Raw genomic sequence first — 57,671 nt, 5'->3', positions numbered from 1 at the left:
TCGTGCGACATGACGTGGCACCAGTGGCACGCCGAGTATCCGATCGAGAGGAGGATCGGCACGTTGCGCTCGCGCGCCCACTCCATCGCTTCTTCGCCCCACTGTTGCCAGTGGACCGGATTGTCGGCGTGCTGACGCAGGTAAGGGCTCGAGGACCCACCCAGGTTGTTCCGCATCCGTGGGTCCATCGCCGCTACCTCGTTCGTCTCAGGATTCTTGCTTGGGCTTCTTCTCGGTAGAGACGTTGGGGTCCGCCGGGCTCGGAGCAGTGATAGCTCCCCGGTCGGTGCCTTCGTCTGCCTGCTGATCGAGTTCGGGATGATCCGGTTCGAACGTCTCCGGCAGCTTCTTGAGCTGGCGGTTCATCGACCGAACCAGGAGGATCACACCGATGAGCAGCGCAAGAATCACCAGCAGGCCGACCGGAGACGACTTTCCGAACTCCGGGCCGGATGGATTACTCGGGGTCTGAGCAAGAAATTGTGTGGTGCCGAGAACTACCTCGGCGGACAGAGCATTCACTTCTGAGCGTCCTCTTCGAGACCTGCGAACAGGTCGGTTTCCGGAATGGACGTGGTGACCCGCGTCTTGGCGAGCTCGAATTCCTCGGTGGGCCAGATCTTCTGCTGAATGTCGAGCGGCACAGCGAAGAACGAACCGTTGGGATCGATCTGCGTCGCGTGTGCGCGCAGAGCATCGTCACGCTGGGGAAAGTAGTCGCCGCACGTGACCTGAGTGGTCACCCGGACCATCATGTCGCCGCGTTCGGTCTTCCACTTCTTGAGCCAGTCCGCCATCGGGAACGGCTCACCGCGACGCTCGTACTCCTCCTGGAAGAGTTCGAGGCGCTTACGGATGAATCCGTGCGAGTAGTAGACCTTCTTGATTTCCCACGGCTGACCGTCCTCGGGGAAGTACTCGGGATCGGCGGCGGCTTCGTAGGCTGCCATCGTCACCTCGTGGCACCGGATGTGATCCGGGTGCGGGTATCCGCCGTTCTCGTCGTACGTCGTGACGACGTGGGGACGGAACTCGCGAATCACCTTGACCAGAGCGCGCGTCGACTCTTCGAGCGGAACGAGGGCGAAGCACCCTTCGGGCAGCGGCGGAAGAGGGTCGCCCTCGGGAAGCCCGGAATCGACGAAACCGAGCCAGCGCTGCTTCACGCCCAGGATGCGAGCGGCCTCGGCCATCTCCTCCTGGCGAACTTCGCTGATTCGATCGCGGACACCGGGAACGTCCATGGCCGGGTTGAGAATGTCGCCACGCTCACCCCCGGTGAGCGTCAGGACCATCACTTCGTGGCCTTCGGCTGCATAACGGGCGGTGGTGGCCGCACCCTTGCTCGACTCGTCGTCGGGATGGGCATGGACGGCCATGAGCCGGAATCCGCTCACGTGTTCGTTCACCTCAACTTCACCTGTAGCCGTTGCCGGCAGTTCACCTGTAGCCGTCACCGGCAGTCTTCGAATCACACGCTGTGCACCGCTCGGATTACTCCGGGCCGTTGCCGTCAAACGTACCGACTGCCGACAAACCTACCGACGGCGCGACGGGATACGTCCTCTATAGTTCCACCCGAGAGTTCCTGGCGCAGCCGTGACCCCTTCGGTAATCCGGCGGGACACAGTCAGTTGCTGCACGACACGCGAACTCGAGTCTTCGAGAGCAGAGTGATGAGCAAACCGCTTCCCCAAGATCGGTACCCGAGCACAACTCGCACGGGCAGTCCCCGCAAGTGGATGGTGTGGGCTCTGACCGCTCTCGTCATCGTCGTAGGCGGCGGAATCGCGTACTACGCGTACGGAAAATTTGCGGTCAAGGAAATCGAGACCGAGACCATCTCGTTCGACATCGCCAACGACTCCACGGTGAAGATCCGTTTCACCGTCACACGCGACGACTCGTCGCGTGAAGCGATGTGCATCGTGCGCGCACGCTCGAAGGACGGCTCCGAAACCGGTCGACGTGAGGTCTACGTCCCGTCGTCGGAACATCAGACCCTCGAGTTCAACACCGAGGTCAAGACGTCCCAGCCGCCAGGCATGGCCGACGTCTACGGCTGCAGCTTCGACGTTCCGGAGTACCTGACCAAGAGCTGACCTCGGGACGCACCCACCCTGCCGGACGTTTGACGCCGGACAGGGCGGGTAGTCATGCGTGATAGAATTGCCCGATACACGGTTCCGGGTGGAACCGTGTATTGCTGCATTGACGCAAGGTTTGACGGCAAGGTTGCATCCCTGGTGGTGCTTCCGCGTCGTTGTTCGCTGCTGTTGCAGCGATCGTCGAGGGAGCCCCCGGCTCCGACTACTAGGGAGTGATCGAGATGACCGAGACCCAGGTGACCTGGCTTACCCAGGAATCACATGACAGGCTCAAGAACGAACTCGACCAGCTCATCGCCAATCGCCCGGTCATCGCCGCCGAGATCAACGAGCGTCGCGAAGAGGGTGACCTGAAAGAGAACGGCGGCTACCACGCTGCCCGCGAAGAGCAGGGTCAGCAGGAAGCCCGCATTCGCCAGCTCCAGGAGCTGCTGAACAGCGCAAAGGTCGGCGAGGCCCCCACTCAGTCCGGTGTCGCACTGCCCGGATCCGTAGTCAAGGTCTACTACGACGGCGACGAGAGTGACACCGAGACGTTCCTGATCGCTACCCGCGAAGAAGGCGCACGTGACGCCAAGCTCGAGGTCTACTCGCCGAACTCACCTCTGGGCGGCGCGCTGCTCGAAGCCAAGGTCGGCGACACGCGTGAGTACAACCTGCCCAACGGCAGCACCATGAAGGTCACGCTGCTGAGCGCGGAGCCTTACCACAGCTGATCGGCTGTACCAGCTCTGAAAAGAAGCGCCACCCGACTCGGTCGGGTGGCGTTTCTTGCTCTGTCGGCGCTCGCTGTTTCCTGCCCACTCACACCACGCGGCGAGCCTTCATGCCGGCGAAGATCGGGCCGACCTTCACCACGTCGCCGAACGTGGGTGCGTGAAGCATCTGACCGTTGCCGACGTAGATCGCCACGTGGCCGGGGCCGCCTGCCTGCCAGTTGCCGAACAACAGGTCACCGGGCTGCGCCTGATCCAGCGGGATCTCGACGCCGACACCCCACTGCGTCTCCGAGGTCCGGGGCAGAGTCACCCCGGTGGCCGCGTGGATCGCGTACGACGTCAGCCCCGAGCAGTCGAACCCGCCCATCGACGGCCCGTTGATGTTTCCGCCACCCCACACGTACGGCAATCCGAGAAACTTCAGACCGGCCTCGACGACGCCGCCCACCGCTGCGGCGAGGTTGTTGTAGTCGAAGGGCGCAAGCATCAGGGCGAACGAGTCCTGCAACGATTTGATCTGGGCGACGAACGGAGCGGCGACCGCCTGCTCCGCAGGAACCTCGCCCGACTTGTCTGCCGGAACGCCGCCCGCTTCGCGAACTGCGTCCGGCCCGACGTCGTAGGCAGCGAGCGCGAGGTCGACGGTATCGCCCTCGACCTCACCGGACTTCTGCCAGGACTGCGCTTGCTTCACGAGATCGCACAACCGGTATCCGGTTGTCATCACCGGATCGGCAACGCCCAGGATGTCCATCTTTCCGTCGCCGTCACCGTCCTTGCCGTATGCCGTCCACGCTGCGGTGGTGAAGCGGCCAGGCCCGCGCCCACCTTCCGGTGAGATGTCGGTATCGGGTCCGTACTTGAATCCGTTCTCGACCGAGTACAGCGAGGCGATCACCGCGGGCGTGATCTCCGAGCACAGAGCACCGGCCTTTTTGATCCACGGCGCGAACACTGCCACCGCTCCCACGGGCGCCAATGTCGCTCCCGGAAAGTTGGAGGGTACGGAAGGCACGATTCCCTCAGGTGTGTCCTGAGTTCGTGCCGGTCCGTTCCAGGCTGCAAGTGAGACTGCAGCATTCGAAGACTCGTTCTTCTCGACTTGTGCGGGCGCTCCGAGAGTTCCACTCATCACGCCCAGTGCGGTGCCGATCGACACAGCGATCGCCAGGACACCGACTGCCATCCGAACCTCCGATAAACCTCTGAAAATCCATGTACGTGGTCGTACCCGAAACTTGTCGGTGCGAACATCTACTCTTTCGAACATGCATTCGACACGGCTCAGTCTCGCGACTCCTGTAACCAATGTCTCATTTATCTCGGCGGGCGTTACGCAAATGACTACAGACGCCAAGGCTTTTCTCAGGTTCGGCGTGCAAGCTGAGTCCATGAGCGACGATCGGCCACGACCCGCCCGGGGACGCACTACGGTGTATCGACCCGTTCGCCTCGCCCTCGCAGCCACGGCTGTGGCGGGAGCACTCGCAAGCGGCGGACTTTCACTCGTTTCTTCTCCCACTGCCACGGCACTCGCGCCGGACACGTCGGCTTCTCACACCAAGAATCCCGTAGCGAAGCGGCCCGTCGTGGTCGCCGGATTCGGAACCCCGGACGCCGTCTCCAACGGTTCGTGAGTACTCCGCGCTCGGCCTCCGAGTGGCTCACGTGGGGGGTTCAGGCCCGGGTCGTCGTCACCGACCCTGAAGTCCTTCCCTCCGCGGCCAGCCTGGTTCGCGGGTACCTCACCGCTGCCGACGCCGCCACCAATCGAGATCGTGCCGACTCCGAGATTCGTACCTATGTCAGCGCCGCGAGCAACGTCGACGGCGTCGCCGTGACCCCGATGTTCGCGCACTTCCTCGAAGACGCGTTGGCTGTCGCACGACTGACCGACGGCAAACTCACGCCGACGGCCGGGTCGGCAGACCCTCACTCCTGGTGGAAGATTCGCGTCGAGAACAACCGCGTGTACAGCCCGGACGACGTCGTTCTCGATCTGTCCGCGACGGCCCGCGCCAGTTCAGCGGACCACTGTGCCGCGTCCACTGCGACTCTTCTCGGGTGTGGCGTGCTGGTCGGCCTCGGCGGGGACATCGCGGTTGCCGGCCCGGCGCCGGAAGACGGCTGGCAGATTCAGGTGCAAGACCTGCCCGGCGACCCGACCTGCCAGGTAGCACTTCCTTCCGACTGCGGGATCGCCACGGCCAGCACCGTCAAGCCACTGCACCGCGAATCGACGGCGACGCCGATGTGGCGCACGGTGTCGGTGATTGCATCTTCCTGCGCCCAGGCCGCCGCATTCAGTCGGGTTGCGGTCGGCATGGGCGGTTCGGCCATCGACTGGCTACATCAACTCGACGTACCCGCCAGGCTGGTCGACCAGGAGTATCGCGTGACGGTTCTGGGCGGCTGGCCTGACGAGTAACTCGCCTCAGTTCTGCAGTCGTACTGCGTAACCGGCGCGGTCGAAGGCCGTCAGAAGTTCCGCCTTGTTGTCCGGACCACGCGTCTCGACGGTGAGGAAGACTTCCACTTCGTCGAGTGCAAGTTCGCCACCGGTACGGGAATGGATGACATCGACCACGCTGGCGCCGTTCGCTCGAACCACTTCGAGCAACGAGACCAGTGCGCCCGGCCGATCGTCGATGGTGATGTGAACGCCGAGGAACCGTCCGGCCGCTCGCAGACCGTGCGAGATGACGTGCGTGAGAAGTAGCGGATCGATGTTGCCGCCGGAAAGCACGGCGCACACCGGCCCTGTCAGTCCCAGCTCCTCCGGAGTACAGGTCATCAAGGCCGCGACGGCCGCGACGCCGGCCGGTTCGACGATGAGCTTGGCGCGTTCGAGGCACAGCAGGAGCGCTTTGGACAGCGCTTCCTCGCTGACCGTCACCACGGCGTCGACATGGGCGGCAACTTCGGCGAACGGAACCTCGCCCGGGCAGCCAACGGCGATACCGTCTGCCATCGTGGACATCGACGCCAAGGCGGTCGGCTTCCCGGCTGCCAACGACGCCGGCCAGGCAGCCGCGGTCTCGGCCTGCACTCCGACGATGCGGACCTGCGGGCGTACAGCTTTGACTGCTGCGGCCACTCCGGCGATCAACCCGCCGCCGCCGGTGGGGACGAGGATCGTGCCGACCTCAGGCAGTTGCTCGAGGATTTCGAGCCCCACAGTCCCCTGCCCCGCCACGACGTCCTCGTGGTCGAAGGGGTGGACCAGAACTGCTCCGGTTCGGTCCGCGAATTCGCGAGCGGCCACGAGCGCTTCGTCGACAGTCGAACCGTGCAGGTGGACCTGAGCTCCATATGCCTTGGTGGCCACCAACTTCGGCAGCGGCGCACCCGTCGGCATGAAGACGGTCGACTTGATTCCCAATTCTGTTGCAGACCAGGCAACTCCCTGCGCATGGTTACCGGCACTGGCCGCCACCACGCCCGCTGCCCGTTCCTCTGCGGAAAGATTGGCAATGCGATTGTACGCACCGCGCGGTTTGAAAGAGCCGGTGCGCTGCAGATTTTCACATTTCAAGCTCACGGCGAAGCCGGTGGTTTCGGACAACACTCGCGAGGCTACGACCGGGGTGCGTCGCATGACCGGGGCGAGCAGTTGCTGTGCAGCCTTTATCTGTTCGAGATTCACGCATGCCTCCAGAAAGTGCGCCTCCACACCCTCGTGAGGTGTGAAGGCGCACTGCAGATTCGAAGTCGAATTACTGTAGAGCGAAGATCAGGACAGCGCTTGCTCGATGTCGCCGACCAGATCGGAGGCGTCTTCGATGCCGACCGACAGGCGAACCAGATCGTCGGGAACCTCGAGAGCGGAACCGGCCGTCGAGGCGTGGGTCATCGCACCGGGGAATTCGATGAGGGATTCGACTCCGCCGAGAGATTCTGCCAGCGTGAAGATCTCGGTGCGCGAGCACAGGTCGAGAGCCGCCGCCTTGCCGCCCTTGAGGCGGACGGAGATCATGCCGCCGAAGCGTCGCATCTGCTTGGCCGCGACCTTGTGCGACGGATGCGAAGCCAGTCCCGGATAGATGACGCTGGCAACCGCGGGGTGACCGTCGAGCAATTCGACGACCTTCTCCGCGTTGTCGCTGTGACGCTCCATGCGCAGCGCCAGTGTCTTGATTCCGCGCAACGTCAGGAACGCGTCGAACGGGCCGGGAACGCCGCCGGATCCGTTCTGCAGGAAGGCAAACGCGGTGTCCAGTTCTTCGTCGTTGCAGACGAGAGCGCCACCGACCACGTCGGAGTGTCCGCCGATGTACTTGGTCGTGGAGTGCAGCGCGATGTCGGCACCGAGCTGCAGCGGCTGCTGCAGGTACGGCGAGGCGAAGGTGTTGTCCACCACGATCTTTGCGTTGCCCTCGTGGGCGACCTCGGCAAGGAGCTCGATGTCACCGATATTGAGCAGCGGGTTCGTGGGCGTCTCGACCCAGACCAGCTTGGTGTTGGACTTCATCGCCGCGCGCACCGCATCGACGTCGGACACCGGAGCCGGGGTGTACTCGATCCCCCACTGCGTGAACACCTTGTCGATGAGACGGAAGGTTCCGCCGTACGCGTCGTCGGGGATGACCAGGTGATCGCCGGGTCGAAGTACCGAACGGAGCAGGCAGTCGGTGGCCGCCATTCCCGAACTGAACGCTCGGCCGTAGGTTCCGGATTCGAGCGCGGCGAGGTTCGCCTCGAGTGGGCGACGGGTGGGGTTACCCGTTCGCGCGTACTCGAAGCCACTGCGCATTCCACCGACGCCGTCCTGGGCGAAGGTGGAACTCGCGTAGATCGGCACGTTGACCGCACCGGTCAGCGGATCGGGTTCGTAACCCGCATGCACCGCTTTCGTGGAGAAACCCTGCCAGCTGATGTTGTCGGCCTTGCTGCGTTGCTCACTCATGGTCCCCAGCCTAATGGCGCCGGTGCCGGCGCAGGAATCCGAACTCAGGAATCCGAACTCAGGAAACCCAGGAGATCGTGGCGCGTGATGACACCGACCGGCTTGCCGTCGTCGACGACCATGAGTGCGTCGGTGTCACCGAGCGCCTTCGTGGCAGCCGAGACCGGCTCGCCGGAACCGATGAGCGGGAACGGCTTGCTCATGTGCTTCTCGACGGAATCCGCAAGGTGCGCACGGCCTTCGAAGACCGCGCTCAGCAGATCCCGCTCGGACACACTTCCGGCGACCTCGCCCGCCATGACCGGCGGTTCCGCACCCACGACGGGCATCTGGGACACGCCGTACTCGCGCAGGATCTCGATCGCATCGCGCAGGGTCTCCGACGGGTGGGTGTGAACGAGGTCCGGCAGCTCGCCCGACTTGCCACGCAGAACGTCGCCGACGGTGGGGACGTTGGTCTTGCCGTCGAGTGGGGTGCGCAGGAATCCGTACGACGCCATCCACTGATCGTTGAAGATCTTGGACAGGTAGCCGCGGCCACCGTCCGGGAGGAGAACGACGATCAGGGCGTCGGGGCCCTCACGCTTGGCTACTTCGAGGGCAGCGACGACGGCCATACCGCAGGAACCGCCGACCAGCAGTCCCTCCTCGCGGGCGAGGCGACGCGTCATCTCGAAGGAATCGGCATCCGAGACGGCGATGATCTCGTCCGGGATGGACGGGTCGTATGCCGACGGCCAGAAGTCTTCGCCGACGCCTTCGACCAGATACGGACGACCGGTGCCGCCGGAGTAGACGGAGCCCTCGGGGTCTGCGCCGATGACCTTGACCTTGCCGCCCGAAACTTCCTTGAGGTAGCGGCCGGTGCCGGTGATGGTGCCGCCGGTGCCGACGCCCGCGACGAAGTGCGTGATCTTGCCGTCGGTGTCGGCCCAGATCTCGGGGCCGGTGGTCTCGTAGTGGCTCTCCGGTCCGCCCGGGTTGGAGTACTGGTTGGGCTTCCAGGCGCCGGGGATCTCACGGGTGAGACGGTCGGAGACGCTGTAGTAGCTGTTCGGGTTGTCCGGCGCGACGGCCGTGGGGCACACGACCACCTCGGCGCCGTAGGCGCGCAGGACGTTGCGCTTGTCTTCGCTGACCTTGTCTGGGCAGACGAAAACGCACTTGTATCCACGCTTTTGCGCCACGAGCGCCAAGCCGATTCCGGTGTTGCCCGAGGTCGGCTCGACGATGGTGCCGCCCGGCTTCAGTTCACCCGAAGCCTCGGCTGCGTCGATCATCTTGACGGCGATGCGGTCCTTGGAGCTACCGCCAGGGTTGAGGTATTCGACCTTGGCTGCCACCGTGCCGAAGTTTTCGCCCGTGACGGACGTGAGCTTGACGAGTGGGGTGTTGCCGATGAGGTCGACGACGTGTTCCGCGATGCGCATTCGTCCATGTTCCCAGATGAAAGAAAACGGTGCGCGCGGACGTCGGGCGAAGGTGGTGCAATCCGGCTAGATTGGCAAGTGTGAGTCGAACCGGACTGAAAGCGTCGGTGGCCACGGTGGTGGCCGGATCGAGTGCAGGCACGCTCTCCTGGTTGGGCTACAACTATCTGATGTCGCAGGCGGGGGCGGCCCGCGGGGTGATCGGTCGCAATATCGCCAAGCCACCCGAGGCGGACGGGGTGTACGCGCCCGGCGCCGACAACCCGGAACTCTGGTGGCGGGCCGTGCCCTTCGATCTCCACTTGATGATCTTCGGCGATTCGTCTGCGGCCGGCGTGGGCGCGCTGACGGCCTCGGAAGTTCCGGGTGTTCAGGTCGCGAAGCTGCTTGCGAGTGAAACCGGGAAGCGAATCCGTTTGAGCACCAAGGCCATCGGGGGCGCCACCTCCCGCGGGTTGAGTGGGCAGGTCGACGCCATGTTCGTCGCCGGTCCTCCCCCGGACGCTGCGGTGATCCTGATCGGCGCCAACGACGTCACCGCCAAGAACGCGATTCACGCGTCGGCTAAACGCCTCGGCGACGCGGTTCGACGCTTACGCGAGAGCGGCGCCGTCGTTGTTGTCGGCACCTGCCCGGATCTGGGGGTGGTCACGGCGATCCCGCAACCTCTGCGCTCCGTGGTGCGCGAATGGGGCCATCGCCTCGCACTCGCCCAGGCGGCCGCGACCAGAAACGCCGGGGGTCATCCCGTTCCACTGGCCGACCTGCTGGCCAAGGAATTCCTGGCCTCGCCCGACACGATGTTCTCGGCCGACCGTTTCCATCCGTCCGCGGCCGGATACGAACTCGCGGCGAAGCAGATCGTCCCGGTTCTCGCGTCGGCTCTGGGTGAATGGCAGGGTGGCCCGCTACCCGAACTCCCCCACGTCTCGGAGGCGGCGCAAGCCCGCACCGTCGCGGCCCGACTGACGGCGGCGGCAACCCAGTGGAAAGCCTTCGCGAGACGCACCAAACCTGCAGGTCAGCGCCCCGACGTCAACTGAGTGAGACTGCGTGACCACCATCTGGGAGCGGCAACGTAAATTGTAAGTCGAAGCTGCATTCAACTTGCCCTGCTCGACGGCGTTTCAAGCCGCCCTCGAGCAGTACACAAAAGGAGTTTTCATGCCCGAGGCAGTAATCGTCTCAGCAGTACGGTCGCCCATCGGCCGCGCAATGAAGGGTTCGCTCAAGGACATCCGCCCGGATGACCTCGCAACTCAGATGGTTGCCGCCGCGTTGGCAAAGATCCCCGAGCTCGACCCCACCGAGATCGACGACCTCATGCTCGGTTGCGGCCAGCCCGCCGGTCAGTCGGGCTTCAACATCGCCCGCGTCGTCGCCGTCCAGCTCGGCTACGACTTCCTCCCCGGTGTCACGGTCAACCGTTACTGTTCCTCCTCGCTGCAGACCACCCGCATGGCGCTGCACGCCATCCGCGCAGGCGAGGGCGACGTCTTCATCTCCGCCGGCGTCGAGTCCGTCTCCAGCTTCATCACCGGCAACGCCGACGGCCTCCCCAACACCAAGAATCCGCTCTTCGACGCAGCGCAGGCCCGTAGCGCCAAGCTCGCCGAAGGTGGAGTCGCCTGGACCGATCCTCGCGAAGAGGGCCTGATCCCCGACGTGTACCTGGGCATGGGCCAGACCGCCGAGAACGTCGCTTCGGCCACCGGCATCACCCGCGAAGACCAAGACCGCTGGGCAGTTCGCAGCCAGAACCGCGCCGAGGAAGCCATCGCGCGCGGCTTCTTCGAGCGTGAGATCACGCCCGTCACGCTCGCCGACGGCACCGTCGTCTCCAAGGACGACGGCCCCCGCGCCGGCACCACCTACGAGGGCATCAGCGGCCTCAAGCCCGTCTTCCGCCCCGATGGCACCGTCACCGCCGGCAATGCCTGCCCGCTCAACGACGGCGCAGCCGCACTGGTGATCATGTCCGACACCAAGGCAAAGGCACTCGGCCTGACCCCGCTCGCTCGCATCGTCTCCACCGGCGTCTCGGGCCTGTCCCCCGAGATCATGGGCCTCGGCCCGATCCAGGCCGTCAAGAACGCCCTGAAGATCGCCGGCAAGTCGATCTCCGACATCGACCTGTTCGAGATCAACGAGGCATTCGCAGTGCAGGTCCTCGGATCCGCTCGCGAACTGGGCATCGAAGAGGACAAGCTCAACATCTCCGGTGGCGCGATCGCGCTGGGTCACCCCTTCGGTATGACCGGTGCCCGTATCACCAACACCCTGATCAACAACCTGCAGGAGCAGGACAAGACCTTCGGCGTCGAGACCATGTGTGTCGGCGGCGGACAGGGCATGGCAATGGTGATCGAGCGCCTCAGCTGATCCCCTGAGCACGTCGAAAGCGGGCCCCCCGCTTTCGTGTGGTCGGGTTTCAGGTAGTCGTGAACTTCCGAGCAAAACTCCCCAACTCGCGAATCAACTCTCGCGCAGCGTCGTCCTCACGCTGCACGGCAGCGCGAGCTTCGTCCGCCCATCCGTGACGGAGCAGTCGTTTGGCGGCAAGAACTGCCAGTCCGACGTTGGCGGCAATCTGCTCGGCGCTCTCCCGAGCACGGATGTGAACCTCTTCGGCCGGTACGGCCACGTTCGCCAGTCCGTAGTCGGCCGCTTCGACGCCGCTGAGCCACCGGGCCGACAGGATCAGCTCGGCGGCTCGCTGCGTTCCGATCACCTTGGGCAGCAACCAACTACTGGCAGCTTCGGGAGCGGTACCCAGCGAAGTGAACGGTGCCCGCAGACGTGCGTCCTCGGCAACGTAGACGACGTCGCAGTAAAGCAGCATGGTCAGGCCGATGCCGACGGCAGCGCCGTGTACCGCGGCGATCAATGGCTTCGGGAACTCCACCAGCGCGACGATCAGCGGCGCGAATGCGTGGCCGAAGTCGGCGTTGTCTGCGCCTGGTTCGGCGAGTGCGCGTAGGTCGACGCCACTGGAAAATGCCTTGCCTGCGCCCTCGACGATCACCACGGCCACGGCTTCGCCCGACGCCGCGTCGTCGAGCGCTTTGGTGAACGCTCGAAAACCGGCTGCATCAAATGCGTTCAGGCGACTCGGATTATTGAAGGTCAGCGTTCGCACTGCTCCGGCATCCGCGACCAGGATGGGTTCAGAGGTGTTTGTCGACATTCGCTCCCCTTCGTTCCAAACCAAGCAGTTGCTAGGCATCCAAGCACCGTAACCGCCCACAGACGACAAAAGAAGGGCCCCGCGCGGGGCCCTTCTTCGTGTTACGGATCGACTCGAGAACTAGTCGTTGTTGAAGTAGCTCAGCAGACGCAGGATCTCGACGTACAGCCAGACCAAGGTGACGGTGAGGCCGAATGCGACGCCCCAGGCTGCCTTCTCGGGCGCCTGTGCGCGGATCAGCTGATCAGCGGCGTCGAAGTCGAGCAGGAAGCTGAAGGCTGCGATGCCGATGCAGACGAGGCTGAAGATGATGGCGAGCGTTCCGCCGTCACGCAATCCCAGCCCGCCGTCGACGAAGAAGCTCGCGACGAGGTTACCGAGGGCCAGAACGACAACGCCGATCAATGCGCCGATGATCATTCGCGTCAGACGCGGTGTCACCCGGATCGCACCGGTCTTGTAGACGACCAGCATGCCGAAGAACACGCCGAACGTTCCGAGGACTGCTTGCGCGATCAGTGCGGATCCGCCGACGCCACCGAATTGAATATCAGTGAACATGAACGACAGCGCACCGAGGAACAGACCCTCGGCGACGGCGTACGCCAACACGATTGCCGGGTTGTCCATCTTGCGGCCGAACGTAGCGACCAGAACCAGAACGAGGCCGACGAGACCGCCGCCGATGACCAGCGGGGCTGCGAGGTCGGCGTTGTTGTTGACCAGGAAGTACGACACCAGTGCCGAGATCGTCAGCACACCGAGCGTGATGCCCGTCTTGGTGACGACGTCGTCGATCGTCATGGCCCGCGAGGTGGGACCGGTCTGGTACGGCTCGGCCGGAGCGTACTGCGGCTGACCGAACTGCTGGGTTGCCTGCGAGGCGCCCGCCGTCGCAGATCCGAACGAGGCGTATCCGTTGCCCTCTTGCTTGGGCAGATTGCGGAACACCGGGTTGCTGGTGGTGCGCACCGTGATCATCCCTTCATCGTGGTGGCCTACGACGGGTGCGTCGCGGGTTCGCCGGACGGATCCGAGTTTCCGACACGGTCCGTGTACCTGACTAAAAGTAAAGCACTCGTAATTTACAACGTCGAAGCTTCGGTTGTAGTTCCCGGCGCATTTCCGGAAGATCAACACTCTTCGACACTCGTCCCTTTTCGATACTAGGACGGTTTGACCGACTTCATCACGATGAACTTCGCGTTCTTCGCCATCGCCTCGCTCGGACCCACCGCGGCTTTCAACGGTTCGCGATACCCCAGATGCGCGTTGTGAACAGTCCACAACTCGCCACCGGGACGCAGGACACGGCCGGCAGCTTCGAACATCTTGAGTGCTCCGCCGGTGTGGACCGCCGCGCCGACGTGGAACGGCGGGTTCAACAGAACCAGATCCGCGCTCGCACTGGGCAACGAACTCACGGCGTCGTCGCGCAGGCCGCTCACTCGATCGCCGACGCCATTTGCGGACGCGGTCGCCAGAGCCGAAGCGACGGCTGCCGAGGACTGATCCGTTGCGATCACGTGCACGTCCGGGAACTTCCGCGCGATCGCCGCCGCGAGAATGCCGCTGCCACAACCCAGATCGATCACGTCGCTCAGCGGATCGACCGCAATCTTTCCGAGGTTCTCCAGGAGCAACCGGGTGCCGATGTCCAGGCTCGCACCGGCAAACACTGCGCCGTGAGCAACGACGTCGAGGTCGAATTCGTCGAGGCGTTCGGTCACCGGGAACGTGATAGCAACATCGGGCTTCGGTTCCGAAGCCTTGAGTACGCGGGACTTCTGACGCCCACGCGAGGCGCTGACGTCGGAAAACGATTCGCCGAGAACCTTGTTCATCGCTGGGGTGATGTGCTTGTCACGCCCACCGGCGAAGACACGAACCGCCGGGTCGGCGTGAAGCGCGATCAGCTGGGCGATCTCGGCAAGTTCGGCGAGGCTACGCGGCAATTGCATGAGCACGACGCGGGCGCCGCTGAGCAACTCCTCGTCCAGTCCGTGCGAGGTGAAGGCGTCACTGAATCCGAGTTCGCGCGCATTGTTCGCGAGGGCCAGCTCTCCGGTGAGCGGATCCTGGTGAACGCGCACGGCGGCGATTCCGTGCACGAGCGCAACACCGGCAGTCAGCGCACCGTAATGATCGCCGATCACGACGACGGTGCCCGCCGGTGCCGCGGCGAGAGCGTCGGCGGCCTCGTCGAGGATCAGACGATCAGCCGCATCGACGGCAAAGAGATTGGGTGCCTCGACATCGGGGAATCGGCGCAGACGATCGAACAGTTCGGGTGTGTCGGACATGCCACCAGTCTTTCAGGTGGAACTACGCAACACTCAATCCCCCGACCAGCAGGTGATCAGTTCGACATCCCTGTCAGTTCGACATCCACTGCACGACGTTGTCGACGATTTCGCGTTCGGTGCGGAATCCGTTCACCGGGTGGTCGGCGTCGGGGTATCCGAACGAGATCGCGCAGACAACCTTGCGAGTGTCGTCGATACCGAAATGCTCGTGAATGAACTTGGAGCTGCCCGCGAGCGCCGCCTGCGGAATGGTGGCGACCCCCAGACTCTGGGCCGCGAGCAGGAAGCTGTTCACGTACAACCCGCAGTCGACTGCGCCGTAGGTGCCCAATGCCTCGTCGGTGGTGATGATCGCGACGTGGGGAGCGCCGAAGAGCTCGAAATTCTTCATCGTCTGTGCCGCGGATCCGGCGCGGTCACCGTGCTCGATTCCGACGCTCGAATACAGCGCCATCGCGCAGTCGAACCGACGCGACTTGTAGATGCCCTGGTACGCGCGCGGGAACTCGAAGTCCGACTCCTGGGCGTTGGCCATCACGTACTCACCGAGGCCGGCGCGGAATCGCTCGGTGCCCTCCCCTTCGGTGATCGCGACCTGCCACGGTTGCGTGTTGCACCACGACGGCGTCTTCTGCGCCAGCCGAAGGATCTCCTCGATCACCTCACGTGGCACCTGACGGTCCTCGTAGGCGCGGCAGCTGATCCGGGCGTCGAGCAACGCTTCCAGGCTCGTATCCACGACGATGCTCTCGGTCATGTGTTCTCTCCTCGATCAGGCTGCACTACAACACTTCGCACGATAGAACTACCGCCTCGACGCAATCGTCAGCGGGTCACCTTTGCGAAGGCCGCCACCAGCTCGCCGAACTCTGCCATCGCCGCATCCGGATCCGGATCTACTGCCGCCAGCGCAACCAGCACATCGGTGGCACCGGATTCGAGCAGCTGCTCGGCGCCGATCATCGTCGCCGGGAGGTCGATCGAACCGTCGGACCCGCGTACGACGGTCAGTCGCCCACGGACCTGCAATTCCGCTGGATCGCGTCCGAGATCCGCCATCGCTTTGCCGATGACGTCGATCCCTTCACGTAGGTCGTCGTCCGCGGCACCCATGATCGGAATCCACCCGTCACCCCAGGTTGCGACGCGTCGTACAACGGCCTTGGAGAGCGAACCGGACACCCAGATCGGGATTCCAGCGGCCGGACGGGGCGCGCAGTACACGTCGTCGAACTTCAGACGAGGGGTGTCGATGCTCGCCGGCGCCGAACTCCACAGGGCCCGGCACACTGCGAGAGCGTCGTCGAGCAGTGGTCCCCTTTTACCGAAGTCCATACCTGCCGCCTCGTATTCACGTTCCTGCCAACCTGTTCCGACGCCCAGGTCGAGTCGGCCCCCGGAGAGCAGATCGAGTGTCGCGGCCGTCTTGGCCAGTACCGCTCCCCCGCGCAGCGCCGCGATGACGATTCCGGTCCCCAAGCGAATTGTCTTCGTCTGTCCGGCAACAAAAGCCAGGACGGTCAGCGGCTCGAGCCAGTTGGCGTCGGGCTCGGTGGGGAACGCCGACCACGTGTACGCCGAGTTGTCCGAGCCCATCACCACGTGATCGGTGACGAGGACCCGGTCGAAGCCGGCAGCTTCCGCGTTCTGACAGACCTGCACGAGTTTCGCGTAGGAGTCCTCCGCGAGAGTGGTGCCGAAGTTGGGAACGTTCAGACTGAAAGTTGTCATGTGTCAAGCCTTTCGGGGCCGGTTGGTCCAGCCACCCTCTTCTGTGGGGAACCAGCCTCCGGCAGCGTGCGAGCCGCCGTCGACGTGGATCACGGTTCCGGTGATGTATCTCGCCAGGTCGGAAGCCAGGAACAGTGCGGGGCCGGCAATGTCGACCGGCTGGCCCGGTCCGCCCAACGGTGCCCACCCCGGCCACTTGTCCCAGTCGTCGGCGGGAACGATCGTGCGATACGGCACCTGTACCGACTCGATCAGATCCGGGGCAATGGCGTTGACGCGCACTCCGGTTCGACCGATCTCCACACCAAGGCTCCTGGTGAACTGTGTCAGCGCGGCCTTGTATGCCGAGTACATCGTGTGGCCCGGGATCGCTCGATGCGCCTCCACCGTCGTCAGGTTCACGATCGATCCACCCAAACCGCGGTCGATCAAGCCGGGAAGCAGGGCATGGGTCAGACGCACGACGTGATCGAAATTGATGCTGCCGGCCTCGGACCAAAAACCGGGATCCGTACCGGTGAACTCTGTCGGCGGGTTCAGGAAATGACCCACATTGTTCACAAGGACGTCCGGGGCGAACTCGGTCAACGCGGCGGGGACTTCCCGCGTCCGCACGTCGTACTCGAGATAGTTGATCGAACCACCTGCAGCCCAGTCGAATTCGACGTCGCCAAGAGGAGCCACGTCGACAACCAGAACTGACGCGCCATGCGATGCAAATGCTCGAACAATCGCTGCGCCGATTCCCTGGGAACCGCCTGTGACCACTGCCTTCTTACCCACCAACATCGGCCCTGGGGAGTACGCCGATCCGACCACCACGAAGACACCCTTCTGCAGTTCGATGTGAAGCACTTCGGCGTACCGTCACACATCGAACGGCAAAACGGGCGCAAAGTTCTCACTCAGTGGTAGCCGCGACACCCCACCTGCTCGAACCGCCGAGTCGCCCATTCAAATAGTGCGGAATCTCGGCTGCCCGTATCGGCATTCCCTCGAGGTACCCCTGGATCACGTCACATCCGCACTCGGTCACTATCGCGCGCTGCCTCTCCGTCTCCACGCCCTCGGCGACGGTGTCCAGCCCCAGAGACTTGGCAATCGCGATGACGGCTCGCAAGACAGCGAACCTCGAATTCGAGGGATCCGCGTCCAGCGGTGCGACGAACGCCCGATCGATCTTCAACCGATCGAGCGGCAGCCGGGCCAAGCTGGCAACCGAGGAGAACCCGGTGCCGAAGTCGTCCATCGCAATGGCGATGCCGAGCGCCGAGAGCTGTACCAACACATCTCGGTCGGCGTCGTCGATGACCAACGATTCGGTCACCTCGATCTCGAGTCGGCTGGGGTGGAGGTTCACCTCGATCAGTGTCCGGCGTACCGAGTCGACGTATCGACTCGAACGCAGTTGCACCTGAGAAACATTGACGGCAACCCGAATGTCCTCCGGCCACGTTGTCGCCGCCGTGCAGGCAGCCCTCAGAACACCTGCACCGATCGGCACGATCAAGCCGGTTTCCTCGGCGACCGAAATGAAGTCTCCCGGCGAGACGAGACCTGAAGTCGGATGGTTCCACCGCAGCAGAGCCTCGAACCCGACGACAACTCCCGTCGCGGCCGAGACCTGTGGCTGATAAACCAACTCGAACTCTTCGTCGATCAACGCACGACGAAGATCCAACAATGCCCTGGCCCTACCCGTCGCACGATCCCGCAAAGTCGCATCGAAGGCGCGAATCTGGTTCCGACCGCTCTCCTTTGCGTGGTAAAGCGCGAGGTCCGCGACAATCACCAGGTCTTCGAGGCTGTCGGCGTCGTCGGGCATCGAGCCGTACCCCAGACTGGCACGAATGCGAATCTGGTTGCCGACCAGTGAAAATGGTCGTTCGAATGAGTCGAGAATCGTTTGGAATCTCTTCTCCACCTCATCTGCACTCCCGATGTCGTCGAAGGCTACGTCGTCGAAGGCGATGGCGAACTCGTCACCCCCCAGTCGGCCACAGATCTCGTTCGATCGCAGAACGCTGTGCAGTCTGCCGGCAACATCGCGAAGCACGTCGTCTCCGATGTGGTGTCCCAACCGGTCGTTGATCGACTTGAAGTTGTCCAGATCCAGAATTGCCAGCCACACCCTGTGTCCGTCCCGAATCCGCGAAGACAGTTGAGCGTTGAAGCTGTACCGATTTCTGAGCCCGGTCAACGAATCGATCTCTGCCAATCGCAAGATGTTCTGGCGCTGGTGATACGAGTGCGTGATATCGGATCCGACACCGCGCCACCCGTAGGTCGCCCCATCGCCACTGCCCGGGTGACCTGACATCGACCACCAGCGAGTATCGCCCCGAACGACGACCTGCATGGTGAGGTCCCGAAACGCCGTCCCGGCTTGAAAATTCGCGGCGAGGAGATCAAGGGACTTCCTGCCCACATCTGTTCGGGACGCGCCGATCCCGATCAGGATCTCGTGCATTGTGCGGCCCCGAATCTGTGCTGCCGGCAAACCGACCTGCTCGGCGAATCGATACGACACGGTACTGGCGATACCGCGCGAATCGGTCTCCCAGAGCCAATCCTGTGCTCCGTCTTCGAGATCGTTGAGCAACAACTCGACGAGATCTCGTTCGTCCTCGGCTATGAGTTCGGCGCGTAGCCGTCTCTCGAAAAGTTTGGCCAACAGCAAAGTTCCGCTGTAGAGCGAACCTACAAAGACGACCAGCACCCCGATCAGCACGAAACGCGATGTGCCCGGTTCCGTCCAGAACGCCCCGGCCAACCCGACTCCCACCAGGCTGATCCAGACCACAGTGATTCCGCGAAACATCATGGTGGGAAACACGCCGACCGCGATCCCACCGATCAAGGTCGAGCTCAGTACCAACTCGTCACGAGGATCGAGCATCGGGAAGAGAACGAGAGCCAAGCACGCCAGGAGCACTCCCCAGACAATGATTTCGACTGTGAGTACCACCAGTTCGGTGGTCTGGGACTCGGAGACGCCGAGACGCGAGCGCCGGAGCCAATACACACTGAATCCAGCGCTCGACAACAGCATGACGCTCGACCAGGCGAAGGTGAACCATCCGGCATCCACCGGCAGAAGCACCACGATCGCTGACAAGGCAACCGCCGCGGTCAGAAACGACCACGGCAGTACGCGCGCGGTGAACCGCAGTCGTCGATCGAGTAGGCGACGGCGATCGTAATCCGAGAGGTGTTGTTCCGTGCCGCTGCGACCGAGTTTGCGCACCGACGTCCCGACGCGACGCCTACGGAGTACTGCCGGGTCACCCACGTCGGCCTGCTACCGCCGCTGCGACCGCGTCGACCGACATGGCTCCGCCGGCGATGTATCCCTGAACAGTCCTCACCCTTGCAGCGGCCACGGACTTCAAGTCTTCCTCACCGTCGACTCCCGAGACGACGACCTCCATTCCCAACGCGTCGACCAGATCCACGACAGCTTCGAGGATCGACCGTCCACCAGGCACTGCACCCGAAATGGAGCGCTCTATCCGGACTCGGGTGAACGGAAGGCCGGACAGTGATGCGAGCGAGGAGAATCCGGCGCCGAACTCGTCCACGGTCAGCGCGATTCCCATGTCCGCGATGGCGTGCAACGCAAACTTGGACTCGTCGGTGATCGCCGATGATTCGTTGAGTTGGAGCTCGAGCTGATGTGCACTGACACCTGATCGTCGAAGCGAGTCCCCTATCGCGACGACAAAGGAATCCGATTCGAGCTGACGCGTCGATACCGCGACGGCTACCCGCAGGTGATCAGGAAGGCGGGACGCCGCCTCGCAGGCCAACTCGAAGACGGTAGTCCCCAGTGAGTACGCCAAACCGGTGTCGTCTGCGACGCTCATGAATTCGGCGGACGTAACGGCACCGAGGCGGGCGTTGTGCCAGATCACGCGGACTTCCACGGCCACGATCTCGCGGGAAACCACGTCGATCCTGGGCAACAGCTCGAGTTCGAGGTCCTTCTCCGCGACAGTGTTTCCCAGATCTTCGAGCAGGCGGGCCCGCCGATCGGCCACGGACTTCATCGAGTCTCGATATTCACGTACGGCCCCGCGCCCGGATTCCTTTGCCGCGAACAAAGCCAGGTCCGCAGCGCCCATCATCTCGTCGGCGGAGGACGGCAGCTCGTCGGGGAGGTAGTACCCGATGCTGCATCCGATCTCCAACCGCGTACCAGCCACTGTGATCGGCTCGTGCAGAGTTTCGATGTAGCGGCCGAGCAGAGTACGAACTTGTGAGCTGTCACCCACATCGGTGAAAAGAACCGCGAACTCGTCTCCCCCCAGACGTGCGAACAACTGTGACACCCCGCCGGCTTCGGACAGGCGATCCGCGACCTCTCGCAGAACCGCGTCGCCAACGGTGTGTCCCAGTGTGTCGTTGACCGACTTGAAGTTGTCGAGGTCGAGCATGGCCAACGCGAGACCACTTTCGCTTGTGTACGGCTCGCGCAGCAGTCGCTCGAGCTCGGTCCAGAAGCTGTGCCGGTTCGGCATACCGGTGAGTGCGTCCACACGACCCATCCGCACGATCTCGTCACTCTGCAGTTTTACTTCCGTGACGTCGGAACCGACTCCTCGCCAGACGAACTCGTCGGGTGTACGGCCGGGGCGCGGGCGTCCGGAGATCTGCCACCACCGAATATCACCGTGAACTCGGACCGGAACGAGCACGTCGACGAATGCGGTCTTCGTGTGGCGGGCCTGCTGCAACTCCATGAGCGCATCGATCCCGCCGGGGATCCGTAGGGTGCCCAACTCCATGAACAGGTCCTGCCACGCCGTTCCCTGCAACTCGGTGGAGTCCAGCCCCGCTTCGACCGCGAGCCGCGTCGGGATTCGGTTGAACTTGCCTTTCTGGTCCGTCTCCCACACGAAGTCCCCGGCGTTGCCTTCGAAGTCTTCGAGAAGCATCTGCACGACCGATCGTTCCGACGCGGCGCTCAATTCAGCTCGATAGCGAGATTCCAGGTTGCCCGAGACCACTATCGTGCCGCCGATCAGAGCCGCGCCATAGGCGATCATTCCAATGAGAATTCGTTCGAACTCGGGTCCCGGCTGAAGCCAGAATGCCACCCCGAGGATTATCAGATTGGACAGGACCCAGGTGACCCCCACCACTCGCAACATCGCGGTGGCCACGGCTCCGGCACCGGTGATCGATGTGGTGACCGCTATCAGGATCAGATCGCCGGAATCGTCCAGGATCGGGTACAGGACCAGGGCGAGCGAGGAATACAGGATCCCGACTACAGCAAATTCGACGATGAGAAACGCGTAGGACATCCGGTACGTGGGTGTGATCAGGTTGAAATGAATGGCGAGACCCACGCACATCCCCACCAACCCGATCACGCCGGACAGCAAGGGCCACACACGCGGCAGCGGTCCGCCGTCCGGGGGAATTACATACAACGTCAGCCCGAGTGTGACGACGAGGTGGACGGCAGCGGCCCATGGCAGCACGCCGAAGGTGACGGCTATCTGCTCACGAGTTACGTCATCACGTTGGGCGGGCGTCAGTCTTTCTCTCTGGCGGGGTTGCAGAAGCGACAGGACTGGCATCACTTACCTCCCGCTCCCACGACGCAATTGAATCGGACGTCCGACTCAGCAATTCTTCCGTAATTGGACGTTGCCGTGTCAACCAGTGCGTCCACCCTATTTCGGAGTCGCGTCTGCCCACAGACACAGTAATCAGCAAACTGCTGGTCTGCCGCAAGTTGGCGCCGCAAGTTTGATGCCCATGGGTTGAAATCAGACATGAGGGACAATGGCCGGAGATCGCCGATCACGTCGGTGGAGATTCCTCGACGGGTAACACGATCGGACTCATTCGAGTTCAGACAAGGACTATCACGATGGCAATCGACTACACCCGACGTTCCGGCGAGTCCACTCCGTCGCAAGCACCGGTCAGCCTGAGCAAGATCACGCTCACCAAATCGGCACCGACGGTCAACCTCGCGAAGGCGGGTGAACGACAAGGCAATATGCGCGTGAACCTCAACTGGTCACAGGGGGCACCACCGAAGAAGACCGGTTTTCTCGCCAAGCTCGCCGGCGCAGGCTCTGGTGCGGTCGACCTGGACCTCGGATGCCTCTACGAACTTGCCGACGGGTCCAAGGGAGTAGTTCAGGCCTTGGGTAACAGTTTCGGTTCACTGACTTCTCCGCCCTACATCTCCCTCGACGGCGACGACCGCAGTGGTGCGAACACCGGCGGCGAGAACATGCACGTCAATCTTGGTGACCCAAGCGCTTTCCGGCGAATCCTGATCTTCGCGATGATCTACGACGGCGCTCCCAACTGGGCGGCGGTGGACGGCGTCGTCACCTTGTATCCCACCAACGGGCCGGAGGTGGAAGTGCGACTCGACTCCGCCAGCAACCAGGAGCGACTGTGCGCGATCGCTCTCATCCAGAGTTCAGGTCAAGGCGTGACGGTGACGCGCGAAGTGCAGTACATCAACGGCAGTCAGTCAGATCTCGATCGGGCCTACAACTGGGGAATGAAATGGGCTGCCGGACGAAAGTAGGGGCTGCGGACGGGATCTCCCCCATCCGAATGACAATGTCCGAATCATCCACAATGTCGCAAGTTACTGGATAGTGTCGAGAAGTGGGGTCGGACATGAGGGGTCACGCTCGACACCGATAGTGGGTCGGTGACGCTATGTGCTTGGCGGCGCCGACGTTCGACCGGAAAGGCCCTCGATTTCCCCCGAGATCGAGGGCCTTTTCGTATCTTGCGTCACTGTTCGCACCCTTTCATTAGTTGATCGTTAAACTAGGCGTTCGTCCAACATGCACCGATGGAGAACGTGAATGTCCACGAATTCAGATCGACGCCCGCGCCTGCCCGTGAGAATCGCCTACCTCGCCGCAGGAGTTCTCTTTGTCGCCGCCATGCTCCTGTTGGCAAGCGTCGTCAACCCTGATCGGGACCGCGATTTCTCGATGAACCACGTCCCCGCGGGGACGTCGACGACCGCCTTCGCCGCAACGTCCGACCTCGGCTAACGAAGGTACCGGTACGTAAGTGGCGCACGTCACGAACTGTGGGTAGTTTCAACGCCGATGGTTCGCCGTAGGTCGGTATTGAGAGGGACGGCCAACCACTGCCCTGCCTGGTTGCCCCACCCAAGCAGGCAGGGCACCCCAGATCAGGCAGGCACCCCAGATCAGGCAGGCACCCCCGATAATTTAAGCCTCAAGTAACTGTTACTCGGGAAAGACTTGTATCAAACCGGGGCGAATCGTACATTTCATCCGGCAGTCGGCCTTCGTCCGACGCCTTTGCCGTCAATGTCGACGGAACTTCTCTGAACACCACCACAAGTCGGCCACTTGTCGTGACCGCATTCGTCCTCGCGAAAGGCTCGCCCATGTTCGATTTCTTCGGCGCAATCTCCGGCTTCTTCGGCCTACTGTTCGGCACCGGCTCGTCGAGCGGGAGCTCGGGAGGAAGCAGCGACGCACCCGTCGCCCCGCCTACCTGATCCACAAGCCTCACCCGGCACCGATCCGCCGGGTGAGGCTCTCGCGAATCTCTTTGAAACACAACGTAACAGCACTTCAACTCCACCGACTTTTCTGCGGATCCACGCCGACACACTCCGGCGTCCGGACAGTTTCACCACATCGCCTGCAGTAATGGGTCCTGTGTCCGCCATTCTCCGTCGAGGCACACCCGCAGACCTCCCAACCGACAAGGCATGTGTTCGCCGTGAGCCGGTGTCCGTTGGGGCAGCAGTCCGGGGATTGCTCGGTCAACCGCATCTCCACATTTTCGCACACATGTTCGACAACTTGGTACTGCACGCTGCACAATCGATTACACCGGCCGCTTCCGGTCGGCCCGAGCGCAACTATCCCTTCCGTCACTTCGGTCTGCTTTAATACGAAGGCTTTGTCGGGGGTTTACCAATGTCCGAAGTTGTCGAGTTTCTGCGAGCACACGCAGGCGAGCACGGGGTTGAACTATGGGTTTCTTCAAGAAGACGGCTGTGACTGCTCTAGCGGTCGCTGCAGTCGGAGCATCAGCAGGGATCGCATCAGCTGATCCGTCGACCGACGTGAATTACGAAGCGAAGGTCGTCGACAAGTCGATCGTCACCACCATCGACGCCGGGTTGTTCAAGGTGTCCGGCGACGGCAAGTCCGTCGTCTTGCAGGACAGCAAGGGAGCCGACCTTGTTTCCCTGCCTCTCGCATACAACCTCGGGGATCTACAGTTCCCCTTCGATCGCACGATCAGTGAAGACGGTAAGACCCTCACGCTGACACCGATCACCGATTCGGCGAAGGCAACACCTCGACCCGAGAGTGCGCCTGCGGCAAAGGAATGGACGCCCGTCGCCTCGCCCGAGGAGAATGATCGGGCGATTGCGCACTTCCAGAGCCAACTCGGCCTCGGCACTCAGGTCGGCAGCCTGCTCGGCACCATCGTCGGCGCCGGAATCGGTTGCGCTGTCGGCGCTCCGCTGGGCTTGACCATCGTCGGACTCCCCGTCGCCGCGGCACTGTGCCTGGGTGGCCTCGCAACAGGCGCCGGAATCGGCGGTGTCGCCGGAACGATCCTCGGCGGCGGCGGCGCGGCTGTCGTAGCCGGCATCGATCTCGTCAACACGCTGAATGCTCCTGCAGGGACGACCGTCTGGGCTCAGTAGCCACTTGGTGGTCAGTCGCTGCTCCACGGAAAGCCCCGCCCGCCCGAAGAGGACGAGCGGGGTTTTTCGATTCAATGTGCAGGAGGATCTACGTGGTGCCCCCAGTCGGACTCGAACCGACACTTGACGGATTTTAAGTCCGTTGCCTCTGCCAATTGGGCTATGGGGGCCTTGCCGCACCCGACGGGTCGGGTGCGGCAAGGATCAGACTATCGGGTCGGTCTGAGCTACCGACATCGCGATGCCGTCGAGTATGTCGTGTTCGCTGACAACCAGTTCGGCGATCCCGGCTTTGGCTTCGAACGCTTGAGCCAGCACCGTGGTGATGATCGCTCCGCCGCCGATGACGTCCACCCGCCCCGGATGCATCGGGCCGAAGGCAGCACGATCAACCCGAGGCATAGCAATGAGACGCTCGCACACGTCGAACAGTTGATTGAACGAAATCCTCGACAGGTGCACCTTCTCGGCGTCGTACTCCGGAAGTTCCTGCGCGATCGCGGCCAGCGTCGTCATGGTTCCAGCGACACCCACCCACGTGTGCGCCTTCTCGACGGGTACGGCCTCGAACGCCTCGGCAAGTTTCGCGGTCGCGAAAGCCGTCGCCTCGGAAACCTGCTCTGCTGTAGGCGGATCCGACGGTAAGCACCGCTCCGTGACGCGCACACAGCCGATGTCGGTGGAGTACGCAGCCTGGACGCCCGACGTGTCGCCGAGGACAACTTCGGTGGATCCGCCGCCGAGATCGACCACCACGAAGGGGCCCTCGGACGGATCGAGTTCTCCCACAGCACCGCTGAACGAGAGGCGCGCCTCTTCGTCGCCGGTGATGACCTCTGCTCCGGATCCGGGAATCACCGCGCCGAGCACGTCCCGCGTCATCGTGAAGAAGTCTTCCCGATTCGCAGCGTCGCGAGTAGCCGAGGTGGCGACCATGCGAACGGCGGTTGCTCCGGCATCGGCGATCATCGACGCGTACTCGACCAGCGCGACCCGGGTGCGTTCGATGGCCTCGGGCGCGAATGCCCCTGTCGCATCAACACCTTGACCGAGTCGCACGACGCGCATCTCGCGCCGGACATCCACCAGACGACCGTCGGCGCCGACGTCGGCGATCAGCAGTCGAATGGAGTTGGTACCGCAATCGACTGCGGCGACACGGCGAGTCACCGGTCGGTGTTGTCGGCATCGTCGATGCCAGGCCAGTCCGCGGGAATTGCAGTGCCGCGCAGCTTTCCGTGACCGGCCAACGCGACGGACTCGTCGCCGAGCGGATTGACGCCGGGTCCCTTGGCAAGCGAATGTGCCATCAGCACGTGCAGGCACTTGACACGATCCGGCATCCCACCGCCGGCAAAGTCGGTTCCCAGAGATTCGATCGCGTCCCGCTCGGCAAGGTACGACTCGTATGCCCGTCGATAGGCCGCGGCAAGTTCCGGATCCTGGGTCAGGCGTTCGGTCATTTCACGCATGACGCCGGCGGATTCCTGACGGCTCGCTTCGGCAGTCAGTCGCGGGTCCGTGAGGTAGTACAACGTCGGGAACGGTGTTCCGTCCGGAAGTTTGGGGGCGGTCTTGACCACGCCCGGCTGACCGTCCGGGCTGCGGTACGCGATCTCGATCACTCCGCGTGGCTCACGGCCCAATTGAGCGGCAACGGCGTCGAGATCCGCTTGTGAAACCTGTGGGGAATTTTCGGACGTGTTGCTCACCCGGTGGGTACTCCTTGTTCTTCTGGCTCTATCGGCGCCAACGGCATCGGGGCCGGTGTCGTCGTCTCGGGAACCACTGGCGGTTCCGAAATCGTTTGCCACAGATCGCGATACCACGGACCTGTGAGCGGTGTTTCCTTTTCCTGCTTCTTCTCGGGTTCCTTGTAGTCACCGGGAAGCTGAACCTGGAACGGGGTCTCGCCCGGTTTGACGTACCGAAGGCGTTCTCGTGCAAGAGCTTCGATGTACGCAGGGTCGTCGAAGCGCGCGTTCTGCCCTTGCAGCTTTCGCAGTTCTTCCTCGAGTACCTGACGTTCGGCCGCCACCTGCGCGGCATCCGAACGCTGGCTGATGTAAGTACGGAGCGGCACTGCCAGTGTCAGCGCCAGCATGAGCACAACCATCGCGAGCACAACTGCCCGACTGGTGGACAAGCCGAAAATGGTGTTGTCCGACTTCGGAAGCCGAGACCAGAACTTGTTGGTTCCGCTCTTCCCCCGGGCCGACTTCGACCCTCGCGCCGACGCTTTCTCGGCGGAGACCCCCGGTTGCGCGGGGTCTGTCACAGCGGAATCGACTGCTTCCGGATCTACCGAAGGTTCCGACACGCGTGCGCGTCGGGCACTGTCCCGACGCGCCCGCGACGGTGTGTCCCCACGACGGGAACCACGACCCCCCGGACTTCCGCCGGGGGATCGTGGCTTACCGCGCTGTGCAGACACTACTGAATCTTAGATTTCCGTCAGGCCTCGAAAGCGAAGCGCGGGAACGCAACCTCGCCGGCGTAACGTGCTGCGTCGCCGAGGTTCTCCTCGATGCGCAGCAGCTGGTTGTACTTGGCAACGCGCTCGCTGCGTGCCGGAGCACCGGTCTTGATCTGGCCGCTGCCGACGGCAACCGCGAGGTCGGCGATGGTGGTGTCCTCGGTCTCGCCGGAACGGTGGCTCATCATCGTCTTGTAGCCGTTGCGGTGAGCGAGATCGACGGCATCGAGGGTCTCGGTCAGGGTGCCGATCTGGTTGACCTTCACCAGGAGTGCGTTGGCCGCACCCTTGACGATGCCTTCTTCGAGGCGCTCGGGGTTGGTGACGAAGAGGTCGTCGCCGACGAGCTGGATCTTGTTGCCGATCTGATCGGTGAGTGCGACCCAGCCGTCCCAGTCGTCTTCGTCGAGCGGATCCTCGATGGAAACGAGCGGGTAGGCGTCGATGAGCTCGGCGTAGAACGCCGCCATCTCGGCCGCGGTGCGGTTCTTGCCCTCGAACTTGTAGCCGGTGCCGTCGGTGTAGAACTCGGTGGCAGCGACGTCGAGAGCGAGCGCGACGTCGGTACCCAGCTTGAGGCCGGTCTTGTTCACGGCGATCGTGATGAGGTCGAGTGCTTCCTTGGTGCCTGCGACGTCGGGCGCGAATCCGCCTTCGTCGCCGAGACCGGTGGAGAGGCCCTTCTCCTTGAGAACCGACTTCAGGGAGTGGTAGACCTCGGCGCCCCAGCGCAGCGATTCCTTGAAGCTCGGTGCGCCGATGGGAGCAACCATGAACTCCTGGACGTCGACGCCGGTGTCTGCGTGCGCGCCACCGTTGAGGATGTTCATCATCGGGACAGGGAGAACGTGAGCGTTGGGGCCACCGACGTAGCGGAACAGCTCGAGGCCCGAGGACTCGGCGGCGGCGCGAGCCACGGCAAGCGAGGCACCGAGCAGAGCGTTTGCGCCGAGACGCGACTTGTCCGGGGTGCCGTCCGCGTCGAGCAGCGCCTGGTCGACCGTGCGCTGCTCGGTTGCGTCGATGCCGATGATGGCAGGAGCGATCTCGCCGAGCACAGCCTCCACGGCCTTCTCGACGCCCTTTCCGCCGTAGCGTGCGCCACCGTCGCGCAGTTCGACGGCTTCGTGCTCACCGGTCGAAGCGCCGGACGGCACCGCAGCCCTGGCGAAACTTCCGTCTTCGAGCAGAACCTCGACCTCAACCGTGGGGTTACCACGGGAATCAAGGATCTCGCGAGCTCCGACCTGCTCAATACTGGCCACTGTGTGGTTCTCCTTCGAATGGGCTTCGCATTGGGGCACGCTCTGCGTGCTTGACACTTGGGCTCCGACCCCTCCGGTCGAAAGAGGACCACGATCGCGGCTGGGCCTCTGCAGTGCCAGCACCTCTGTAGTGCCAGCACACAGCCTAACCGCACGGGCCGAAGGCTTCTTTATCGACGCGCGGTCACGGGTCCGACCTGCGGATCGATCACCGTCAGTCCGGCCGTACCCCGACTGAATACGCCGACGCACGATCACGAACGAGTGCGAGATAGTCGCCCGAGAGGTTGTACGCCATCAGTGCCTGCTGCCATCCGGCAGCGGAAGTGAGGTCTCCCCCGCGTGCACACAGGTAGCGGGCGGCCGTGAGGGCAGCGTCGTCGATGTTGTCGGGGTCCACCCGGCCGTCGCCGTTGGCGTCGACTCCCCATTTGAGCCACGTCTCGGGGATGAACTGCATGGGCCCCATCGCACGGTCGTGCACTGGATCGCCGTCCATCGCCCCGCCGTCGGTGTCGGGGATCTCGGCAACTCCCGGGCCACCGTCGAGAGGGATTCCCCGAATGATCGGAGCAACCTGGCCGAACGCGTCGACCGACGAGCCGTCGTAGGTCCCGTGGCGGCTCTCGACGCTGCCGATACCGGCCAAAGTTGTCCACCCGATTCCGCAGCCGGGAAGCGTCTCGGCCATCACCGCAGCGGCGTACCCGTAGGCCTCGAGTGCCGTCGTCCCGATCCCGATGTCGTCCGACAATCCCGCTGCCCAGTCGGCGAGTTGATCAGCACTGCGGCCGGGAGCATTGATGTCGATCGGCGGCGTCGGAGAGCCGGTACCTGGGGGTATGCCCTCCGGAATGGCTACTTTCGGTTCGTTCGATCCACAAGCCACGACGCCTGCGCCCAGCAAAGCTGTTCCGGCAGCTACTGCTGCTACGGCTCGCGAGAGACGCCGGGGACTTCTGCGGGCTGTGGGAGTTCGGTACACCCCTCCATCATCCACATGCGAGTGAACTACTCCCGAATCCATTGGTAAAGAACAGCAAAAGTACAGGTGAGAGCATGGTTCGCCGTCGATGATGGAGTATCTTCTTCTGAGTTAAGGCTGGCCTAGCCTCATGCGTTCGTCAGAAGCTGTTGCACTCACTCAGTCAGGAGTCGCCCGTGCCCGTGTCGGTACTCGCTGCCGCGAGCACACCATCAGTTGCCACCCAGCTATTCGGCAGTGGCCTGATCGGTCTGCGCGAAGGCCTCGAAGCGGGCATCGTGGTGATGATTCTCGCCGCCTACCTCGTGAAGGCCCAGCGCAAGGACGCACTGAAATGGGTGTGGCTCGGCGTCGCGATCGCCGTCGCGATGGTGGCGATCATCTTCTTCGCGATCCACTACGGAACGTCGACGGTCGACGGCCTGACCGCAGAGATCATCGCGGGCGTTGCCTCCCTGATCGCCGTCGTCATCGTCACGATCATGGTCTTGTGGATGCGCACGGCCGCCAAAAACATTTCCGGAGATCTGAAAGCGGGGATGGAGAAGGCGTTGATCGCCGGACCCGTCGCCATCTTGTCGCTGTCGTTCTTCGCGGTCGGTCGTGAAGGCGTCGAGACTGCGTTGCTCATGGTCGGTTACGCCGAGAACACCGCAGGCAGCTCCTGGCCGTTGGTCGGACTGCTCCTCGGAATTCTCCTGGCCGCCGTCTTGACCGTCGCCATGTACTTCGGCGCCCTCCGTCTCAACCTGACGACGTTCTTCCGGTACACGGCGATCTTCCTCATCGTCGTAGCCGCCGGAATCCTCTCGTACGGTGTTCGCGCTCTGCAGACCGGAAACGTCCTGCCGGGCGGTTCGAATCTCGCGTTCAACCTGACACCCGGCTACGACCCGTCGACCTGGTACGGCACCGTCCTCGCCGGAATCTTCAACTTCCGCCCGGACCCGACCGTCCTGCAAGCCGTCGCATGGGTCGTCTACCTCGTAGTCGTCCTCGCGCTCTTCCTACGTCCCCTTCCGTCGAGCCCATCGGAACCGACAACCCCGCCTGCGCACGACACACACGTTCCCGAAAAATCCTGAGAGGCATTGCCGACATGCGTAAATCCACCCTCGTACTGGCCACGGCCGCGGTACTTCCCTTCTCCCTCGCCGCATGCACCGAGAAGACGACCGCGAGCGACGGCGACATCGTCGTCACGGCCACCGACGATTCGTGTGACGTCAGTGCCACCACTGGAACCACTGGCAGTTCGACGTTCCAGGTGACGAACAACGGCTCGAAGGTCACCGAGTTCTACGTCTTCGCCGAGGGCGATCGAGCGATGGGCGAAGTCGAGAACATCGGCCCCGGCCTTACCCGGCAGCTGATCGTCTCCCTCCCCGAGGCTGCGACCTATCAACTCGCGTGCAAGCCGGGCATGGTCGGAACCGGCATCCGTCAGGACTTCGTCGTCACGGGCGATTCGCAGGCGGCCACCGACGAGAGCGGCCAACTCGCCGAAGCTGCCGACGGCTACCGGAGGTACATCCGCAGCCAGATCGTCGCGCTGCAGGACACCGCAGCTCAGTTCGTCGCCGCCGTCCAGTCCGGCAACGTCGACCAGGCGAAGGCACTCTTCCCGATCGCACGTACCTACTACGAGCGCATCGAACCCGAAGCCGAGAGCTTCGGCGAACTCGATCCCAAGCTGGACCTGCGCGAAGCGGATCTGGAGCCCGGTCAGGTCTGGACGGGATTCCACCGCCTCGAGAAGGATTTGTGGGTGACCGGGCTTCAGCCGGATACCAACGCGGTCGCCGATCAACTGCTCGAAGACATTCAGTATCTTGCCGACCAGCTGAATGCCGAGGATTACACGATCGATCCAACCAAGATCGCCGGCGACGCCCAAGGACTGCTCGACGAGATCTCGACTTCCAAGATCACCGGTGAGGAAGACATCTTCTCGCACACCGACCTGTGGGATTTCCAGGCCAACGTCGACGGCTCGCAAGCGGCGATCGCGGCACTGAACCCGATCCTGCAGGAACGTAATCCCGAGCTCGCCCAGCGCATCGCTGACCGATTCGCCGACCTCGACGCTGCGCTGGCGCAGTTCCGGGTCGGCGACGGATTCGTGTACTACGACACCGTCACCGAGGCGCAGCGTCAGGAACTCTCGCGTAAAATCGATGCACTGTCCGCCGAGGTCAGCCAGGTCCAGGAAGTAGTCGCGGGACAGTAGATGACTGATTCACCAGAAGGCACACCCGCTGCGGAAAACGCAGCACCGCACGCAGTCTCACGGCGCCGACTGTTCGGCGCCGTGGGGGCCGGCGCCGTCCTGGCCGGTGCCGGTGCCGTCATCGGGCGGGTGACCGCCGACGAGAGTTCCGGCGACGATCACGCAGACGTGGTCGCCTTTCGCGGCGAGCATCAGGCAGGCATCACGACGCCGGCCCAGGATCGTATGCACTTCGTCGCTTTCGATGTGACGACGAAGTCGCGCGACGAACTGATCACGCTGCTGCAGACGTGGACGGCGATGGCCGAACGAATGACGGCGGGTCAGGAAGCAACCGAGGACGGAGCGACCGGCGACGGTCCGTATGCACCACCGAGCGACACGGGTGAGGCACTCGATCTCGCGCCGTCGCAACTCACCCTGACCATCGGATTCGGACCGTCACTTTTCGACGACCGTTTCGGTCTCGCAAACAAGAAACCTGCTGCCCTGCTCGATCTCCCCCACTTCCGTGCGGACAACCTCGATCCGAATCGCAGCGGGGGCGACATCGCCATCCAAGCGTGCGCCAACGACCCCCAGGTTGCCGTCCATGCGATCCGCAACCTCGCGCGAGTCGCGTTCGGGACCGCGTCGGTCAAATGGTCGCAACTCGGGTTCGGACGAACATCCTCGACCTCGACGACGCAGGCGACACCACGAAATCTGTTCGGGTTCAAGGACGGAACAGCCAACATCAAGGCGGAAGATCCAAACGCACTCGCCCAGCACGTCTGGGTTGATCCCACTGACGATCAGGCCTGGATGGCAGGCGGATCATTCCTCGTCGCCCGACGAATCCGCATGCTGATCGAGCAGTGGGATCGCGCAGTACTCAAGGAACAGGAAGCCGTCATCGGCCGCTCCAAACGGAGCGGAGCGCCGCTCGGTGGCAAGGACGAGTTCGACGAGCTCGATCTCGATTCCAAAATGGGACACGACTTCGTCATCCCGGAGGATTCACACGTGCGCCTGGCCTCTGCCGAGGAACTCGGTGGGATTCAGATCTTGCGCCGCGGATACAACTTCACGGACGGCTCCGATGGCTTCGGCCACCTGGACGCGGGACTGTTCTTCGTTGCGTACTGCCGGAATCCGGTCGAGCAGTTTATTCCGATGCAGCAAAACCTTTCACGACACGATGCGCTGAACGAATACATCCAGCACGTCGGTTCTGCGGTCTTCGCTTGCCCCGGCGGTCTCGCCGACGGCAAGGACTGGAGTTCCCAACTGTTCACCTGACGCGAGTCTCTGTGTTCAGTACCTCCACGAACGCACCAAATTGACCGGTGCCCGATTCCGCTCGGTCAGTGGATCGATTGCTCTGGTCGTGGTCGGCGGCAGCAAGTCGGAGGTAGGTACCGGCGCGACAATTGCCGTTGTTTGCGCCTGCGGCGGTTCCGCCTGTGCAGGATCCGAAAACGGGCGCAGCACCGCCCACGCGAGGAAGCTGGTCAGCGCAACCATCGAGAACCCGACGCCCACAAGGATTTGCATCCTCCCAAGCCCACCAGCAGGTAGCGAATCCGATTCGGTGTCTTCTTCGGTTTCACCGACGCTGTGCACCACGGCCTGATCGGAAGACATTTCTACAGTATCCGTTGCGATTTCCGAGTCGGAGACTGCCGAAACCGCGACGTCCGAAACCGCGACTTCCGAGCTGGGGTGCTCCTGATGTAAGACCTCGGCTATCAATGCTGCGCCCTTGGCCGAGGCGAGCTCGGGCTCGGCCGGCCTGATCACCGGTACCGAAAACTCCCGCGCGAGTATCTTCTCCACCAGTGAAATTCGGGCGCCTCCTCCGACGAGAACCAAAGCGTCAGGGACACACCGAGCTCGTGCCGCAACTTCTCGAATCACCATCAGCGTGTCTTCGACTTCACGCTCGACAACCGAATCGAAACGGATGCACATGGATTCGGGAACGGGCATCACCTGCGCACGACGGGACCCACTGGCGAGATACTCCTTGACTTCGCGGGCGTCGAACGCTGAATCAGCGTCGAGGGCTGCATCAACAGTGGTTGCCGGAAGTAACTCCGCGACAACCCCGTCGAGCCTGTCACCGGCGAGTGCCGTCGACCGCGTGGACGCGATGGTTGTCGCGGTCCCGATCTCGATCATCGAGACAGTCACTCCGGTTCGACCGATATCGAGAACTGTAAGTAACCGAAAACCTTCGGCCGCACCCGAAGTCCGTACCAACGCGACAACGGCAACCGCTTCCGGCACCGTGACAACGCCCTCGATACCTCGGGCACGCAGTTCTGATTCGAGCGCTACGTTCTGCCGCTCGTCGGGAACCGAAATGACCATCCGTGACGTGTCCCCGCGAACCGCAGCAACTAGGTGAATCGCGGCTGTCCGGACCGGAGAGGCGTCGTATGCATCTACAGTCCGAGTCAGGAATCGACCGCTCGTGGATCCGGTTTCCGGCTGGGGGTCGGCCCGAACAATACGAACCGAGGCAGCGCCCAACGACGCACCGAACACTGGATCCATCGCTGTACGCACCCCCATATCCAACTCTTGCACTGTTCATCCGCCGCAAAACATACTTGCGGTATGTTATCTGTAGCGGGAAGTTTACCGGATCCTCTGGAAACCGGAGAACTACGCGAAACTGGCAGGCCGAATCAATGTGTGGAGAGGTCCTTGAACAAATCGATGGCCAACATGACAACCGTGATGTCCGCACTACACGCACCCAACCCCACCCTGCTGGCGATCACCACCCGGCGCCTCCGCGACCGCCAGACACCGACCGGGATTCGCACGATCGACACGTGGATTCCGGGCCCTGGTGATGGGGCACTGTTCGCCTCGGTTCACCTGCCGTCGGATGCTGCCGTGCGCGGTGCCGTGGTCATATGTCCACCCCTCGCGAAGGAACACATCAGCGCTTATCGGGGACTGCGCCAACTCGCCCAAGAACTTGCCGAGCACGGATTCCTCGCTCTTCGTTTCGACTATGAGGGACAAGGAGATTCATCCGGTCGGCAGGATGACCCGCTAGCAGTTGCGCACTGGCAGGCCAGCGTGACAGCAGCCGTTTCGTACGTGCGGCGCACAGGTATCGAGTCCGTTGCCGTCGCAGGTTTGCGTGCAGGGGCCCTACTGGCCGCGTCCACCGTAGATACACTTGGCGACCTACGTGCGATGGTCTTGTGGGATCCGGTCATATCCGGTAGGGCCTATGTTCGAGAACTGACGTCGCTGTACCGCGTTTCGGTCGACGACGACCCCCACCACGACGATTGCACATCGATCGTCGGCGGCCTGCTGGCTTCCGCAGCGGTGAATGACCTTTCCGGACTTGACCTCAGCACGTTCGATCCGAGTTCGTCGACAAAAGTCCTCGCCGCGATTCGCCCTGAATTCGCTGATTCGCCCCGCGTGGTACGGATGCTCGAGCGATCCGGTGCTGAACGCATATTCGTCGAACGCCAGAATCAGTTCGTTTCCCCCAGCAGTTTCGTACTCTCGGTGCCTACGCACGACATACAGCGGATTTCGAGTTGGGTGTCGCGACAATTCGGCGAGGACAAGACTTCCGTCGATCCAGAGATCACGTCGGCGGCGCATGTCGCGACGGCTGACGACGGCGAAGAAGTCTGGGAAATATTGGAACGACGGTCCACCGGATCACTATTTGCAATCTCCACCGCATCCCGCACGACCGCGAGCCACGCTGCCACAGCGATCTTTCACAGCACCGCGAACGAGCACCGGATCGGGCCGGCGAGACTGTGGGTCGAGTCCGCTCGAACTCTCGCCTCGCACGGTATTCGCTCGATTCGCTTCGACAGGATGGGCACAGGAGACAGCGGCACGGTCTGCACCGACGAGAGCACGCCCATCGTGTCTCCGGAAGCGCGCCGCAATGTGTTGGATCTCGTCGACACTCTCGACGTGCCGCCGTCCCGCCGGATGCACGTCGGAATGTGTTCCGGCGCATGGATGGGCGCCTATGCAGCAAGCCAGCGCGGCGCAAGGTCCGTGGTGCTTCTCAACATAGTGAACTGGTCGATCAACAATCGTCGACCACCAGTGAAGAAAGCACACGTCGATGCAATGGAGTCTGACGTTGCAAACCGAATTTTCCTCGTGGCCAGAACAATTCGCAATTCCGGACGACGAGCTCAGCGGTACGTCCCCTACCCGGTGTGGCTCGGTCTCGGTTTCCTCGGATTGGTCAATGCCCCCGAGTCGATGCTTCGGACCTTGACCCGCCGCGGGACAAAAACTGCAGTGTCACTCTCGCCGGAAGACGAAGCGTGGTTCGAGGCGAACAGAGGCCGACGAGGTATAGCGCGTCTTTCGAGATCGAGGAATCCTCCACAGGTCTTGTTCTCAGGCTCCGGCGATCACAACCTGTTCCATCGCAGTTCGCGAGAACGCGTCCGCCGGTTGATAGTTGCCTCTGCACTCGATGCGTTCGGAGACCGAAAACTCGCCGTGTCGAAGCGCGATCAGGAGCGACTCGGAGCATGATGCGCACGTCTACCCGGGACGGAATTACAACGTCGTCCCAAGTATTTGTAGTCGTTGCAGCGACAACCGTGGCGCTTCTGACCGGTTGCACTGCCCACACAAGGCCCTCAAAACCGACTCCTACGTCCGTACCTCTTCCCTCGATCAGCGCCGACGCCGTCGCGGCCAGAGGCAAACTGGAAAGTGCGTCCGCGTTCGACGAAATCGATCCACTGATCGCCGACGTGGGCGCGACTGCCCACCAGATCACGTACCGATCAACTTCAGGTATGGACGGAAGCTCAACGGTCGTGTCTGGAGTCGTCTTCGTTCCGGAAGGCGATCCACCACCCGGCGGGCGGTCTGTTGTCACCGTCGGTCACGGCACAACGGGAGTGACTGCGGAGTGCGGACCTTCGATGTACCCGAATCTCCTGGGTTACGCGAGCACGATCGTCCCTTTGATGAAACTTGGGTTCGTCGCAGTCATGACCGACTACCAAGGATTGGGTCCGGCAGGCGGCATCAACCCGTACCTCGATCCGAACACCAGCGCATTCAACCTGATCGACGGAGTTCGCGCGGCGCGAGAAATGGTCCCGGACACGTCCGGGAAATGGGCAGGACTCGGCGTGTCGATCGGCGGGCAGGCGACATGGGCGGCGGCAGAGTTGTCCGGTTTCTACGCGCCCGAATTGAATTTTGTCGGATCGGTAGCGCTGGCTCCGGCGGCAGATCTTTCCAAGCTCGCCGACTTGGCCCAGTCGCAGTGGCTGACGCATGAACAGCAGATCATGATGTCGTACGTAGTATCTGGGCTGACCATCGCTCGACCCGGCACCGATCCAGGCAACTACCTACACGGCGCGCTGGCGAGCAACTCTGCGATGTGGCTGGCATGTGCGGGTCCGGTGTTGAAAGAACGCGGCGAACAAGCATCACGACTGAATCCCGCCGATACCCTGCCGAACTCCGACGAGGCCGGAGCAGTCTTGCGCGACTGGCTCATATCGATCGCCCTTCCGCAGCGTCCGGCCGGAGGACCACTCTTGGTCATCAACGGCGACGCTGATCAGACGATCCGCCCGCAGTGGGTGCAAGAGGCCGTCGACAATGCCTGTGCGTTCGGCGATTCGGTGCAGCACATCGTCAGGGCAGGCCAAACTCACAATAATCTGGATCCGGGGTCCGAGACCGCAGTCTGGCTCCAAGCGCGCTTCAGAGGCGAGTCACCGCCGTCGGACTGCTGATTATCGTCCAAAACTCGAATCGACCAGGTACTCCATGTTCTGAACCGCAGGAGTGGACACGACGTCTGAATGTGCCTTCGCCGAAGCCACTTCCGCCCCGTTTCGAACCACGCTGACCGAGACGGCGCCGACCGCCGATGGAACCGTGCAGATGTCCATCCCTGTATCGGCACTGCACGTGGTCGTCGTACCGCCGACCGTAACTTTCACTTCGGCACCTTCGACCAAGAAGGTCAAAACCTCGATCGTGTCGCGAACCGGGGACGACCCCGCACGCAGAATCATCGGTGATACCGAGGGTAGTGCGGGTTGCGCGGACGACAGCTGGTTCCGATAGGTGACGTACGCGATATCACGTGCAATCGCCGGTGCCGTTCCGGTCTTGAACCAGTCGACAAAATATGCGTTCAAATCGAGCAGCGCACGACCGTGCCCCTCGCTCGGTGCAAACGCCGTACCTTCGCTGTAGTCGTTCCACGAAATTAGTTGCACCCATTCGCTATCCGATTCGCGCGCAATCTGCCAGGTGTTTCGGAGATTCCCAGTGTTCTGCGCTTCGTCGAAAACCGATTGGCTGGGACGCGCATCCTGGAACGAGACCGACTGCATCCATATCTTGCCGAGAGCGTGCGCTCGGTTCACCTGATCCAGTGGCGAGCCGATCCCGGTGTCCGTCACTGGATTGAAGGAAGGGGTACGTCCACCCCACGTCGACATTCCATAGCTTATCGACGCGAATGAATCCATATTCGTGGTGGAGTTCAGGAAGAGTGGAACGAAGGCCACCTCGATCCCGTAGCGGGCCTTCATGATTTCGAGAAACTGCGACCACCACGCCGGGTCGTGTTTCTCGGCAAGAAAGGGCGAAATCACCACCCGGTTGTCCGTCAATCGAAAAACCGACGGCGATGACGCGTACTGCGACAACTCGCCTGCCAGATTCGCGGGGTCCAATGTGCCGAGTTCGCCGTTCATATCCGGCATCAGCATTATTTCGAACGCAGGATCAACCGCAGCCGAAGCGGCGAGAAGTTGGGACGGAACGGACGAAGACCACAACGGGTTCGACGACTTCGTCAGAATGTCAACCGAGAACCCACTGATTCCCGCGTCGATTGCCTGCCGCACTTCATCTTCGAGATCTCGCTGCCTCCACTGTGGGTCAGCTGAAACAGGCCGTGGTTGCGGTCGGTCTCGAAGAAACCCTCCGAATGCGGCGTATGAACCTCGTTCACCGTTCGGATTGAGATACTGCGTGGCGTAATAGTCTTCGCCCGACGGTAGGTTGTCGATCGAAAGGGGATACGGCGGGAAGTAGTGCGCAAAGACCATTTTGGCGGTCGACTGTCCGTTGTCCGGAAGCTCGACGGCGGGATGTGATGACACCGCCGCGTCAACCCTCGCGTTTGGGTCCACTCCATCAGAGAGCCTGAGGCCGGCCACTACGAGAAGCACTGACGACACCAGCGCAATGCCGATGGCAACTGCACGAAATTTCCTGTCCCGCGAACCTTCGATACTCACCCGTTTCCGTTTTCGAGCATCGGCGTTCACCGAATCAGCCACCCCTTCTCACACACGGCCTTACGCCGCAATGTCCGGTGACGTTGACATCCCGAACCTGGAAATCGAATTCCAATTCAATTCTGCTGCAAAGAATCCGAAGCTTGCGGCGGGTGATTCGACCTGGAATCGGAATCGCCGTTCCCACCGAGTGATCTTACCTGCCGCTTATCGGTCGGCAACTCGTCACTCGAGAGGTTCGCCTTCTGCGCGACCTTTGTGCGGAGCATCGAGCGAGGGATCGCCACTGTCGGACTGTCCAGATCACTGCGCGTGTAGCGCCCCTCAGTCTCCGCCGGCTCCCATTCGTCGAAATCGATGCGCATATCTTCGGCCGGAGATTCGACCGAATCCCCCGAATCATGCTTCTCCACTTCATTCTTCCCCGTCGATCCCACACCTGGTTCTGCGTGTATTACCTGCGCGCCGGCTCCTCCTTCAACGGGAGGCCACGCGCCGACTGGTTCATTCGATGCATCATTCACCGGAGGCTCGTTCGCCGCAGGCTCGTCCACCACACTCACACGGCTGCGGACCTTGACCAAGCCACCCCGTCCGACACCCGACAGCACCGCGCCCAACAGGTTCGCGCCGGCAGCGCGCAGCGTGGTCGCTGCGCCTTCCACCTCGTCGACCGACGAAATACTCTGTGTTGAAACAAGAACCACGCCGTCGACGACTGAGCCGATCACAGCCGAATCGGAATAGAGCGACAACGGTGGACCCACGACGATCGTGTATTCGAATTTCTCGGAGGCTTCCGAAAGCATCTCGCGTGCCGAGACCGATGCGATGGCATCACCGGAATCGGATCGTATCGAGCCGGCGGGCAGCAGAGTCAATGAGCGACCGGGTACCTGAACGAGCACGTCCACGAGCGGAATCGCACCGGCCAGCACGTCGGAAAAGCCGACTGCCGGCTTGATACCGAGGTATGAATCCAAGCTCGGCGACCTCAAGTCACCGTCCACCAACAGCACTCGACGTCCCGCTTCGGACAGGACAACCGCGAGATCGGCTGCGATGCACCCCGCAGGCTCCGAGTACCGAGGCGAGGCGATGAGGACCGAACGGATCGCGTCGGCACTCGGGCCGGCGAACTCGATACCTGTCCTGAGCTTGCGTATCGACTCGGCATAGGCGGTCGCGCCGTCGGCGGGGAACGTCAACGCGCGAAATCCCCGCGAGGCCGATTCCGGAACTGTCGCCAAAATCGGTACACCTGCAACGGCCGAGAGCATGGAAGCGCTTCGAACGGACCGGTCGAGTCGCCCAAGGAGCACCCGGACGCCGATGCCGACGACCAGGCCACCGATGAGGCCGAACAGGGACGTCATCACGAGATTCGAACCCCCACTGGCATCTTCAGCGTTGGCCTCGGTGACCACCTGGACGGAGGTATTCGGACGGCCACCACCGTTAGGGGTCTCCAACTGCCCCACATATTGTGCAAAATTCTTCGCATACGCATTGGCGATACCGGCCGATCCTTCGGCCGTCGAATCCGTGACAGAGACCTGCAAGAGCACAGTTTTCTCAACTGCTGCCGCCGAAACCTGCGAGGCCAACTCATGTCCGCTCATTGGAAGACCCAGGTCGTCGATCACCTTGACCGCCAGATCGTCGCTCGAAAACAGTTGGGCATAGGTCGCCGCTCGTTGCTGAGAAAACAGATCGCCCTGGTAGGCGCCAGCCGAGTCAGCACTGATCGGCGAGCCGATGAACAGCACAGTTGTCGACGTGTAGGACGACGGACTCGAGATGGCCATGAAAGCACCGAGGATCAAGCCGAGCACCGCGAAGACAGGTATTGCCCACCCCCGCCTCAGAATTCGCGCGGCAGTGCTGAGTGCATTCATGTGTTCGCCTTTCTTGGAGATCGCTGTGTGCGTGTGTCTCCGTCGCGCCGTGGCGTGTAACTTGCCACCGAGTCAGTTGTGTCTGGCCGATTCACGGGCAACACTGCCCCTCGCTGCGTTCGGCGCGTGGTCGTCAAGAGGACCGAACCTTCGATTTTCGCTCCTGCGATTTCCAGATCGTGAATCTTCGTCATCACCGTCTGCATGTTTGTCGAATGAGACTGAACGACAAGGATTATCGAACGGCATACCTTGGCCAGTCGGCCCGAGTCGGCGTACTGCGTCCCGCCGGAGTCGAAAACAACCACTACGTCGAACCTGGCACTCAGATCTCGCAGCATGCGCCTGAACGACTCAGACTCGAAGACTCGCTCCGGAGTTTCGGTCGGCGAACCGCTCCGGAGGAGAGTCGGATGCAGCGGTGTCGAGATCAGAACATCATCGAGGACGCTGTCCGACATGACGATGTCGGTGACCCCGAACTCGATATGTGCACGCGAGGATCGGAAGTTGCAGTCGACGAGAACCACCGAATACCCCAGAGCGCAAGCAGCATCGGCGATGCCGCCAGCTGCGAACCTGCTGATCTTCCCCTCGTCGGCAGCGGTCACGAGCACGGGTGACGCGGGCGTACCTGACCCGATGAGATCTCGGTTGAACTGCAGTCTCTCAAAATAACTTCTCGATGCCGACTGAGCACCTTCCTCGGCGGACAATCCCCTGTCACCGAGGTACGGGATCGACTCGAGCACAGGTAGACCCGTCCAGGCCGCTAATTCGTCGACACCCTGAACTGCTCTCGACCTCGCAGCAGCCAAGATCACACCAGTCACTCCAACCAGCGATCCGACGACCAACCCCAGAAGAACGTTCGGAATCGTCTGCGGACCAGCCGGGCTCGTCGGTGCTGACGCCGTGACGACAGTCAGCGGCTGAACCGTCGGGATCAAAGTCCCACTCGGCGTCTCGAGTCGCCGGATCGTCTCGTTCATCTCATCCGAAGCCGCGTTCGTCAGTTGCAACGCCCGGTCTGCGCTGTCGGTGGTGCCAGAGATTTCGAGCAACACGGTGTCGGGCACAACGCGAACCGAAATGCTTTCGACGTCACGCAGACCACTCTCGCCCAGACGACTTGCGACGCGGGCCGAGAAGTCGGCACCCTCCGCCAGACGCGTGTACGTACCCGCTCGTTGCTGCGAGAATTCGTCACCTTGGAAAGGGCTCGAATCGGCATTGCCCAGAGTGGTCGGTGTACCCCACCCTGGCGTGGTGAGAAAGAGCTGGGTCGAGGACTTGAAAGTGGTCGGCGTGAGCAATGTCAGCAGAACGCCTACCAGCAGGCCGAGCAATGTCGAGATGCCGACGACAACCCACTTGTCACGAAGGACTCCGAAGAAGCGGGACGGGTTCATCGCAGAATCCCCCCATTCGGCGCGCCCTCGCGAATCACACCGGAGGCGGTCAGCGATTCCACCAGTTTCTGAGCAATCACTGCGTTCCCCACTGCATTCGGGTGCACACCGTCCTCGAATTTCAGTGTCGTGAGGTCCACGTCGGCGTACCAACCGTCGGCAACAGGATCGATCACGGTCGCGGCAACCGATTCCCCGTAACTTCGCAGCGCTGATACGAATTGGTCGTATCCGTCGTACGGCACAGGTGTGACGTATGTCGGCACGATGATCACCAGACGGGCATCCGGCCATGCATCCCGGACGGTATCGATGTACGACGTCATGACGGGAAACAAATCCATCGGACTCATGTGCAGATCGTTTCGCCCACCGTCCACGAAAATGATGTCCGCTCGATACCGCTCGATCGACACCTGTAGTCGATTCTCGAATCGTGTTGTAGTTCCCTGATACTCGGGTGCGCCGTCGTTGGTGAAACCGGTGCTTCCCTGAGCATCGACATTGCAGTCCCACCCCATCCGGACGCAGATGATTCTCGGGTATGCCCCGAGCCCGATTCCGTTGATGCCCGCAGTGAAGCTGTCGCCGAACCACATCGATGCCGGCGCTGTGTCCGGCGGCAACTGAGGAACCGTTGTCGCTGCTGTGAGGGCGGACCGGCCGTTTCCGGCAGCCGAATTCTGACGCACCGCCAGCGCCGTCGCACAAACGACCAGTACCACCAGCAGAGCAAGGCCCACGAGTTCCAGCGGGCGACGGGCAGAGATTCTCGACGAGAATCGGTTCGTCCGAGTCATCGAGTCACCTCCCGCCGTGAGACGAAGAATGCACAACCGATGATGACGAGGAAGTACGACATCGCTTGCAGCAGTGATCCTCTGAGCAGAATGATCAGGTAGAAGGGCAGGATGCAGGCAAGGATCGTCGGCGCCCTGGACTGGCGCAGCGACAGTTCGATTCGTCTGTCCTGAATCCCTGCGATCAAGCCTAGAGCAACCATTCCGACAATCAGCGCGATCCACCCACCGTTGACGAACAGCTCGGACCACAACGGAGCAGAAAGGTTCTTGACCGTGTAGTTGCGGCTCTCCGCGAGCAGGATGCCCGTGTCCGTAGCTTTGCCGGGCCAGATGGTCCGCGGAATCCAGAAAAGAACAACTCCGAGTGCCTGCTTGCCATCGGTAACCCCGTGCGTATTCACAAAGTTGACGGTGTTGTTGACCTGCGCAAATGCGTCGTAGTCCGGAGACGTGAGCGATTCGAGAGGCGAGCTTGTCTTGAACTGTGCCGACGTGCTGTACCTGAACGCATCGGCGAGCGGAAAGACCAGGACAAGTGCAGCCACGGCAAGCAAGGCAACCACACGGAAACGACCACGGGTCGCGAAGAGTCCGAAAAGTGCCGCCACGGCTAGTGCTGCAGTACCGAACAGATACCTCGCACTCGAGATCGGATTGAAAGTCAACAACAGCACGGCTCCGAGCACGATGGCGCAGAGAAGAAACAAACGATCGGCTCCCGGATTCTGATCACGGTATTTGACCACCGCGATGAATGCGACAAGCAAGGACATCATCGCGACGGCGCCGATGATGCTGGCGACCGTGGATTGCCCCAGCGACGCACTCGCCTGCTCCACCACGGCACTTCGGCTCGACAGAAGCGTCCCTACACCAAGTTTCTTGATGTAGTACGCGTTGGCGACCAGGGCGCAACCGGCAAGAATCAAAACCCGAACGGGATCCACACGCACGCTCGTGGCGTTTCCCCATCGCGTGTCTCTGATTCGACGCCACACCGCTCCGGAGAACACTAATCCCACCAGGAAGCCGCCGATTCCCAGAAGGACGATAGCCACCGCTGTCGAGTTGAGGGACGGATCCACTCGGGGCGTCGTAGGAGGAATCTCTCGCAGGCGGAGCTGGGCAAGTGGGGCAAGACCCATGAAGACATAGGTGAAAACCCAGAACGACATCTCGACGAGCCGACGAAAGCCCTCGCCCACAATCCACGCATAGCGCAGTCCCGAAATCGTGGTGACGGCAAGTACCGCCATCCATACACGCCCTGGCGGTGTCGGAGTGAACTCGACGACTGCGAAAGGCACGATGATCACCATGATCACCGCGGTCCAGATCGCAATCAGCGGTGGCATCAACGAGTCCTGCCGCCCGACGTCGAATTCCGCGAACTCGTGAGGCTTTGTCCGCCCGCTGGAAATTGTTTTCACGTGGTCGTCCCGGCCAGTGCGCCTGTTCGTGTTCGGCGCAGATCGCCTGGTTCGGCACGATCAGCAGTGGACGGCACGCTCGCGGGGTCTTCACGGCCGGAGTGCTTCCGTTGGGCAGCGACCACCAGACACACCGCAACGAGGACGGACGAGACCGCCAGCCCGATCGCGACTCCGACCGCGGTTCCTGTGAGGGCCGCGGCCGCGCTGCAGATGACGATTGCCGTGAGACTCTGGACAATTCGCAGCTTGAGCAGTCGTCCGCTGGCTCCTTGAGTGCGGTAGAGATTGTAAACACCCGCTATCCAACAGATCGCCGCGTACTCGAGTCCGAGAAACGGCAGAACATGGCGAGCCTCGGCCCAGGACTCTCCTAGAACGACTCGGCCGAGTGCATCTGGAAGGAAGGGAGCGGCGAATCCGATCGTTGCCGCCATCGCAGATGTGAGCCACGCTGCATAACGCAGTGTGCTCCACACCTGGCGCGCGGTATGGCCGGCCCGCACCGATTCGGGAATGACGATCAGTGGAAGAGAACTGATCAGCACGGCGAACGGCCCCAGGACGGTCACGGCTCCGCGCAAAGACGCGGCAGCCACCGTTCCGATGAAGGCCGTGGACACCCCGACGATCACGATTGCAGCCAGTTGGTCGATGCCACTCTCGAATCCGAACCGGATTCGATGAGTCCAGAACGACGCCCACCAGCGATACAGACCAGTCAGTCGCGGTAGCGTCTGTACGCGAATCATCAGGTAAACGAGTGCGAGTCCTCCGGCGACGGACCACAACCAAATCATCTCTGCGATCGAAAGTGCCTCTGGTCGAATCCAAGTCACGACAAGCACACCGAACGCCGCACTCGCCCACAACGCGTCGCTGAAGAACGCGTGTTCCGGTTCTCCCATCGACATCGCGGTGAACCGCAAGGCATCCTGCGCGAGAACAACCGGCGCGGCAACGGCGTATGCAATCCCCACCTGCGGTTCGTGAAGGAAAACCGAGACTCCGAGGGCAACGATCCCAACCAGGACTCCGAAGGTGGCAGCACCCGAGATCGCGTGTCTGCTCTCCGCGCGAATCCTGTTGCGACTGTGGGCACTCATCAACAGCAGGGGTGTGCCAACTGCACCTCGAACGAATCCGAGCGCAGCCGTGAGGATGGAGAAAACAAGGATCGCCAGACCGAACTCACTGACGGAGGACGGTCCGGCCATCGCGAACAGAATCAACGCGTTACTTACGCTGGACAGCACTTGGTCACCCGCACTGAACAGCACTCGCAGCTTCAGACCTGCCACGACCCCACCTCCCTTGCACACGTGGTGTCTCCAGACTGAGATCAAATTGAAACCGTCGGTCGGCTCAGTCCACCTGAAACAGTCTATAGGATTGTTTACTGCGAAGTAGCCGGGGTTGCCTTCGTGCATTCCTCCAGAGAGAGAACCTCCTCCAGACGAACCTTCTCTAGTCGAAGTGCGAGCCAGTGTTGACCGCGATTCGAAGCCCGAGGTAGGCGGCCGCAGCGTTGACGGCCGAACGCATCTTCTCGAGATCGACGAAATTACCCGAATGGCTGTATGTACAGTCGGCGTAGCGGCCCGTCGTGCGCATGTTGGACGCGAGAACTGCCGGCTCGAGTGTCTGCATTCCCCTCGCGAACGCCAGATCACCACCACTGAACGCATGATCTCGATCACCGGGCACCCGAAAACACGACATTGTAGTTGCAAGCACCATCGGGGACGCCACGCCATCAGGGTCGGCCCGGGACCGACTATTGCGCCGTCCGACCAACTCCCCAGCAGCACGCCGGACGAGCGCCTCGCCGGAGCGAATCCTCGACCGAACCTGCGAAGCCACTTCGAGGGGACTACTAGCTGTCCAATCTGCCCGGAAAGGAATGTGACTGAACGCATTCCCCCCTGTCCTCGCCAGTAGGGGCGATGCCGATCGCAGGTCGACAACCACGTGATGAGTGACGTCGGGGCCGCACTCCAGAGCCGCGAGCACTGCGCAATAGAAATACACGGAAGGCACACGGGTTCCAGGTGCTGCAACCAAACGAACGGAGAGCCACCACCCGCGAACAGGTTCCGTGGATACGGCCGAGGACGAGATTGCGTTTCCCGATGCCCGCCGACTCACCACCTCACGCTGGAACATACTTGTACCACTGAGGATTCGCCTCAGGGACGTCGCGGCAATCAAGGGATTGGTCGACGCCATCAAAAGCCCGGCAGCAACGATCCGACGCTTCGACAATCTGCGCACAGCGGGAGAGCGCGGACCAAGCGCCGGATCCAGACCCGACAACGCAAGAAAGAGTCGTTCTGATTTCGGCATGAAGACCGTCTCGTCACCAAACATGTGTGAATAGATCAGGCCGATCATGTTGCGCGCAACGACGACAGTGATCTCGCGAGGGTCACTGAATCGTCGCGCATTGAAATACTTGAACAATGTCCGGTCGAATACCTCGACGCCTATCGCCGAAGACACGTCGGCCACGCGCATTCCTTCGACGGCACCCAGTCCGTGTAACGAGGCAGTAGGCGAACCCTCACCAGCGGTACGCATCTCGAAAATCAGGGGGAAGACCCCGATACCCGCTTCGAAAGTCTCCGAGATCCACTCGTTGACAACGGCTACGACACCAGCTCTATCGACTGGGCCGAAGGACTCCTGCGCGTGACAGCAGTACGTGCTTGCCAGCGGATCGACCTTCACTTCATCCCTCCACGATCACGTGTGCCCGAAATTCAATCCTCACCGACCAATTTCCCTTCGTTCGCGGCAAAACAACCGTGCGCCGGTTTCAGCGAGTTTGCAGAACCTCCGAGGGAACCCGCGGCCGGATCGAAATCTCCGCCTTCCGCCAGTGCGCTCCGCCACATTCGAAATTGCCCAACGAGGCCAGTCCATCCATCACCCTGTTGCAACCTGCTGGTTAACACTACGCGCGCACAGGCTCGCCTCCATCTGATGCAGCAACATCGCTCCCGGCGATCGAAGCACGACATGAGACCAGTTGATAAACCGTGGAAATAGGGCTTAAATAGCGTAAACCAAACCATTTGACTGTTTGAAGCGCAGTTTACCAACTGGAGGTTCGTCATCAGCACCCAGATCGACCAGATGCACGACAAACCTGGTGACGTCTCCGCGACTTTCGAGTTATCCAATCGTGGTCCCGTCGAATCGCTGAACATCACGATTCTCGGCATCAACTACGCGCCGGAAACCACGGGGATAGCCCCGTACATGACGGACCTTGCCGAGTCCCTCGGCGAGCGCGGGCACAAGGTGCACGTCGTCACCGGGTACCCACACTATCCGGCGTGGGAAATCGACGCTTCCTACCATGGACGGTCGATCGACGAGGTCGTGAACGGCGTTCACGTTCACCGACGCCGCCACTTCGTGCCCAGCCCACCGAATGCCTTGGGACGAATCAAGATGGAGCTGAGTTTCGGCGCACGTGCCGCCAGTTCCGGATGGAACACACCTGACGTAATCGTGTGCACCAGTCCGGCATTGCTGGCCACTGCGATGGTCCTCGGACGTGCTCGGCTGACACCCAAACGTCCGGCCATCGGGGTCTGGGTACACGACTTGTACGGTCAAGGCGTCGTGGAGACCGGTGCGATGACAGGCCGCAGTGCCCGCGCAACGTCCAGGCTCGAGGCGGCTGTCGTGAAGTCCGCCGACGGAATCGCCGTCGTCCATGACCGTTTCGTCGACCATGTCGTCAACGAACTTCACGTCCCACGCGAACGAGTCACAGTGGTTCGGAACTGGACGCACGTGACGCCGATCGATGTGGACGATCTCACCGCCGCACGCACCAAATTCGGTTGGTCGCCTGACGAAACCATTGTTCTGCACACCGGAAACATGGGCGTGAAACAAGGTCTGGAAAATGTCGTCGAGGCCGCTCGACTCGCCGACGAGCAGAGTCTGCCAATCCGATTCGTTCTGGTCGGTGACGGCAACCAGCGACCGAACCTCGAAGCCGCGGCAGTCGGAGTCGATCGAATCGACTTCGTCCGCCCACTCGACGACCAGGATTTCCGCACTGCCATGGTCGCCGCCGACGTTTTACTGGTCAACGAGGCACCCGGGATCGTCGGGATGGCAGTGCCGAGCAAGCTGACGTCGTATTTCAGCAGCGGTACCCCGATTGTCGCCGCAACCGATGTGGCATCTACGACTGCCGACGAGATCCGTGCCTCCGGTGCTGGGGTCGTCACTCAGAACGGTGATCCCGCAGGCCTGCTCTCTGCAGCCCTACAACTCGCGGGCGACGCGGAGACTTCCGCCAGACTTGGTGCCGCCGGGGTCCATTACTGCGCCACCTCGGTTGGCAAAACCGCGTCCATCGACAAATGCGAAAAGTGGATCCGCGAGCTGGTGGCCGGCCGCAGTTAGTACGCGAGCCGCTCGGAACAAAACCTCACACATCTCGACTCGGATCTGAAGACGACGAACATAGACAAGGCAGCTGACGCTCGATGACCAAACGCGCACTCATCACAGGGATCACCGGACAGGACGGTTCCTACCTGGCAGAACTGTTGTTGGCCAAAGGTTACGAAGTTCACGGATTGATCAGACGCGCATCAACTTTCAACACGTCACGCATCGATCACCTCTATCAGGACCCTCACGAACTGGGCGCACGGCTGTTCTTGCACTACGGTGACCTGTCCGACGGCGCACGACTCGTCACGCTCCTGTCGAAGATCGCACCAGACGAGGTATACAACCTCGCTGCGCAGTCGCACGTGCGGGTCAGCTTCGACGAGCCCGAACACACAGGCAACACAACCGGAATCGGGTCTATTCGTTTGCTCGAAGCAGTCCGCATGACGGGATTGCAGTGCCGCTTCTACCAAGCTTCGAGTTCGGAAATGTTCGGAGCCAGTCCGCCTCCACAGAACGAGGACACCCCGTTCTATCCGCGGTCGCCGTACGGCGCTGCAAAGGTGTACTCGTACTGGGTCACCAGGAACTATCGCGAGGCCTACGGAATTCACGCGGTGAACGGGATCCTCTTCAATCACGAGTCACCCCGCCGCGGTGAAACATTCGTCACGAGAAAGATCACGCGTGCAGTCGCGCGAATCCAGGCCGGGATCGAAGATTCCCTGTACCTGGGCAATTTGGACGCGGTCAGGGACTGGGGCTACGCACCCGAGTACGTCGAGGGTATGTGGCGGATGCTTCAAGTCGACGAACCAGATGACTACGTGTTGGCCACTGGAGGAAACTTCACGGTCCAAGATTTTGTCGTGGCCTCATTCGAACATGTGGGTCTCGACTGGCAGAAGTACGTCAAATTCGATCCTCGTTACCTTCGCCCCACAGAGGTGGACGCTCTGGTCGGCGATGCAGGCAAGGCCGAGGACAAACTGGGCTGGAAAGCGACAGTACAGACCCCAGAATTGGCTCGAATCATGATGGACGCCGACATCGCAGCATTGGCGCATGCCGGCACACCGTGGATCGACACGCCGCATCTCCCTGATTGGAAGATCTCGCTCTCATGATCACAACGAAATCGATTGCACCTCTTGATCGCAGCGCCCCGACTTACATCGCCGGACACAAGGGACTGGTGGGATCCGCGCTCTGGCGCAAGCTCGAACAGAGTGGCTTCACCGACCTGATCGGCCGCACATCTGCCGAACTCGATCTGCGAAACCGAGCAGACGTATTCGCCTTCTTCGAAGCCGCCAAACCGTCGTGCGTCGTCTTGGCTGCCGCGAAGGTCGGAGGAATCGTCGCGAACAACACGTATCCGGTCGATTTCATCTCCGACAACCTTCAGATCCAGACCAATGTGCTCGACGCAGCGCTGCGGCACGGCGTGCGCCGATTGCTGTTCCTCGGGTCCTCGTGCATCTACCCGCGCCTGGCGCCACAGCCGATCAGAGAAGATCAATTACTGAACGGCCATCTCGAACCGACCAACGACGCATATGCGATCGCCAAGATTGCGGGAATCATCCAGGTCCAGGCTGTTCGTAGGCAGTTCGGGTTGCCCTGGATCTCGGCGATGCCGACAAGCCTGTACGGACCCGGCGACAACTTCTCGGAGAATGTTTCGCACGTACTTCCTGCGATGATCCGCCGTCTCGACCAAGCCAAGAACGAGGGAATTGAATCAGTCACAAACTGGGGTTCGGGGAGCCCACGTCGAGAATTCCTCCATGTGGACGACTTGGCCGATGCACTCCTTCACCTACTTGACACCTTCGACGAGTCCGGGCATGTCAACGTCGGTACCGGTCACGACGAAACCATTAAAGAGCTCGCAAATATTGTGGCCGAAGCAGTGGGATATGAAGGCCGAATGGACTGGGACACAAGCAAGCCCGATGGTGCACCGCGCAAACTACTCGACGTGTCCACATTGATGGCCACCGGTTGGAAACCACAGATCTCAACCCGCGAGGGCATCGAGTCGACCGTAGCCTGGTATCGCGAGCACGTACGGGATTCGTCTGCAGCGGTCCGACTGTGAGCACAAACCGCACTCTGTCCGGGTTCACCGGTGCAGGATACGACAAGGGACGCGGCCCGCTGGTCCAAATCTCCTGGCTCGCGATTTCCGGTGTGCTGCTTTCTCATTGGTGGTGCCCCAATGGAGTACGCGTTGCAGTTCTCCGGCGGTTCGGTGCCGACATCGCCGACGGGGTCCTGATTCGACACCGCGTCCGTATCCACTGGCCGTGGAAACTGACGGTCGGAGCAGACTCGTGGATCGGCGAGGGAACATGGATACTCAATCTCGAACCCGTCACGATAGGGGCGAATACGGCTATCTCGCAGGATGTCCTCCTGTGTACGGGCAGTCATGATCACCGAAGTCCCACATTCGAGTTCGACAATGCTCCCATCGTCATCGGTGACCAAGCATGGATCGCCGCCCGTGCGACGATACTCCGCGGTGTAACGATCGGGGACAACGCAATCGTCGGCGCGACGGCTTTGGTGACGTCCGATGTTTCCGCCGGAGCCACGATGTTGGCGCCACGGGCCGGCGCTGCACGATGAAGATACTGCAGATCGTCACTCTCTTCTCACCGGACGCCGCCTACGGAGGGCCTATCAGGGTCGCCCTAAATCAGTCGAAAGCATTGCAGGACAATGGGCATGACGTAACTATCGCCGCGGGTGAGCGTGGATACGCGGTGCCACCGACACGCGAGCAGGGTATCGCTCTGCAATTGTTTCCGGCGCGAACCGTGATCCCCAAAATCGGGTACGCGGGAATCGGCGCGCCGTCGATGCTTGTGTGGCTTCGCAAGCACGTCCGAGAATTCGACGTCGTGCACATTCATCTCGCGCGTGACCTGGTGACCCTTCCTGCCGCGAAATTGGCTCTTGCATACGGTATTCCAGTTTTCGCACAAACTCACGGGATGATCGACGAGACAGACAAATTGCTGGCAAGGCCGTTGGACGCTGCTTTCACGATCCCGGTCCTCAAACGAGCACGGACAGTGTTCTATCTGACCGAACGAGAGCACACAGACCTGCAGTCTGTTGTCGGAGACAGTCGCGTCAACTTGGTGGAACTCAACAACGGGATCCCCGAGGCCGAAGACCTCGAGTCACGGCCAGTCAACAGTTGCGACGCGCCCGAGGTCCTCTACCTCGCACGACTACAGGCAAGAAAGCGACCCCAGGTCTTCGTCGAAGCCGCAAAAGAGTTGTTGGACAGCGGACACACGGCGCGCTTTTCGATAGTCGGACCGGATGAGGGTGAAGCAGAAGCCGTCAACCGAATGATCGAACGCTCCGGACATAGCAATTGCATCCAGTACGAAGGCCCACTACCGTTCGACAAGTCTCCCGAACGATTTCGTCAAGCCGCTGTATATGTCTTGCCCTCCGTGAACGAACCGTTCCCGATGTCTGTACTCGAGGCGATGGCCGCTGGACTACCCGTAGTCGTCACCGACACGTGCGGCCTCGCACCACTGATCCGGGATGGTCGGTGTGGCCTCGTGACCGATGACGCCACCGAATCAGTGACCGCGGCGATCTCGTCGCTCTTGAAGGATCCCGTCGCCGCTGCAGAGATGGGCGCCCGCGCGCGAAATGTTGCTCGCGAACGACTAGGAATGCCTGCCGTTCGTGCGGTGCTCGAAACCCAGTACGGGCTCTGAGCGGCTCCCACATCTGCACTACAGGAAGTAATTGTGAAATCCACTCGCCCCAAGGTCCGTCGACGCGTACTCGTTCTCAGCGGGATTGTCGGCGGACTTACTGCAATCACTGCCGCCGGCTGGCCGGTCTACGTCGATCCGGTGATCGACACACCCGAAATGGCCGACGCGATAGTTGTTCTCGGCGGTGATCACGACGGCAGAGAAGAATACGGACTGTCCTTGGCCGAGCAGGGCTACGCGCCCCAGATCATCTTTTCGAATCCGTATCGAAGCAATGATCCGAGGATCACCGCAATATGCGAGGGAACCTACGACTTCGAGGTCAGCTGTTTCAAGCCAGATCCGTCGACCACGCGTGGTGAAGGACAGGAGATTCGGCGTCGCGCCGAGGCACAGGGATGGAAGCGTGTCATCGTTGTGACCTTCGTTCCCCATGTCTCTCGCAGTCGCTACATCATCAACCGTTGCTGGGACGGTGACATCGACGTCGTCGCGGACCCCCGACCACTTCCGGTCTGGGTCTGGGCCGCGAACTATGTGTGGCAAACCGCCGGGTATGTTCGCGCCCAGTTCCAGGAATGCTGACTGCCTCTGTCCGGTCAGTACGCTCCGTCGCTCCTGAGCACTGCGGATACGGTCCTGGTGATGATCGAGATATTCTGCGCCGCAGACCAATTCTCCACGTAGGAAGAGTCGAGACGAACAGATTCTTCCCAGGAGAGATCACTGCGACCACTTACCTGCCAGAGACCGGTGATGCCAGGCTTGACCAGCAGGCGCCGGGCAACCTCGTCGTCGTACATCTCGACCTCGCGACGCAATGGCGGCCGTGGGCCGACAACGCTCATCTCTCCGCGAATGACGTTGAAGAACTGCGGTAGCTCGTCGATACTCAATCGACGAAGGATCTTGCCGACGGACGTGATTCGTGGATCCTCACGCATCTTGAACAACACACCTCCGGCGCCTTCGTTGTCCCCCATCAGATCGACAACCTGCTGATCGGCGCCTTCCACCATGGTACGAAACTTGAACATGGGGAACGGTTTCCCGTTGAGGCCGATGCGTTCCGCCTTGTAGAACACCGGGCCTTTCGACGTGAACTTGACTGCAGCGGCAGCGGCGAGCATGACCGGCGCCACGAGGAGGATCATCAGCATCGAGAACACCGCGTCGAACACAGCGGGCGCAAGCCGGTTCGCGCCCTGGTAGCGCGGCCGCGCAACGTGAATCAACGGGAGTCCCGCCGCAGGGCGAAACATCAAGCGAGCCTTCGACACATCGGCCACGACCGGTGAAACCACCATGTCGACGCCCTCGGCTTCGAGGTCCCACATCAGTTTGCGAATGCCCACCTGTCCGAGGTCTTCGGTCCCGGTTACGATGACGGTGTCTGCGCCACTTGCGCGCATCGCCTCGACTACCTCGAACTCGTTGCCCATTACCGGGACTGCTGCTCCGTCGACTACGATGTGATCGTCCAACGCGGTCGCCCGACGCGGAATGCACGCTCCCACAACGTCGTAGCCTGCCGAGGATTCCCGCACGAAGGCACGCGTAGTAGCAACGACGGACGCATGTCCACCGACCAACAGCACCGAGTTACGGCAATCCCCGATCGCACGCTTCTTTCGAATGTCGCGTCGCCAGAGGTAGCGTCCGAGAAGCAGCGCAGCGAGTCCGACGGGCAGTGCGATCATGAGGTAGCTTCGCGCAATTCCCACGCCCAGAATGATCCCGGCCAATGCGCCTACTCCGAAGACCTGGCCGGTAGCGAGCAGTACCTTCTCGTACTCGTCACTGCCCTCGCCCAGCATCGCCTGATGACGGCTACGCCCCCGTGCGAGGGCGATCATCCACAGTCCGCCCAACGCTGCAGACGCGATCACTTTAAGTGGTGTCAGCCACTCGATGGGATGCGGCCACATACTGCCGATCTGAGCGAGTGCGATCACGAACAGGACCGTGATCGAATCGCTCACTGCGATCCGCTTCCGGTATGCCCGGCGCCAGTCTGTTCCGACATGAGCGGAATCCTGCGATACCGCCGACCGGCTCTCCACCTCAGCATGAACGCTCATTTGCCATCAGTCTTTCTTGTCATACGAACGGCGTCAGCGGATCGAACGGCTTGGGGGATCGCTGATCGGTAGCCACCGCGAGCGTCCAGGTACGGCAACACCCCGCCGGTTGCCGTACCTCGCTGCTCGCAGTGCAGAAATGAACCGTCATCGGACCCCCTACATAACCGCCGATCAAAGGCCAATTCATGCAAGAAAACGACCCAGTGTTGCTCATTTCGTACGTAAACATACCTTAGGTTTGTTTCAACTGCACTCACCAAGCCCAAGCTATTTTCCGATTGCCAGGTAATTACCGGGCAATTACGTCAAAGTGGGCTAATCCTCCACGTCTTCGAGACGTCTTCCCTCACGAATCCGAATGTCGGCGATCAGCATGTCCAGGGCGCCCAGGAGTGCAGTGTCGGCGCGTCGGCACTGCTCGATCAGAGCTTCCAGATCAGCTTCATCGGCGCTTTCGATCACACCAGCTTTGGCGGCCCTGCTCAGTACTTTTTCGGCGAGGAGCAACGGCGGCTGCGACCGAGCGATGCCGTCCATGGATGACGCGCGAGCCTTCTCGGCAGCCTTCAAAGCGTCCCACGCCCGCTCTTGCTCAGCGATGTCGACCGCCCCGGAACTGACCAGGTGCGGGCTGCGGTGCACGAGTTTCGCGATCAATGCACCGGCCACGTCGTCCAATTCGAAAACACCGTGTGCTTGAGCGATCCGCGAGTGGAACAACACCTGAAGCAACAGGTCTCCGAGTTCCTCCCGAAGATCGCTCTCGTCGTCGCTTCGAATCGCGTCGAGTACCTCGTAGGTCTCCTCGACGAGGTAAACGGAGAGGCTCTCGTGCGTCTGGGTCGACTCCCAACCGCCGCGATTCCACAACCGGTCCATGATCGACGCCGCTTCCACCAGTCGATCGCCGTGAATGGGTTCGGCGCGAATCATCTTTACCCCAGCGGCAGACAACGCCGCGATCTTCGGCTCGGCGGTGTCCATCATCACAGTCACCGCGGCGCCGGGTGTCGTGGCCGGCAGTGCACCGCGTACCGAGTCGGGGACGTCCGGGTCGATATCGATCGCGCCGGACAGGAACGGGAGCGCCTCCAGCGGAAAGACATGCGGCCGCAAAGGATCGAGCAGTACGACGACGGGCGATTCGTTCACCGTGTGCTCACGCCTCGACCAGGACGGCACCGGCGGCGCGCCCGTCAATCGCCAGGATGAAGTCCGCGATGTACTGGAGCAATTCGACGTCCCGCAGGCGATCCGAGCCGACTCCGCCGGTGCGAGGCAGCGGGAGTTGCACGAGCCCGGTCGTTGCCCGGTACTGCGCGCTCGGATAGATCCTCTTGAGCCTGATCTGTTTGGAATCGGGCAGTGACATAGGCGAGATCTTGAGCTGAGTTCCGGTGACGGCGACTTCCTCCAGTTGATACTCGCGGCAGAGCAGTCGAAGCTTGGCCACCGAGATCAGCCGTCGAACCTCTTCGGGCAGTGGGCCGTAGCGATCGACCAGTTCTTCGACTACGGCAGCGATGCCGTCGGAATCAGTTGCCGCAGCGAGCTTGCGGTACCCCTCCAACCTGAGCCTGTCACTGGTGACGTAGTCGGGCGGGATGTGCGCGTCCACCGGTAGGTCGATCCGGACTTCCTTCGTGCCCTCGTCCATTGTGATCGGTTTGCCGTCGGCTGCAGCCCGGAAGGCTTCGACCGCCTCACCGACCAGCCTGACGTACAGATCGAACCCGACCCCCGCGACGTGGCCGGACTGCTCTGCGCCCAGAACGTTTCCGGCTCCACGGATTTCGAGGTCCTTCATCGCGACGGCCATACCCGCGCCGAGATCCGAATTCTGCGAAATCGTTGCCAGTCGGTCGTATGCCGTTTCCGTCAAAGGCTTTTCGGCCGGGTACAGGAAATAGGCGTATCCACGTTCACGACTACGCCCGACGCGTCCGCGAAGCTGATGCAACTGCGAGAGGCCCAGCGAATCCGCGCGTTCGACGATCAGTGTGTTCGCGTTCGAGATGTCCAGACCGGTTTCGATGATCGTGGTACAGACCAACACGTCGAAGTCGCGTTCCCAGAATCCTTGCACAGTCTTTTCGAGAGTGTCCTCGTTCATCTGACCGTGCGCGACGACGACGCGAGCCTCCGGGACGAGTTCGCGGATCTTCTTGGCTGCCTTGTCGATCGAGCTGACACGGTTGTGAACGTAGAAGACCTGACCGTCGCGCAGAAGTTCACGCCGGATGGCCGCGGCAACCTGCTTGTCCGCATACGCGCCGACGTACGTGAGGATAGGATGACGTTCTTCCGGCGGTGTGAGGATCGTGGACATTTCACGGATCCCGGCCATGCTCATCTCGAGAGTACGAGGAATCGGGGTAGCCGACATCGTCAGGACGTCGACGTGGGTGCGTAGCGCCTTGATGTGTTCCTTGTGCTCGACTCCGAATCGCTGTTCCTCGTCGACGATCACAAGCCCGAGGTCCTTCCAGCGAATACCGGTCTGCAGCAACCTGTGAGTACCGACGACGATGTCGATC

Annotated in this window: 51 protein-coding genes and 1 tRNA gene (2 of these 52 cut by a window edge); 20 read left to right on the top strand and 32 right to left on the bottom strand. The window is 61.9% G+C overall.

Features of this window, described 5'->3' with window-relative positions; genetic code table 11:
* The 3 genes in view from AC1Q61_RS10925 to mca are tightly spaced (at most 19 nt apart) and all read right to left on the bottom strand, a layout consistent with a single transcriptional unit that may run on beyond the window.
* Positions 1-188, bottom strand: the start of a protein-coding gene (locus tag AC1Q61_RS10925) for a thioredoxin domain-containing protein (RefSeq protein ID WP_492650971.1). The gene continues 1,840 nt to the left of window position 1, outside the view; the window shows 188 of its 2,028 coding nt (coding positions 1-188); it begins with the start codon at positions 186-188; its stop codon lies beyond the left edge, outside the window.
* A gap of 19 nt (positions 189-207) precedes the next feature.
* Complete coding sequence (locus AC1Q61_RS10920; RefSeq protein WP_003943283.1) at positions 208-522, bottom strand: hypothetical protein; 315 nt, start codon at positions 520-522, stop codon at positions 208-210.
* Entirely contained in the window at positions 519-1,397 is an 879-nt protein-coding gene (gene mca / locus AC1Q61_RS10915) for a mycothiol conjugate amidase Mca (protein ID WP_007726383.1), read from the bottom strand. The genes AC1Q61_RS10920 and mca overlap by 4 nt, the downstream gene beginning before the upstream one ends.
* Before the next feature lie 279 nt (positions 1,398-1,676).
* Here mca and AC1Q61_RS10910 point away from each other — a divergent pair, with 279 nt between their 5' ends.
* Positions 1,677-2,102, top strand: a complete 426-nt coding sequence (locus tag AC1Q61_RS10910) for a DUF4307 domain-containing protein (protein ID WP_007726384.1) — start codon at positions 1,677-1,679, stop codon at positions 2,100-2,102.
* A 227-nt stretch (positions 2,103-2,329) separates the two neighbouring features.
* Positions 2,330-2,824, top strand: coding sequence for a transcription elongation factor GreA (gene greA, locus AC1Q61_RS10905; RefSeq protein ID WP_007726385.1), 495 nt, complete (start codon positions 2,330-2,332; stop codon positions 2,822-2,824).
* A gap of 88 nt (positions 2,825-2,912) precedes the next feature.
* On the opposite strand, the gene AC1Q61_RS10900 is transcribed toward greA, so the two are convergent.
* Complete coding sequence (locus AC1Q61_RS10900) at positions 2,913-4,013, bottom strand: C40 family peptidase (RefSeq protein WP_003943296.1); 1,101 nt, start codon at positions 4,011-4,013, stop codon at positions 2,913-2,915.
* A 205-nt stretch (positions 4,014-4,218) separates the two neighbouring features.
* Between AC1Q61_RS10900 and AC1Q61_RS10895 the strand changes: the two genes are divergently transcribed.
* Both AC1Q61_RS10895 and AC1Q61_RS10890 read left to right on the top strand, forming a co-directional pair.
* A complete protein-coding gene (locus AC1Q61_RS10895) occupies positions 4,219-4,464 on the top strand; it encodes a hypothetical protein (RefSeq protein WP_153211881.1) in 246 nt (81 codons plus the stop codon).
* Positions 4,461-5,255, top strand: a complete 795-nt coding sequence (locus AC1Q61_RS10890) for an FAD:protein FMN transferase (protein ID WP_003943281.1) — start codon at positions 4,461-4,463, stop codon at positions 5,253-5,255. The genes AC1Q61_RS10895 and AC1Q61_RS10890 overlap by 4 nt, the downstream gene beginning before the upstream one ends.
* 6 nt (positions 5,256-5,261) lie before the next feature.
* Here AC1Q61_RS10890 and ilvA read toward each other — a convergent pair whose 3' ends face one another.
* The 3 genes from ilvA to AC1Q61_RS10875 form a co-directional block, all read right to left on the bottom strand.
* A complete protein-coding gene (gene ilvA / locus AC1Q61_RS10885) occupies positions 5,262-6,425 on the bottom strand; it encodes a threonine ammonia-lyase (RefSeq protein ID WP_223304414.1) in 1,164 nt (387 codons plus the stop codon).
* 135 nt (positions 6,426-6,560) lie between these two features.
* Positions 6,561-7,733 carry a cystathionine gamma-synthase gene (locus AC1Q61_RS10880; protein ID WP_007728802.1) on the bottom strand — a complete coding sequence of 391 codons (1,173 nt, stop codon included), beginning with the start codon at positions 7,731-7,733 and terminating at the stop codon, positions 6,561-6,563.
* A 44-nt stretch (positions 7,734-7,777) separates the two neighbouring features.
* Positions 7,778-9,163, bottom strand: a complete 1,386-nt coding sequence (locus tag AC1Q61_RS10875) for a cystathionine beta-synthase (RefSeq protein WP_003943292.1) — start codon at positions 9,161-9,163, stop codon at positions 7,778-7,780.
* 71 nt (positions 9,164-9,234) lie between these two features.
* Here AC1Q61_RS10875 and AC1Q61_RS10870 point away from each other — a divergent pair, with 71 nt between their 5' ends.
* Together AC1Q61_RS10870 and AC1Q61_RS10865 are read left to right on the top strand one after the other, a co-directional pair.
* Positions 9,235-10,206 (top strand): SGNH/GDSL hydrolase family protein, encoded by a 972-nt coding sequence (locus AC1Q61_RS10870; RefSeq protein WP_042448870.1) that lies wholly within the window; start codon positions 9,235-9,237, stop codon positions 10,204-10,206.
* A 121-nt stretch (positions 10,207-10,327) separates the two neighbouring features.
* Complete coding sequence (locus AC1Q61_RS10865) at positions 10,328-11,545, top strand: acetyl-CoA C-acetyltransferase (protein WP_019744600.1); 1,218 nt, start codon at positions 10,328-10,330, stop codon at positions 11,543-11,545.
* 49 nt (positions 11,546-11,594) lie between these two features.
* On the opposite strand, the gene AC1Q61_RS10860 is transcribed toward AC1Q61_RS10865, so the two are convergent.
* From AC1Q61_RS10860 to AC1Q61_RS10825, 8 genes are all read right to left on the bottom strand, one after another.
* Entirely contained in the window at positions 11,595-12,350 is a 756-nt protein-coding gene (locus tag AC1Q61_RS10860) for an enoyl-CoA hydratase/isomerase family protein (protein WP_492650972.1), read from the bottom strand.
* Positions 12,351-12,470: 120 nt separating this feature from the next.
* The gene (locus AC1Q61_RS10855; protein WP_007728810.1) at positions 12,471-13,322 is read right to left on the bottom strand and encodes a Bax inhibitor-1/YccA family protein; all 852 of its coding nucleotides are present in this window, start codon (positions 13,320-13,322) and stop codon (positions 12,471-12,473) included.
* 194 nt (positions 13,323-13,516) lie between these two features.
* A complete protein-coding gene (locus AC1Q61_RS10850; protein ID WP_007728811.1) occupies positions 13,517-14,653 on the bottom strand; it encodes a class I SAM-dependent methyltransferase in 1,137 nt (378 codons plus the stop codon).
* 73 nt (positions 14,654-14,726) lie between these two features.
* Positions 14,727-15,413: a nitroreductase gene (locus tag AC1Q61_RS10845; protein WP_042920892.1), complete on the bottom strand. Its 687-nt coding sequence runs from the start codon at positions 15,411-15,413 to the stop codon at positions 14,727-14,729.
* Between the two features lie 68 nt (positions 15,414-15,481).
* A complete protein-coding gene (locus AC1Q61_RS10840; RefSeq protein WP_003943284.1) occupies positions 15,482-16,387 on the bottom strand; it encodes a TIGR03619 family F420-dependent LLM class oxidoreductase in 906 nt (301 codons plus the stop codon).
* Between the two features lie 3 nt (positions 16,388-16,390).
* Positions 16,391-17,242 carry an SDR family NAD(P)-dependent oxidoreductase gene (locus AC1Q61_RS10835; RefSeq protein ID WP_051649518.1) on the bottom strand — a complete coding sequence of 284 codons (852 nt, stop codon included), beginning with the start codon at positions 17,240-17,242 and terminating at the stop codon, positions 16,391-16,393.
* A gap of 46 nt (positions 17,243-17,288) precedes the next feature.
* Positions 17,289-19,679, bottom strand: a complete 2,391-nt coding sequence (locus tag AC1Q61_RS10830) for a putative bifunctional diguanylate cyclase/phosphodiesterase (protein ID WP_050654543.1) — start codon at positions 19,677-19,679, stop codon at positions 17,289-17,291.
* Positions 19,672-21,975: a putative bifunctional diguanylate cyclase/phosphodiesterase gene (locus AC1Q61_RS10825; RefSeq protein ID WP_492650973.1), complete on the bottom strand. Its 2,304-nt coding sequence runs from the start codon at positions 21,973-21,975 to the stop codon at positions 19,672-19,674. Before AC1Q61_RS10825 ends, AC1Q61_RS10830 begins: the two co-directional genes overlap by 8 nt.
* Before the next feature lie 296 nt (positions 21,976-22,271).
* Here AC1Q61_RS10825 and AC1Q61_RS10820 point away from each other — a divergent pair, with 296 nt between their 5' ends.
* The 3 genes from AC1Q61_RS10820 (at position 22,272) to AC1Q61_RS10810 (ending at position 25,082) form a co-directional block, all read left to right on the top strand.
* Positions 22,272-22,949 carry a TerD family protein gene (locus tag AC1Q61_RS10820; RefSeq protein WP_007728823.1) on the top strand — a complete coding sequence of 226 codons (678 nt, stop codon included), beginning with the start codon at positions 22,272-22,274 and terminating at the stop codon, positions 22,947-22,949.
* Between the two features lie 289 nt (positions 22,950-23,238).
* The gene (locus AC1Q61_RS10815; RefSeq protein WP_007728824.1) at positions 23,239-23,433 is read left to right on the top strand and encodes a hypothetical protein; all 195 of its coding nucleotides are present in this window, start codon (positions 23,239-23,241) and stop codon (positions 23,431-23,433) included.
* Between the two features lie 962 nt (positions 23,434-24,395).
* Positions 24,396-25,082 carry a DUF8020 domain-containing protein gene (locus AC1Q61_RS10810; protein ID WP_492650974.1) on the top strand — a complete coding sequence of 229 codons (687 nt, stop codon included), beginning with the start codon at positions 24,396-24,398 and terminating at the stop codon, positions 25,080-25,082.
* 93 nt (positions 25,083-25,175) lie between these two features.
* On the opposite strand, the gene AC1Q61_RS10805 is transcribed toward AC1Q61_RS10810, so the two are convergent.
* The 6 genes from AC1Q61_RS10805 to AC1Q61_RS10780 all read right to left on the bottom strand — a co-directional run bounded on the left by AC1Q61_RS10805 (position 25,176) and on the right by AC1Q61_RS10780 (position 29,850).
* Positions 25,176-25,252, bottom strand: a tRNA-Leu gene (locus tag AC1Q61_RS10805).
* Between the two features lie 34 nt (positions 25,253-25,286).
* Positions 25,287-26,252, bottom strand: a complete 966-nt coding sequence (locus AC1Q61_RS10800) for a Ppx/GppA phosphatase family protein (protein ID WP_073512635.1) — start codon at positions 26,250-26,252, stop codon at positions 25,287-25,289.
* Entirely contained in the window at positions 26,249-26,794 is a 546-nt protein-coding gene (locus AC1Q61_RS10795) for a DUF501 domain-containing protein (protein ID WP_003946286.1), read from the bottom strand. The genes AC1Q61_RS10800 and AC1Q61_RS10795 overlap by 4 nt, the downstream gene beginning before the upstream one ends.
* Complete coding sequence (locus AC1Q61_RS10790; RefSeq protein WP_030536267.1) at positions 26,791-27,516, bottom strand: FtsB family cell division protein; 726 nt, start codon at positions 27,514-27,516, stop codon at positions 26,791-26,793. Before AC1Q61_RS10790 ends, AC1Q61_RS10795 begins: the two co-directional genes overlap by 4 nt.
* A gap of 20 nt (positions 27,517-27,536) precedes the next feature.
* Positions 27,537-28,823 carry a phosphopyruvate hydratase gene (eno, locus tag AC1Q61_RS10785; protein ID WP_003946309.1) on the bottom strand — a complete coding sequence of 429 codons (1,287 nt, stop codon included), beginning with the start codon at positions 28,821-28,823 and terminating at the stop codon, positions 27,537-27,539.
* Between the two features lie 214 nt (positions 28,824-29,037).
* Positions 29,038-29,850, bottom strand: a complete 813-nt coding sequence (locus AC1Q61_RS10780) for a lytic transglycosylase domain-containing protein (RefSeq protein ID WP_030536268.1) — start codon at positions 29,848-29,850, stop codon at positions 29,038-29,040.
* Between the two features lie 140 nt (positions 29,851-29,990).
* Here AC1Q61_RS10780 and efeU point away from each other — a divergent pair, with 140 nt between their 5' ends.
* From efeU to efeB, 3 genes are read left to right on the top strand one after another with little or no spacing between them, the layout of a single operon-like run.
* The gene (gene efeU, locus AC1Q61_RS10775; RefSeq protein ID WP_003946279.1) at positions 29,991-30,893 is read left to right on the top strand and encodes an iron uptake transporter permease EfeU; all 903 of its coding nucleotides are present in this window, start codon (positions 29,991-29,993) and stop codon (positions 30,891-30,893) included.
* A gap of 14 nt (positions 30,894-30,907) precedes the next feature.
* A complete protein-coding gene (efeO, locus tag AC1Q61_RS10770; protein ID WP_003946291.1) occupies positions 30,908-32,038 on the top strand; it encodes an iron uptake system protein EfeO in 1,131 nt (376 codons plus the stop codon).
* Positions 32,039-33,319 (top strand): iron uptake transporter deferrochelatase/peroxidase subunit, encoded by a 1,281-nt coding sequence (gene efeB / locus AC1Q61_RS10765; protein WP_050654537.1) that lies wholly within the window; start codon positions 32,039-32,041, stop codon positions 33,317-33,319. It abuts the gene before it with no gap.
* A 15-nt stretch (positions 33,320-33,334) separates the two neighbouring features.
* On the opposite strand, the gene AC1Q61_RS10760 is transcribed toward efeB, so the two are convergent.
* Complete coding sequence (locus tag AC1Q61_RS10760) at positions 33,335-34,597, bottom strand: DUF7159 family protein (RefSeq protein ID WP_007728833.1); 1,263 nt, start codon at positions 34,595-34,597, stop codon at positions 33,335-33,337.
* Positions 34,598-34,732: 135 nt separating this feature from the next.
* Here AC1Q61_RS10760 and AC1Q61_RS10755 point away from each other — a divergent pair, with 135 nt between their 5' ends.
* Together AC1Q61_RS10755 and AC1Q61_RS10750 are read left to right on the top strand one after the other, a co-directional pair.
* Entirely contained in the window at positions 34,733-36,571 is a 1,839-nt protein-coding gene (locus AC1Q61_RS10755) for a serine aminopeptidase domain-containing protein (RefSeq protein WP_168422010.1), read from the top strand.
* Positions 36,568-37,800, top strand: coding sequence for a lipase family protein (locus AC1Q61_RS10750; protein WP_082238945.1), 1,233 nt, complete (start codon positions 36,568-36,570; stop codon positions 37,798-37,800). The genes AC1Q61_RS10755 and AC1Q61_RS10750 overlap by 4 nt, the downstream gene beginning before the upstream one ends.
* Here AC1Q61_RS10750 and AC1Q61_RS10745 read toward each other — a convergent pair whose 3' ends face one another.
* The 7 genes from AC1Q61_RS10745 to AC1Q61_RS10715 all read right to left on the bottom strand — a co-directional run bounded on the left by AC1Q61_RS10745 (position 37,801) and on the right by AC1Q61_RS10715 (position 47,597).
* A complete protein-coding gene (locus tag AC1Q61_RS10745) occupies positions 37,801-39,186 on the bottom strand; it encodes a glycoside hydrolase family 71 protein (protein ID WP_308251933.1) in 1,386 nt (461 codons plus the stop codon). It abuts the gene before it with no gap.
* A 254-nt stretch (positions 39,187-39,440) separates the two neighbouring features.
* On the bottom strand, positions 39,441-41,222 hold the full coding sequence (locus tag AC1Q61_RS10740; RefSeq protein WP_492650975.1) for a tyrosine-protein kinase domain-containing protein: 1,782 nt from the start codon (positions 41,220-41,222) through the stop codon (positions 39,441-39,443).
* Entirely contained in the window at positions 41,219-42,634 is a 1,416-nt protein-coding gene (locus AC1Q61_RS10735) for a capsular exopolysaccharide biosynthesis protein (protein ID WP_007728846.1), read from the bottom strand. Before AC1Q61_RS10735 ends, AC1Q61_RS10740 begins: the two co-directional genes overlap by 4 nt.
* Complete coding sequence (locus tag AC1Q61_RS10730; protein WP_007728848.1) at positions 42,631-43,434, bottom strand: SGNH/GDSL hydrolase family protein; 804 nt, start codon at positions 43,432-43,434, stop codon at positions 42,631-42,633. Before AC1Q61_RS10730 ends, AC1Q61_RS10735 begins: the two co-directional genes overlap by 4 nt.
* Complete coding sequence (locus AC1Q61_RS10725; RefSeq protein WP_054781157.1) at positions 43,431-44,867, bottom strand: oligosaccharide repeat unit polymerase; 1,437 nt, start codon at positions 44,865-44,867, stop codon at positions 43,431-43,433. The genes AC1Q61_RS10730 and AC1Q61_RS10725 overlap by 4 nt, the downstream gene beginning before the upstream one ends.
* Positions 44,864-46,168 (bottom strand): MATE family efflux transporter, encoded by a 1,305-nt coding sequence (locus tag AC1Q61_RS10720; RefSeq protein ID WP_128637871.1) that lies wholly within the window; start codon positions 46,166-46,168, stop codon positions 44,864-44,866. Before AC1Q61_RS10720 ends, AC1Q61_RS10725 begins: the two co-directional genes overlap by 4 nt.
* A gap of 166 nt (positions 46,169-46,334) precedes the next feature.
* Positions 46,335-47,597 (bottom strand): hypothetical protein, encoded by a 1,263-nt coding sequence (locus AC1Q61_RS10715; protein ID WP_007728853.1) that lies wholly within the window; start codon positions 47,595-47,597, stop codon positions 46,335-46,337.
* 408 nt (positions 47,598-48,005) lie between these two features.
* Here AC1Q61_RS10715 and AC1Q61_RS10710 point away from each other — a divergent pair, with 408 nt between their 5' ends.
* From AC1Q61_RS10710 to AC1Q61_RS10685, 6 genes are all read left to right on the top strand, one after another.
* A complete protein-coding gene (locus AC1Q61_RS10710) occupies positions 48,006-49,298 on the top strand; it encodes a glycosyltransferase family 4 protein (RefSeq protein WP_492650976.1) in 1,293 nt (430 codons plus the stop codon).
* An 83-nt stretch (positions 49,299-49,381) separates the two neighbouring features.
* Entirely contained in the window at positions 49,382-50,419 is a 1,038-nt protein-coding gene (gene gmd / locus AC1Q61_RS10705) for a GDP-mannose 4,6-dehydratase (RefSeq protein WP_007728857.1), read from the top strand.
* On the top strand, positions 50,416-51,396 hold the full coding sequence (locus tag AC1Q61_RS10700; protein WP_007728859.1) for a GDP-L-fucose synthase family protein: 981 nt from the start codon (positions 50,416-50,418) through the stop codon (positions 51,394-51,396). The genes gmd and AC1Q61_RS10700 overlap by 4 nt, the downstream gene beginning before the upstream one ends.
* Positions 51,393-51,929 (top strand): DapH/DapD/GlmU-related protein, encoded by a 537-nt coding sequence (locus AC1Q61_RS10695; protein ID WP_042920924.1) that lies wholly within the window; start codon positions 51,393-51,395, stop codon positions 51,927-51,929. The genes AC1Q61_RS10700 and AC1Q61_RS10695 overlap by 4 nt, the downstream gene beginning before the upstream one ends.
* Positions 51,926-53,047: a glycosyltransferase gene (locus AC1Q61_RS10690; protein ID WP_042920927.1), complete on the top strand. Its 1,122-nt coding sequence runs from the start codon at positions 51,926-51,928 to the stop codon at positions 53,045-53,047. The genes AC1Q61_RS10695 and AC1Q61_RS10690 overlap by 4 nt, the downstream gene beginning before the upstream one ends.
* Positions 53,048-53,080: 33 nt before the next feature.
* Positions 53,081-53,635 (top strand): YdcF family protein, encoded by a 555-nt coding sequence (locus tag AC1Q61_RS10685; RefSeq protein ID WP_007728868.1) that lies wholly within the window; start codon positions 53,081-53,083, stop codon positions 53,633-53,635.
* Between the two features lie 14 nt (positions 53,636-53,649).
* On the opposite strand, the gene AC1Q61_RS10680 is transcribed toward AC1Q61_RS10685, so the two are convergent.
* The 3 genes from AC1Q61_RS10680 to mfd all read right to left on the bottom strand — a co-directional run.
* Positions 53,650-55,131: a sugar transferase gene (locus AC1Q61_RS10680; RefSeq protein WP_042920929.1), complete on the bottom strand. Its 1,482-nt coding sequence runs from the start codon at positions 55,129-55,131 to the stop codon at positions 53,650-53,652.
* Between the two features lie 318 nt (positions 55,132-55,449).
* A complete protein-coding gene (locus AC1Q61_RS10675; RefSeq protein ID WP_030536281.1) occupies positions 55,450-56,286 on the bottom strand; it encodes a nucleoside triphosphate pyrophosphohydrolase in 837 nt (278 codons plus the stop codon).
* Positions 56,287-56,293: 7 nt separating this feature from the next.
* Positions 56,294-57,671, bottom strand: the end of a protein-coding gene (gene mfd / locus AC1Q61_RS10670; RefSeq protein WP_003946285.1) for a transcription-repair coupling factor. Its footprint extends 2,249 nt past the window's final position; the window shows 1,378 of its 3,627 coding nt (coding positions 2,250-3,627); its start codon lies off the right edge, out of view; it ends in the stop codon at positions 56,294-56,296.

This window comes from Rhodococcus sp. MPR-R1B (assembly GCF_058793255.1).
This window is presented reverse-complemented; position numbering and strand designations above follow the sequence as displayed.

What these genes read in the sequence shown, in the direction of transcription:
- efeO (WP_003946291.1), top strand. Translation starts at nt 30,908, where the DNA reads ATGCGTAAATCCACCCTCGTACTGGCCACGGCCGCGGTACTTCCCTTC.
- AC1Q61_RS10740 (WP_492650975.1), bottom strand. Translation starts at nt 41,222, where the DNA reads ATGAATGCACTCAGCACTGCCGCGCGAATTCTGAGGCGGGGGTGGGCA.
- AC1Q61_RS10815 (WP_007728824.1), top strand. Translation starts at nt 23,239, where the DNA reads ATGTCCACGAATTCAGATCGACGCCCGCGCCTGCCCGTGAGAATCGCC.
- AC1Q61_RS10780 (WP_030536268.1), bottom strand. Translation starts at nt 29,850, where the DNA reads ATGGATTCGGGAGTAGTTCACTCGCATGTGGATGATGGAGGGGTGTAC.
- AC1Q61_RS10820 (WP_007728823.1), top strand. Translation starts at nt 22,272, where the DNA reads ATGGCAATCGACTACACCCGACGTTCCGGCGAGTCCACTCCGTCGCAA.
- AC1Q61_RS10735 (WP_007728846.1), bottom strand. Translation starts at nt 42,634, where the DNA reads ATGAACCCGTCCCGCTTCTTCGGAGTCCTTCGTGACAAGTGGGTTGTC.
- AC1Q61_RS10760 (WP_007728833.1), bottom strand. Translation starts at nt 34,597, where the DNA reads ATGGGGGTGCGTACAGCGATGGATCCAGTGTTCGGTGCGTCGTTGGGC.
- efeB (WP_050654537.1), top strand. Translation starts at nt 32,039, where the DNA reads ATGACTGATTCACCAGAAGGCACACCCGCTGCGGAAAACGCAGCACCG.
- gmd (WP_007728857.1), top strand. Translation starts at nt 49,382, where the DNA reads ATGACCAAACGCGCACTCATCACAGGGATCACCGGACAGGACGGTTCC.
- ilvA (WP_223304414.1), bottom strand. Translation starts at nt 6,425, where the DNA reads ATGCGACGCACCCCGGTCGTAGCCTCGCGAGTGTTGTCCGAAACCACC.
- AC1Q61_RS10690 (WP_042920927.1), top strand. Translation starts at nt 51,926, where the DNA reads ATGAAGATACTGCAGATCGTCACTCTCTTCTCACCGGACGCCGCCTAC.
- AC1Q61_RS10850 (WP_007728811.1), bottom strand. Translation starts at nt 14,653, where the DNA reads ATGTCCGACACACCCGAACTGTTCGATCGTCTGCGCCGATTCCCCGAT.
- AC1Q61_RS10880 (WP_007728802.1), bottom strand. Translation starts at nt 7,733, where the DNA reads ATGAGTGAGCAACGCAGCAAGGCCGACAACATCAGCTGGCAGGGTTTC.
- AC1Q61_RS10895 (WP_153211881.1), top strand. Translation starts at nt 4,219, where the DNA reads ATGAGCGACGATCGGCCACGACCCGCCCGGGGACGCACTACGGTGTAT.
- AC1Q61_RS10840 (WP_003943284.1), bottom strand. Translation starts at nt 16,387, where the DNA reads ATGACAACTTTCAGTCTGAACGTTCCCAACTTCGGCACCACTCTCGCG.
- AC1Q61_RS10750 (WP_082238945.1), top strand. Translation starts at nt 36,568, where the DNA reads ATGATGCGCACGTCTACCCGGGACGGAATTACAACGTCGTCCCAAGTA.
- AC1Q61_RS10700 (WP_007728859.1), top strand. Translation starts at nt 50,416, where the DNA reads ATGATCACAACGAAATCGATTGCACCTCTTGATCGCAGCGCCCCGACT.
- AC1Q61_RS10810 (WP_492650974.1), top strand. Translation starts at nt 24,396, where the DNA reads ATGGGTTTCTTCAAGAAGACGGCTGTGACTGCTCTAGCGGTCGCTGCA.
- AC1Q61_RS10860 (WP_492650972.1), bottom strand. Translation starts at nt 12,350, where the DNA reads ATGTCGACAAACACCTCTGAACCCATCCTGGTCGCGGATGCCGGAGCA.
- AC1Q61_RS10900 (WP_003943296.1), bottom strand. Translation starts at nt 4,013, where the DNA reads ATGGCAGTCGGTGTCCTGGCGATCGCTGTGTCGATCGGCACCGCACTG.
- AC1Q61_RS10865 (WP_019744600.1), top strand. Translation starts at nt 10,328, where the DNA reads ATGCCCGAGGCAGTAATCGTCTCAGCAGTACGGTCGCCCATCGGCCGC.
- AC1Q61_RS10730 (WP_007728848.1), bottom strand. Translation starts at nt 43,434, where the DNA reads ATGACTCGGACGAACCGATTCTCGTCGAGAATCTCTGCCCGTCGCCCG.
- AC1Q61_RS10845 (WP_042920892.1), bottom strand. Translation starts at nt 15,413, where the DNA reads ATGACCGAGAGCATCGTCGTGGATACGAGCCTGGAAGCGTTGCTCGAC.
- greA (WP_007726385.1), top strand. Translation starts at nt 2,330, where the DNA reads ATGACCGAGACCCAGGTGACCTGGCTTACCCAGGAATCACATGACAGG.
- AC1Q61_RS10910 (WP_007726384.1), top strand. Translation starts at nt 1,677, where the DNA reads ATGAGCAAACCGCTTCCCCAAGATCGGTACCCGAGCACAACTCGCACG.
- AC1Q61_RS10710 (WP_492650976.1), top strand. Translation starts at nt 48,006, where the DNA reads ATGCACGACAAACCTGGTGACGTCTCCGCGACTTTCGAGTTATCCAAT.
- AC1Q61_RS10875 (WP_003943292.1), bottom strand. Translation starts at nt 9,163, where the DNA reads ATGCGCATCGCGGAACACGTCGTCGACCTCATCGGCAACACCCCACTC.
- AC1Q61_RS10825 (WP_492650973.1), bottom strand. Translation starts at nt 21,975, where the DNA reads ATGCCAGTCCTGTCGCTTCTGCAACCCCGCCAGAGAGAAAGACTGACG.
- AC1Q61_RS10680 (WP_042920929.1), bottom strand. Translation starts at nt 55,131, where the DNA reads ATGAGCGTTCATGCTGAGGTGGAGAGCCGGTCGGCGGTATCGCAGGAT.